Annotated in this window: 56 protein-coding genes (2 of these 56 cut by a window edge); 24 read left to right on the top strand and 32 right to left on the bottom strand. The window is 71.0% G+C overall.

The window, feature by feature from the left end:
• The 6 genes in view from DX116_RS20430 to tgt are tightly spaced (at most 52 nt apart) and all read left to right on the top strand, a layout consistent with a single transcriptional unit that may run on beyond the window.
• On the top strand, positions 1–1,299 hold the 3' portion of the coding sequence (locus DX116_RS20430; protein ID WP_119704540.1) for an AAA family ATPase. Its footprint begins 1,680 nt before the window's first position; 1,299 of the gene's 2,979 nt are visible here — the last part of the coding sequence; its start codon lies beyond the left edge, outside the window; its stop codon occupies positions 1,297–1,299.
• 40 nt (positions 1,300–1,339) lie between these two features.
• Positions 1,340–1,960, top strand: coding sequence for an NAD(P)H-dependent oxidoreductase (locus DX116_RS12180; protein WP_119704539.1), 621 nt, complete (start codon positions 1,340–1,342; stop codon positions 1,958–1,960).
• 10 nt (positions 1,961–1,970) lie between these two features.
• Complete coding sequence (locus DX116_RS12175) at positions 1,971–2,675, top strand: hypothetical protein (RefSeq protein WP_119704538.1); 705 nt, start codon at positions 1,971–1,973, stop codon at positions 2,673–2,675.
• A 52-nt stretch (positions 2,676–2,727) separates the two neighbouring features.
• The gene (locus DX116_RS12170) at positions 2,728–3,132 is read left to right on the top strand and encodes a tetratricopeptide repeat protein (protein ID WP_119704537.1); all 405 of its coding nucleotides are present in this window, start codon (positions 2,728–2,730) and stop codon (positions 3,130–3,132) included.
• A 3-nt stretch (positions 3,133–3,135) separates the two neighbouring features.
• Positions 3,136–3,810 carry a M50 family metallopeptidase gene (locus DX116_RS12165; protein ID WP_119704536.1) on the top strand — a complete coding sequence of 225 codons (675 nt, stop codon included), beginning with the start codon at positions 3,136–3,138 and terminating at the stop codon, positions 3,808–3,810.
• Positions 3,811–3,839: 29 nt separating this feature from the next.
• Complete coding sequence (gene tgt, locus DX116_RS12160; protein WP_233556721.1) at positions 3,840–5,045, top strand: tRNA guanosine(34) transglycosylase Tgt; 1,206 nt, start codon at positions 3,840–3,842, stop codon at positions 5,043–5,045.
• Between the two features lie 102 nt (positions 5,046–5,147).
• On the opposite strand, the gene DX116_RS12155 is transcribed toward tgt, so the two are convergent.
• Positions 5,148–5,873 (bottom strand): queuosine precursor transporter, encoded by a 726-nt coding sequence (locus tag DX116_RS12155; RefSeq protein ID WP_119704534.1) that lies wholly within the window; start codon positions 5,871–5,873, stop codon positions 5,148–5,150.
• A 45-nt stretch (positions 5,874–5,918) separates the two neighbouring features.
• Between DX116_RS12155 and DX116_RS12150 the strand changes: the two genes are divergently transcribed.
• Positions 5,919–7,181: a geranylgeranyl reductase family protein gene (locus DX116_RS12150; RefSeq protein ID WP_119704533.1), complete on the top strand. Its 1,263-nt coding sequence runs from the start codon at positions 5,919–5,921 to the stop codon at positions 7,179–7,181.
• A gap of 85 nt (positions 7,182–7,266) precedes the next feature.
• Here DX116_RS12150 and DX116_RS12145 read toward each other — a convergent pair whose 3' ends face one another.
• Positions 7,267–7,767, bottom strand: a complete 501-nt coding sequence (locus DX116_RS12145; RefSeq protein WP_119704532.1) for a hypothetical protein — start codon at positions 7,765–7,767, stop codon at positions 7,267–7,269.
• A 148-nt stretch (positions 7,768–7,915) separates the two neighbouring features.
• Here DX116_RS12145 and DX116_RS12140 point away from each other — a divergent pair, with 148 nt between their 5' ends.
• From DX116_RS12140 to DX116_RS12125, 4 genes are all read left to right on the top strand, one after another.
• Positions 7,916–8,311 (top strand): DUF1304 domain-containing protein, encoded by a 396-nt coding sequence (locus tag DX116_RS12140; RefSeq protein ID WP_119704531.1) that lies wholly within the window; start codon positions 7,916–7,918, stop codon positions 8,309–8,311.
• 30 nt (positions 8,312–8,341) lie between these two features.
• A complete protein-coding gene (locus tag DX116_RS12135) occupies positions 8,342–9,157 on the top strand; it encodes an exodeoxyribonuclease III (RefSeq protein WP_199716063.1) in 816 nt (271 codons plus the stop codon).
• Positions 9,158–9,397: 240 nt separating this feature from the next.
• Positions 9,398–9,823, top strand: a complete 426-nt coding sequence (locus tag DX116_RS12130; protein WP_119704529.1) for a MarR family winged helix-turn-helix transcriptional regulator — start codon at positions 9,398–9,400, stop codon at positions 9,821–9,823.
• Positions 9,813–11,144, top strand: a complete 1,332-nt coding sequence (locus DX116_RS12125) for an MFS transporter (RefSeq protein WP_119704528.1) — start codon at positions 9,813–9,815, stop codon at positions 11,142–11,144. The genes DX116_RS12130 and DX116_RS12125 overlap by 11 nt, the downstream gene beginning before the upstream one ends.
• 81 nt (positions 11,145–11,225) lie before the next feature.
• Here the strand turns inward: DX116_RS12125 and DX116_RS12120 are convergent, their stop codons facing one another.
• On the bottom strand, positions 11,226–13,640 hold the full coding sequence (locus DX116_RS12120; RefSeq protein ID WP_119704527.1) for an immune inhibitor A domain-containing protein: 2,415 nt from the start codon (positions 13,638–13,640) through the stop codon (positions 11,226–11,228).
• A gap of 235 nt (positions 13,641–13,875) precedes the next feature.
• On the opposite strand from DX116_RS12120, the gene DX116_RS12115 reads away from it, so the two are divergent.
• Both DX116_RS12115 and cspE read left to right on the top strand, forming a co-directional pair.
• Positions 13,876–14,343, top strand: coding sequence for a CAP domain-containing protein (locus DX116_RS12115; protein WP_119704526.1), 468 nt, complete (start codon positions 13,876–13,878; stop codon positions 14,341–14,343).
• A 225-nt stretch (positions 14,344–14,568) separates the two neighbouring features.
• A complete protein-coding gene (gene cspE / locus DX116_RS12110) occupies positions 14,569–14,772 on the top strand; it encodes a transcription antiterminator/RNA stability regulator CspE (RefSeq protein WP_056607991.1) in 204 nt (67 codons plus the stop codon).
• Positions 14,773–14,862: 90 nt separating this feature from the next.
• Here cspE and DX116_RS12105 read toward each other — a convergent pair whose 3' ends face one another.
• Both DX116_RS12105 and DX116_RS12100 read right to left on the bottom strand, forming a co-directional pair.
• Positions 14,863–15,996 (bottom strand): PQQ-dependent sugar dehydrogenase, encoded by a 1,134-nt coding sequence (locus DX116_RS12105; protein ID WP_119704525.1) that lies wholly within the window; start codon positions 15,994–15,996, stop codon positions 14,863–14,865.
• A gap of 44 nt (positions 15,997–16,040) precedes the next feature.
• Entirely contained in the window at positions 16,041–17,627 is a 1,587-nt protein-coding gene (locus DX116_RS12100; protein WP_119704524.1) for a DUF7669 domain-containing protein, read from the bottom strand.
• A gap of 222 nt (positions 17,628–17,849) precedes the next feature.
• Between DX116_RS12100 and trxA the strand changes: the two genes are divergently transcribed.
• On the top strand, positions 17,850–18,230 hold the full coding sequence (gene trxA / locus DX116_RS12095) for a thioredoxin (protein WP_119704523.1): 381 nt from the start codon (positions 17,850–17,852) through the stop codon (positions 18,228–18,230).
• A gap of 19 nt (positions 18,231–18,249) precedes the next feature.
• Here trxA and bluB read toward each other — a convergent pair whose 3' ends face one another.
• The 6 genes from bluB to DX116_RS12065 all read right to left on the bottom strand — a co-directional run bounded on the left by bluB (position 18,250) and on the right by DX116_RS12065 (position 22,572).
• Positions 18,250–18,891, bottom strand: a complete 642-nt coding sequence (gene bluB / locus DX116_RS12090; RefSeq protein WP_119704522.1) for a 5,6-dimethylbenzimidazole synthase — start codon at positions 18,889–18,891, stop codon at positions 18,250–18,252.
• Positions 18,892–18,901: 10 nt separating this feature from the next.
• Positions 18,902–19,597, bottom strand: coding sequence for a lytic murein transglycosylase (locus tag DX116_RS12085; RefSeq protein WP_119704521.1), 696 nt, complete (start codon positions 19,595–19,597; stop codon positions 18,902–18,904).
• A 69-nt stretch (positions 19,598–19,666) separates the two neighbouring features.
• Complete coding sequence (locus tag DX116_RS12080) at positions 19,667–20,485, bottom strand: dioxygenase family protein (protein WP_158591987.1); 819 nt, start codon at positions 20,483–20,485, stop codon at positions 19,667–19,669.
• Between the two features lie 34 nt (positions 20,486–20,519).
• Positions 20,520–20,993, bottom strand: coding sequence for a hypothetical protein (locus DX116_RS12075; protein ID WP_119704519.1), 474 nt, complete (start codon positions 20,991–20,993; stop codon positions 20,520–20,522).
• 8 nt (positions 20,994–21,001) lie between these two features.
• A complete protein-coding gene (locus DX116_RS12070; RefSeq protein ID WP_119704518.1) occupies positions 21,002–22,207 on the bottom strand; it encodes a serine hydrolase domain-containing protein in 1,206 nt (401 codons plus the stop codon).
• A complete protein-coding gene (locus DX116_RS12065; protein WP_119704517.1) occupies positions 22,204–22,572 on the bottom strand; it encodes a DUF2256 and DUF3253 domain-containing protein in 369 nt (122 codons plus the stop codon). Before DX116_RS12065 ends, DX116_RS12070 begins: the two co-directional genes overlap by 4 nt.
• 43 nt (positions 22,573–22,615) lie before the next feature.
• On the opposite strand from DX116_RS12065, the gene DX116_RS12060 reads away from it, so the two are divergent.
• The gene (locus DX116_RS12060) at positions 22,616–25,201 is read left to right on the top strand and encodes a DEAD/DEAH box helicase (protein ID WP_119704516.1); all 2,586 of its coding nucleotides are present in this window, start codon (positions 22,616–22,618) and stop codon (positions 25,199–25,201) included.
• Positions 25,202–25,245: 44 nt separating this feature from the next.
• On the opposite strand, the gene DX116_RS12055 is transcribed toward DX116_RS12060, so the two are convergent.
• Both DX116_RS12055 and DX116_RS12050 read right to left on the bottom strand, forming a co-directional pair.
• The gene (locus tag DX116_RS12055) at positions 25,246–26,502 is read right to left on the bottom strand and encodes a histidine-type phosphatase (protein WP_119704515.1); all 1,257 of its coding nucleotides are present in this window, start codon (positions 26,500–26,502) and stop codon (positions 25,246–25,248) included.
• A gap of 30 nt (positions 26,503–26,532) precedes the next feature.
• Positions 26,533–27,783 (bottom strand): histidine-type phosphatase, encoded by a 1,251-nt coding sequence (locus tag DX116_RS12050; RefSeq protein ID WP_119704514.1) that lies wholly within the window; start codon positions 27,781–27,783, stop codon positions 26,533–26,535.
• A 109-nt stretch (positions 27,784–27,892) separates the two neighbouring features.
• On the opposite strand from DX116_RS12050, the gene DX116_RS12045 reads away from it, so the two are divergent.
• On the top strand, positions 27,893–28,849 hold the full coding sequence (locus DX116_RS12045) for a glycoside hydrolase family 6 protein (RefSeq protein WP_119704513.1): 957 nt from the start codon (positions 27,893–27,895) through the stop codon (positions 28,847–28,849).
• Between the two features lie 4 nt (positions 28,850–28,853).
• Positions 28,854–29,432 (top strand): hypothetical protein, encoded by a 579-nt coding sequence (locus tag DX116_RS12040; RefSeq protein ID WP_119704512.1) that lies wholly within the window; start codon positions 28,854–28,856, stop codon positions 29,430–29,432.
• 9 nt (positions 29,433–29,441) lie between these two features.
• On the opposite strand, the gene DX116_RS12035 is transcribed toward DX116_RS12040, so the two are convergent.
• Genes DX116_RS12035 through DX116_RS12025 form a run of 3 tightly spaced genes read right to left on the bottom strand, consistent with a single transcriptional unit; the run spans position 29,442 to position 31,623 of the window.
• Positions 29,442–30,362, bottom strand: a complete 921-nt coding sequence (locus tag DX116_RS12035; protein ID WP_119704511.1) for a hypothetical protein — start codon at positions 30,360–30,362, stop codon at positions 29,442–29,444.
• A complete protein-coding gene (locus DX116_RS12030) occupies positions 30,356–30,997 on the bottom strand; it encodes a hypothetical protein (RefSeq protein ID WP_119704510.1) in 642 nt (213 codons plus the stop codon). Before DX116_RS12030 ends, DX116_RS12035 begins: the two co-directional genes overlap by 7 nt.
• 56 nt (positions 30,998–31,053) lie before the next feature.
• Positions 31,054–31,623 carry an RNA polymerase sigma factor gene (locus DX116_RS12025; protein WP_119704509.1) on the bottom strand — a complete coding sequence of 190 codons (570 nt, stop codon included), beginning with the start codon at positions 31,621–31,623 and terminating at the stop codon, positions 31,054–31,056.
• A gap of 45 nt (positions 31,624–31,668) precedes the next feature.
• Here DX116_RS12025 and DX116_RS12020 point away from each other — a divergent pair, with 45 nt between their 5' ends.
• Complete coding sequence (locus DX116_RS12020; RefSeq protein ID WP_119704508.1) at positions 31,669–32,595, top strand: serine/threonine-protein kinase; 927 nt, start codon at positions 31,669–31,671, stop codon at positions 32,593–32,595.
• A gap of 11 nt (positions 32,596–32,606) precedes the next feature.
• Here DX116_RS12020 and DX116_RS12015 read toward each other — a convergent pair whose 3' ends face one another.
• From DX116_RS12015 to DX116_RS11995, 5 genes are all read right to left on the bottom strand, one after another.
• Positions 32,607–33,506: an SMP-30/gluconolactonase/LRE family protein gene (locus tag DX116_RS12015; RefSeq protein WP_119704507.1), complete on the bottom strand. Its 900-nt coding sequence runs from the start codon at positions 33,504–33,506 to the stop codon at positions 32,607–32,609.
• 79 nt (positions 33,507–33,585) lie between these two features.
• Positions 33,586–33,951: a hypothetical protein gene (locus DX116_RS12010; protein WP_119704506.1), complete on the bottom strand. Its 366-nt coding sequence runs from the start codon at positions 33,949–33,951 to the stop codon at positions 33,586–33,588.
• A gap of 60 nt (positions 33,952–34,011) precedes the next feature.
• The gene (locus DX116_RS12005; protein WP_119704505.1) at positions 34,012–35,307 is read right to left on the bottom strand and encodes an HNH endonuclease signature motif containing protein; all 1,296 of its coding nucleotides are present in this window, start codon (positions 35,305–35,307) and stop codon (positions 34,012–34,014) included.
• 155 nt (positions 35,308–35,462) lie between these two features.
• Positions 35,463–37,028, bottom strand: a complete 1,566-nt coding sequence (locus DX116_RS12000) for a serine/threonine-protein kinase (protein WP_158591986.1) — start codon at positions 37,026–37,028, stop codon at positions 35,463–35,465.
• An 80-nt stretch (positions 37,029–37,108) separates the two neighbouring features.
• Entirely contained in the window at positions 37,109–38,107 is a 999-nt protein-coding gene (locus DX116_RS11995; RefSeq protein WP_119704503.1) for an FhaA domain-containing protein, read from the bottom strand.
• A gap of 76 nt (positions 38,108–38,183) precedes the next feature.
• On the opposite strand from DX116_RS11995, the gene DX116_RS11990 reads away from it, so the two are divergent.
• Complete coding sequence (locus tag DX116_RS11990) at positions 38,184–38,906, top strand: hypothetical protein (RefSeq protein ID WP_119704502.1); 723 nt, start codon at positions 38,184–38,186, stop codon at positions 38,904–38,906.
• Positions 38,907–38,918: 12 nt separating this feature from the next.
• On the top strand, positions 38,919–39,485 hold the full coding sequence (locus DX116_RS11985) for a hypothetical protein (protein WP_119704501.1): 567 nt from the start codon (positions 38,919–38,921) through the stop codon (positions 39,483–39,485).
• An 85-nt stretch (positions 39,486–39,570) separates the two neighbouring features.
• On the opposite strand, the gene DX116_RS11980 is transcribed toward DX116_RS11985, so the two are convergent.
• The 7 genes from DX116_RS11980 to DX116_RS11950 form a co-directional block, all read right to left on the bottom strand.
• On the bottom strand, positions 39,571–40,785 hold the full coding sequence (locus tag DX116_RS11980; protein WP_119704500.1) for a lipase family protein: 1,215 nt from the start codon (positions 40,783–40,785) through the stop codon (positions 39,571–39,573).
• 46 nt (positions 40,786–40,831) lie between these two features.
• Positions 40,832–41,563 (bottom strand): endonuclease/exonuclease/phosphatase family protein, encoded by a 732-nt coding sequence (locus DX116_RS11975; RefSeq protein WP_119704499.1) that lies wholly within the window; start codon positions 41,561–41,563, stop codon positions 40,832–40,834.
• An 8-nt stretch (positions 41,564–41,571) separates the two neighbouring features.
• Positions 41,572–42,492, bottom strand: coding sequence for an NADP-dependent oxidoreductase (locus DX116_RS11970; RefSeq protein ID WP_119704498.1), 921 nt, complete (start codon positions 42,490–42,492; stop codon positions 41,572–41,574).
• A gap of 1 nt (position 42,493) precedes the next feature.
• Positions 42,494–43,123 (bottom strand): YtxH domain-containing protein, encoded by a 630-nt coding sequence (locus DX116_RS20140; protein ID WP_199716062.1) that lies wholly within the window; start codon positions 43,121–43,123, stop codon positions 42,494–42,496.
• Between the two features lie 94 nt (positions 43,124–43,217).
• On the bottom strand, positions 43,218–44,957 hold the full coding sequence (locus DX116_RS11960) for an alkaline phosphatase (protein ID WP_119704497.1): 1,740 nt from the start codon (positions 44,955–44,957) through the stop codon (positions 43,218–43,220).
• 119 nt (positions 44,958–45,076) lie between these two features.
• Positions 45,077–48,394 carry a DEAD/DEAH box helicase gene (locus DX116_RS11955; RefSeq protein WP_158591985.1) on the bottom strand — a complete coding sequence of 1,106 codons (3,318 nt, stop codon included), beginning with the start codon at positions 48,392–48,394 and terminating at the stop codon, positions 45,077–45,079.
• 76 nt (positions 48,395–48,470) lie between these two features.
• Positions 48,471–49,169, bottom strand: coding sequence for an SDR family NAD(P)-dependent oxidoreductase (locus DX116_RS11950; protein ID WP_119704495.1), 699 nt, complete (start codon positions 49,167–49,169; stop codon positions 48,471–48,473).
• A 101-nt stretch (positions 49,170–49,270) separates the two neighbouring features.
• Here DX116_RS11950 and DX116_RS11945 point away from each other — a divergent pair, with 101 nt between their 5' ends.
• Together DX116_RS11945 and DX116_RS11940 are read left to right on the top strand one after the other, a co-directional pair.
• Positions 49,271–50,137: a helix-turn-helix domain-containing protein gene (locus tag DX116_RS11945; protein WP_119704494.1), complete on the top strand. Its 867-nt coding sequence runs from the start codon at positions 49,271–49,273 to the stop codon at positions 50,135–50,137.
• A gap of 33 nt (positions 50,138–50,170) precedes the next feature.
• A complete protein-coding gene (locus DX116_RS11940) occupies positions 50,171–50,431 on the top strand; it encodes a hypothetical protein (protein ID WP_119704493.1) in 261 nt (86 codons plus the stop codon).
• 3 nt (positions 50,432–50,434) lie between these two features.
• On the opposite strand, the gene DX116_RS11935 is transcribed toward DX116_RS11940, so the two are convergent.
• Together DX116_RS11935 and DX116_RS11930 are read right to left on the bottom strand one after the other, a co-directional pair.
• Positions 50,435–50,677 carry a hypothetical protein gene (locus DX116_RS11935; protein ID WP_119704492.1) on the bottom strand — a complete coding sequence of 81 codons (243 nt, stop codon included), beginning with the start codon at positions 50,675–50,677 and terminating at the stop codon, positions 50,435–50,437.
• 87 nt (positions 50,678–50,764) lie between these two features.
• Positions 50,765–52,078 (bottom strand): alpha-hydroxy-acid oxidizing protein, encoded by a 1,314-nt coding sequence (locus tag DX116_RS11930; protein WP_119704491.1) that lies wholly within the window; start codon positions 52,076–52,078, stop codon positions 50,765–50,767.
• Between the two features lie 103 nt (positions 52,079–52,181).
• Here DX116_RS11930 and DX116_RS11925 point away from each other — a divergent pair, with 103 nt between their 5' ends.
• The gene (locus tag DX116_RS11925; protein WP_119704490.1) at positions 52,182–52,931 is read left to right on the top strand and encodes a ZIP family metal transporter; all 750 of its coding nucleotides are present in this window, start codon (positions 52,182–52,184) and stop codon (positions 52,929–52,931) included.
• Positions 52,932–52,974: 43 nt separating this feature from the next.
• Here DX116_RS11925 and DX116_RS11920 read toward each other — a convergent pair whose 3' ends face one another.
• A complete protein-coding gene (locus tag DX116_RS11920; protein ID WP_119704489.1) occupies positions 52,975–54,468 on the bottom strand; it encodes an MFS transporter in 1,494 nt (497 codons plus the stop codon).
• Positions 54,465–55,784: a M20/M25/M40 family metallo-hydrolase gene (locus DX116_RS11915; protein WP_119704488.1), complete on the bottom strand. Its 1,320-nt coding sequence runs from the start codon at positions 55,782–55,784 to the stop codon at positions 54,465–54,467. The genes DX116_RS11920 and DX116_RS11915 overlap by 4 nt, the downstream gene beginning before the upstream one ends.
• A gap of 84 nt (positions 55,785–55,868) precedes the next feature.
• Between DX116_RS11915 and DX116_RS11910 the strand changes: the two genes are divergently transcribed.
• A protein-coding gene (locus tag DX116_RS11910) for a DUF1990 domain-containing protein (RefSeq protein ID WP_119704487.1) crosses the window boundary here: on the top strand, positions 55,869–55,993 show its 5' portion. The gene runs 361 nt beyond the window's last position; only the first 125 of its 486 coding nucleotides appear in the window; it begins with the start codon at positions 55,869–55,871; its stop codon lies beyond the right edge, outside the window.

Raw genomic sequence — 55,993 nt, 5'->3', positions numbered from 1 at the left:
AAGCGTCTCGCCGCCGAGCGCGAGGCGGCCGGCGACGAGACCTCCCCCGTGCTGCAGTCGCTGGTCGACGACGCCGAGGCCGCGGTCGCCGGCGCCGAGGCCGCGGTCGCCGAGCGTGCCGTCGCGCAGCAGACGCTCGAGCGGCTGACGGCCGACATCGACGCGCTCACCGAGCGCATCGCCTCGGCCCAGCAGCGGCGCGCCGCGCTGGTCGCCGCCGAGGCTGCTGCGACCACCACCCACGACGACACCATGCGCTCGCTCGACGCGGCGCGGGGCGACCACGAGTCCGTGGCCGACCGGCTGGCCACCGTCTCGGCCCACGTTCGGGCCGGACGCGCGCTGCTCGAGACCGCCGCGGCGCTCAGCGACTCCGCCGAGCACGCCGAGTCCGCGAGGCAGCTGCTCGCCGCCGCGCTGGTCGAGCACGAGATCGCCGACGCGGCCGCCGCCGAGGCCGCGCGGCTGCAACCGCGCGAGCAGGCCGCCCTCGAGGCCCGCGTCGCCGATCACGACACCGAGACCCGGTCGGTCGCCTCGATCCTGGCATCGAGCGACCTGCACGACCTGCCCGGCGACCTGGTCGAGCTCGACCTCCCCCGTGGCGCGTTCGCAGCTGCCGACGCCGCCGACAAGCAGGCCCTCGCCGCCGAGTCCACCGCTCGGCAGAGGCGCTCGACGGTCGACCGGCTCGCCGCCCAGATCCACGAAGCGCTGGCCGCGGCCGGGACGCTGCGCGAGGAGCACGCCGTCGTCCACCGCCTCGCCAGCACGGTGCGCGGACAGAACCCCAACACGATGAAGATGGCTCTCGAGACCTTCGCCCTGGCCGCCGAGCTCGAGGAGATCGTGCGAGCGGCCAACGCCCGCCTGGTGCACATGACCGGCGGCCGCTACGAGTTCCTGCACTCCGACGCGCTCGCGGGGCGCGGGGCCCAGTCCGGCCTCGCGCTCGACGTGCTCGATGCGTTCACCGGCGAGACCCGACCACCACAGTCGCTGTCGGGAGGCGAGAAGTTCCAGGCGTCGCTGGCCCTGGCGCTCGGGCTGGCCGAGGTGCTCACCAACCGGGCCGGCGGCATCCGCCTCGACACCTTGTTCATCGACGAGGGCTTCGGCTCCCTCGACGCCGACACCCTCGAGACCACGATGGCGACGCTCGACGACCTGCGCGAGGGCGGTCGCACGATCGGGCTCATCAGTCACGTCGAGGCCATGAAGGAGTCGATCCCCGCGCAGCTGTTCGTCGACCAGACCGACGGCGGGTGGAGCACCATCAGGACGTCCCGCCCGACCTGAACGCCCAGCGCCTGGCACCGGCTGCTGCCACGATGGATCCATGAGCCACCTCGTGCTGCTGCTCGCCCACCCCAGGGCCGACAGCTACTGCCACGCCATCGCCGAGCGCATCGGCGAGCGGCTGCTCGACCTGGGCCACGAGGTGCGGTCGCACGACCTCTACGCCGAGCTGTTCGACCCCATCATGCCGGCGTTCGAGTCGCACACCAGCGGCCCGACGATCGAGTCGACGCTGGCCCGCGAGGACGACCCCCTGGTCGCGCTGCACCGCGAGGAGCTGCGCCAGGCCGAGGGACTGGTCGTCGTCCACCCCAACTGGTGGGGCATGCCCCCGGCGATCCTCACGGGCTGGATCAACCGCGTCGTGGTCCCGGGCGTCGCCTACCGCCTGGCCGACGCGACCGGTCATCCCGAGCCGCTTGCTCCCGTGAAGCAGCTGTTCGTGGTCAACACCTCCGACACCACCGACGAGCGCGAGGCGACGCTGTACGGCGACCCGCTCGCGTCAATCTGGGGCCGTTGCGTGGCCCCGTACCTCGGCGGGCCCCAGGTCACCCGCCGCGTCCTGCGTCCCGTCTCGAGCGCCACGCCCGAGCAGCGCGCCGACTGGCTCGACGAGGTCGAAGTGCTCACCACGCAGACATTCGGAGTCACCTCCTAGTCTGGAGGCCATGTCGAGACGTCCTGGATTCCTCGCCGAGGTCTCGTGGCTGCAGGTGGCCGTCAGCGCGCTCGCCGCGGTGACCGCCGCCTGGATCGCCTCGAGCCTCGGAGTCGCGGGCACCCTGATCGGAGCCGCCCTGGGCAGCTCGGTGGTCACGATCAGCTCGGCCTTCTACGGCCGCACCCTCGACAAGGGCAAGACGCTGATCGTGCAGACCGCCGGCGGCACCGTCGTGCAGAAGGCCGTCGACGAGGGCGAGATCGCCGAGGCCTTCGAGCAGGCCGAGGAGGTCGGCGGCTCGCCGGTGACCGGGGCCCAGGTGGTCGAGGACGAGAAGCCCCGCCGCCTGCACTGGAAGACGATCACGGCCACGACGGTGCTGGTGCTCGCCATCGCCGTCGGTCTGATGGGTGCGTACGAGGCGGTGACGGGCGACGCGTACGGCAACCGTTCCGACAACCCGCGCATCGGCAAGATCTTCGGCGGCTCGAGCGGGACGAGCAACGACGAGCCCGATCCGAAGCCGACATCGACCGAGAGCGGCACCGTCACGCCGCGCCCCACGCAGCCGTCCGCGACCGTCCCGGCACCTGTTGCGACGACACCCGAGCCGGCTGCCACACCGACGCCCGCTCCGACGCAGGCGCCCACCGCCGCGACCCCCACGCCGACACCGACGCCCAGCTCCACCCCCACGGCACCGGCGGAATGATCCACTCCGCGCGGACGTTGAGGCGGGCAACCACCCCCGAGAGGAGCGCACCATGACCATCCGTTTCATGCCGACCATCTCCGAGGCCATGATCGACTCGATGGACGTGTTCGACGCGTTCCGCACCGGCGAGGAGCTCGTCGCCGACCGCCACCCGCGCGACGCCGTCCGCGTGCTGCGCAAGGTCGTCGACGCCGAGCCGGGCAACGGTGCCGCCTGGGAGCTGCTGGGACGCGCGCACTTCGCGGCTGCGCAGCTCGTGCCGGCCGAGCAGGCGTTCCGCCGCCTGGCCGAGATCGAGCCGACCAGCGCGTGGGCGCAGACCGCGCTCGGGCTGTCGCTCGACCGTCAGAGCCGGCACCAGGAGGGTGCGGTCCACCACCGCATCGCAGCGGCCATGGGCGCCTCGCCGCACGACGCCACGCGCGTCGAGCTGGTCGACCGACAGGTCGGCTGACCCCTGCCCACGACCGACTCGTTCGACCCCACCTGGGCGGCAGCGGCGGCAGCACTCGTGCTCGTCGTCCTGCCGCCCGCCTGGTCGATCACCCGCCACCTCGTCACGCTCGTCCACGAGGCCGGTCACGCCGCGGTCGCGGTGCTGACGGGACGACGGCTCAACGGCATCCGCCTGCACACCGACACGTCCGGGCTGACGGTCTCGAGCGGCAAGCCCCGCGGGCCGGGGATGATCGCGACGGCGGCGGCCGGCTACCTCGCCCCCGCGGCGCTCGGGCTCGTGTCGGTCGTCCTCGTCGAGAACGGCCGCACCGCGTGGTCGCTGTACGCCGGGCTGGCCACGATGGCCGTGATGCTGGCGTTCATCCGCAACTGGTTCGGGCTGCTGGTCGTCGTCGCGGTCGGCGCCGCCGTGTGGCTGCTGATCTGGCGTGCCTCTCCCGAGGCGCAGGACGTCGCCGCCCTGACGTTCGCCTGGTTCCTGCTGCTCGCGGCCCCGCGGGCGACCGTCGACCTGTGGTCGCACCGCCGGCGGGCTCGCACCCGCACCACCGACGCCGACGTGCTGGCCCGCATCACGATCCTGCCGGCGCCGGTCTGGAACGTCGTGTTCGTCGTGCTGACGGTCGGCGCCCTGGCGGCGGCGGTGCGCGTCGTGGGCCTGCCGACGTCCTGACCGCACGACGTCCTGATCTAATGGGCGGGATGTTCACTCTCGGTCACGAGCTTTCCGGCGCCCTCGGACGCACCGGCACGATCACGACGCCTCACGGCCAGATCAGCACCCCGGCCTTCATCCCGGTGGGCACCCGCGCGACCGTCAAGGCGGTGCTGCCCGAGCAGATGTCCGAGCTCGGCGCGCAGGCGCTGCTGGCCAACGCCTACCACCTGTACCTGCAGCCCGGCGCCGACATCGTCGACGAGGCCGGCGGTCTCGGGTCGTTCATGAACTGGCCGGGTCCGACGTTCACCGACTCCGGCGGCTTCCAGGTGCTGTCGCTCGGCGCCGGGTTCCAGAAGACGCTGTCGATGGACACCAAGGGCGTCGAGGCCGACGACGTCATCGCCGACGGCAAGAACCGCCTGGCGACGGTCGACGACGACGGCGTGACGTTCACGTCGCACCTCGACGGCTCGAAGCACCGCTTCACGCCCGAGGTGTCGATGCAGATCCAGCACCAGCTCGGCGCCGACATCATGTTCGCCTTCGACGAGCTCACGACGTTGATGAACACCTACGGCTACCAGGTCGAGTCGCTCGCGCGCACCCAGGCGTGGGCCCGGCGCTGCCTCGTCGAGCACCGCCGTCTGTCGGCCGAGCGTGCCGACAAGCCGGCGCAGGCCCTGTTCGGTGTCGTGCAGGGTGCGCAGCACGAGGACCTGCGCCGCCAGGCCGCGCGCGACCTCGCCGCCCTGTCGGTCGGCGGCGGCGGATTCGACGGCTACGGGGTGGGCGGCGCGATCGAGAAGGAGAACCTCGGCACGATCGTGCGCTGGGTCTGCGAGGAGCTCGAGGTCGACAAGCCGCGGCACCTGCTCGGCATCAGCGAGCCCGACGACCTGTTCACCGCCGTCGAGAACGGCTGCGACACGTTCGACTGCGTCTCACCGTCGCGGGTCGCACGGTCGTCCCGCGTGTACGCCATGACCGGGCGCTACAACCTGCTGGTCGCCGCCTCACGGCGCGACTTCGGGCCGATCGATCCGGCCTGCGACTGCTACACCTGCGCGCACTACTCCAAGGCGTACCTGCACCACCTGTTCAAGACCAAGGAGTACGTCGCCGCGACGCTGTGCACGATCCACAACGAGCGGTTCACGGTGCGACTCGTCGACGACATGCGGGCGCACATCGAGGCCGGCTCGTTCGCCGACTTCAAGACCGATTTCCTGGCGCGGTTCTATGGGTGAGCCGAGCGAGTGCAACGAGCGGGCGCGAATCCAGGTGGAGCGCGACGCGGCGCAGCCGCCCGTCGACGGAACCGGGCGAGAGATCAGGATCGCTCGCGCCCCTCAGGCGGCGTAGGACGGCTCGCGGCGCTTGAGGATGCCGATGACGACCATCGTCACGGGCATCACCAGCAGCTCGACGGCGCACTTGAACACGAAGCCCACGACGAAGTAGTTGAGGAACTGGCCGCCGGTCGTGATGCCGATCGCCGACGCTGCGATCGCGCAGAAGATGAACGTGTCGGCCGCCTCGCCGACGCCGGTCGAGCCGGCCAGACGGCGCCACAGACCCGGCTCGGCCGACCGCGCCTTCATGCGCACCAGCACGTACGAGTTGAGGAACTGGCCGACGACGTACGCGATCATCGAGGCCGCCACGATCTGCACGCCCGACCACACGACGCTCTCGAACGCCTCCTGGTTCTCGTAGAACGAGGCGCTGGGCAGCTGGATCACGATCAGGAAGGTCGCGAAGGCCATCAGCGCGGTGCCGAAGCCGACCAGGATGGCGCGGCGGGCGGCCTTCAGCCCGTACACCTCGGCGATCACGTCGCCGATGATGTACGCCAGCGGGAACAGCACGGCTCCCCCGTCGGAGAACACCGGCAGGATCTGCACCGGACCCAGCGAGACGTCGCCGGAGAAGAACTGCGTGCCCTTGGTCGCCGCGATGTTCGACACCACCAGCACGACGCAGAACACCGCCAGCAGCACGTCGTAGTAGGACGAGCCGCGCGTGGCGTAGTGGATCTCGGGGTCGGACGTCGCCGACGTGGCAGCTGAGCTCATGGGTCTCATCCTTCCATCCGTCCGCTCCTCTGCGAGAATCGCAGCATGCCCTTCCCCACCCGCACGGACGTCCTGGTCGTCGGTGCCGGACCAGCCGGGGCGGCCGCTGCCGCCTGGACCACCATGCTCGGGATGGACACGGTCGTCGCCGACGCCGCGACGTTCCCGCGCGACAAGACGTGCGGCGACGGACTGACGCCTCGCGCCATCGCCGAGCTCGACCGCCTGGGTCTCGGCCAGTGGGTCCGCAGGCACGGCACCAATCGCGGGCTGCGCGCGGCGGGCTTCGGGCAGGAGCTGCTGCTCCCCTGGCCCGGCGGCACGCTGCCCGACCACGGCTCGGCCGTCCCTCGCACCGAGCTGGACGATCGCATCTTCCGCGTGGCGACCGAGTCGGGGGCCGTGCCCTTCGAGGGCGCCCGGGCCGTCGACGCCGTGCGCGACGCATCGGGCCGGGTGACCGGTGTCGTCTTCCACGTGGCCGCCGACCGCACGCCTCACACCGTGATGTGCGAGCGGCTGGTGGTCGCCGACGGCGTCCGCTCACCGCTGGGTCGCGTGCTGGGTCGCGAGTGGCACCGCGACACCGCCTACGGCGTGGCCGGACGCTCGTACGTCGCCTCGACCCGCAGCGACGACCCGTGGATCTCGTCGCACCTCGAGCTGCGCGGTCCGGCGACCGACGGCGGCGACGGTGAGCTGCTGCCCGGCTACGGCTGGATCTTCCCGCTCGGCAACGGCGAGGTGAACCTCGGCGTCGGCGCGCTGGCCACCGCCAAGCGTCCCGCCGACCTGCAGATCCGCCCCCTCATGCAGTACTACGAGACCCTGCGCCGCGACGAGTGGGGCCTGTCGGGCGAGCTGCGAGCCCCCACCAGCGCGCTGCTGCCGATGGGCGGGGCGGTGTCGGGCGTGGCCGGCCCCAACTGGGTCGTCATCGGCGACGCCGCCGGGTGTGTCAACCCGCTCAACGGCGAGGGCATCGACTACGGCATGGAGACCGGCCGCGAGGCCGCCGAGCTGATGAGCTCACGCACCGACCTCGCCGAGGCGTGGCCGCACCTGCTCACGACCCGCTACGGCGAGGCCTTCTCGATCGCCCGGCGCCTCGCAGGGCTGATCACGGTGCCCCGGCTGCTGCCGACGGCCGGACCCATCGGCATGCGCTCGCACACCCTCATGACCTTCGCGCTGCGCGTCATGGGCAACCTCGTCACTGACGAGGACCGCGACCTGACGGCCCGGCTGTGGCGCTGGGCCGGACGCCAGTCCGTCCGCCTCGACGACCGACCACCCTTCACGTCCTGACCTGGGCGTCAGACCCCGGACACGGCGAAGGGCCCGGCCGAGGCCGGGCCCTTCGTGGTGCAGGTCGTGCAGGTGGTGCCGTGGCTCAGGCGGCCGGCGGCGCGGGCGGCGTGGTGCCACCGTTGTTCTTGTTGGCCTGCGGCAGCTTCTCGCCCGACTCGCGGAACGACAGCACCGTGAAGACGGTCAGCGCGATGCCGGCCACGAACAGCAGGTAGCCGGACCAGCCGGGACCGGCCGAGATTCCGGGGTAGTCGGGCGCGTTGTCGAAGATGGCGCGCAGGATGACCAGCACCGTGCCGAGCCCGGCCAGCGCGGCGGCGACGAGGTTCCACGGCACGCCGTCGGGCAGGTTCTCGCGAGCGAAGGCCTTGATCGCGACGACGGCGGTCGCGGCGATGATCAGCAGCACGCCGAAGGTCGCGTAGCTGGTCCAGGCGCTGGTGCCGCTGGAGACGCCGAACCCGCCCGGGCCGTCGTACGACGCGGTGTAGTACTTGGGGATGAAGGAAAGGATGAGGGCCAGGACGCCAGCGATCAGCGCACCCTGTTCGAACTTGCCAATTGACTTGAAGTCGACGGCCATAGCGTTTTTCTCCCAACGATGAGTGTGAACGTGACGAATCTAGTGGTCTCGAGGCCCCTTGAACAATCCGACCGGCCCGTGTTCGCAAGCCTTTTGTGCCCGTCATCTGTGGTATGAGACGCCCTGTACGACACGCTAGGCTCCGCTCATGACCACCGTCGCCCTCGTCCTGGCCGCCCTCGCCGGCGCGCTCCACGTCTTCTTCTTCGTGCTCGAGTCGCTGCGCTGGACCCAGCCCGCGACCTGGAAGACGTTCGGCGTCGCCTCGCAGGCCGACGCCGAGACGACGGCGCCGCTGGCGTACAACCAGGGGTTCTACAACCTCTTCCTCGCGGTCGGCACCCTCGTCGGCATCGTGGTCGTGATCGTGTCCGACACCCGCGACGTCGTCGGCTGGACGCTCATCGTCTTCGCGTGCGGCAGCATGCTGGCGGCCGCCCTGGTGCTGCTGTCGACCGGCCTCGACCGCGCCCGTGCCGCCTCGATCCAGGGGCTCCCGGCGCTGCTCGCGGTCGCGACGGCACTGCTGGCCGCGAACACCTGAGCGTCGCACCGCCCGGTTAGGGTGAAGCACGTGCTCAGAATCGCGACCGTCAACGTCAACGGCATCCGTGCCGCCCACAACAAGACCCGTGGCCAGTCCTCCGGCCTCAGCGAGTGGCTCGCCACGCGCGGCGCCGACGTCGTGACGCTGCAAGAGGTGCGAGCACCCGATGCGATCGTCCACGAGATCCTCGACGGCTCGGGCTACCACGTCGTCCACGCCGAGGCCGCCGCCAAGGGGCGCGCCGGGGTCGCGGTGCTCAGCCGCACCGCACCCGTCGACCACCGCGTCGGCAACGGCGACGACTTCTTCGACGACGCCGGCCGCTGGATCGAGTCCGACATCCCCCTGCCCGACGGCTCGACCCTCACCGCGGTGTCGGCCTACGTCCACTCCGGCGAGGCCGGCACGCCCCGCCAGGACGAGAAGTACGGGTTCCTCGACCAGATGGTCGTCCGGCTCGCCGAGCTGCGCGCCACGGGCCGTCATGCCGTCGTCACGGGCGACCTCAACGTCGGCCACACGCAGCTCGACATCAAGAACTGGAAGGGCAACCAGAAGAAGGCCGGCTTCCTGCCCGAGGAGCGTGCCTACTTCGACCGGTTCTTCGGCGAGCTCGGCTGGGTCGACGTGCACCGCGCCCTGGCCGGCGACGTGCCCGGCCCCTACACGTGGTGGTCGATGCGCGGGCAGGCCTTCGACACCGACACCGGCTGGCGCATCGACTACCAGATGGCCACCCCCGAGCTGGCGGCGTCCGCCACGACGGCCGTCGTCGACCGTGCCGAGAGCTGGGCCGAGCGGTGGTCCGACCACGCACCGCTGGTCGTCGACTACGACCTCTGACGATGCCCGAGGCTCTCGACCGGCGCATCGGCCCGGTGGGGGCCGTGGCGGTCGGGGTCGGCGCCATGATCGGCTCGGGCTTGTTCGTGGTGTTCGGCGGCTGGTGGCCTCGCCGGGTGCCTCGTGATCGCAGCGTCGCTGCCCGTCCGGACGATGATCGTCTCCGTCCTCGTGCTGGCGCTGGCCACCGCGGTCTACCTCATCCGAGAACGTACATAACCACCTGATATATTTGGTTGCATGTTGCAACCACATCTCGCGGAGCTCGCTCCCGTGCTGCGAGAGTTCGCCTTGTCGCTGGTCCGGGACGCTCCGCAGGACTCGCTGAGCCGCACCGCCGCGGCGACCCTGTCGCTGCTCGAGCGGACGGGGCCGCAGCGCATTACGACGCTCGCATCCCACGAGTCGGTGTCGCAACCAGCCATGACCGGCCTGGTGCAACGGCTCGAGGCCCAGGGCCTCGCGTCGCGCCGCTCCGATCCCCACGACGGCAGGGCAGCCCTGATCGCCATCACGGCGACCGGGTCCGAGCGGCTCGCCGCCCGCCGACAGGGCCACGAGGACGCGATCACCGCGCGCCTCGACCTCCTGTCGGCCTACGACCGCGCCCTCCTGGCCGCGGCCACCCCCGCCCTCACCCACCTCATGGAGTCTCATGTCGCCTGACACCAGCCACCCCGGCGCCGGTCACAGCACCGGTAGCACCGGCAACACCCACACGACCAGCCTGTTCGACCAGCCGAAGGCGGTCTATGCCGTCGCCTTCGCCTGCGTCATCTCATTCATGGGCATCGGCCTCGTCGACCCGATCCTCCCGGCGCTCAAGACGCAGCTCGACGCCACCGAGAGCCAGGTGACGCTGCTGTTCACGAGCTACCTCGTCGTCACCGCCGTCGCGATGCTCGCCACCAACTGGGTGTCGAGCCGCCTCGGCGCCAAGCGGACCCTGCTGACCGGTCTGCTGATCATCGTGGTGTTCGCCGCACTCGCCGGATCGACCGACACCATCTCGGGCATCGTGGCGTTCCGCGCGGGATGGGGCCTCGGCAACGCACTGTTCATCGCCACCTCCCTAGCCGCCATCGTGTCGAGCGCCCGTGGCGGATTCGCCGGCGCCATCATCCTGTACGAGGCAGCCTTGGGCCTCGGCATCGCGGCCGGCCCGCTGGTCGGCAGCGTGCTGGGCAACATCAGCTGGCGCGGGCCGTTCTTCGGCGTCGCCGCCCTCATGGCGATCGCCCTCGTCGCCACGTTCTTCCTGCTGCCGGCCACGCCGAAGCCCGATCATCCGACCGCGCTCAGTGCACCGCTGCGGGCGCTCGGCCACCGCGGCCTGCTCACGATGAGCATCACGGCCCTGCTCTACAACTGGGGCTTCTTCACGATGCTCGGGTACGCGCCGTTCCCGATGGGGCTGTCGATCACGGCCCTCGGCTGGGTCTTCTTCTGCTGGGGCATCCTCGTGGCCTTCTTCTCGGTCATCGGCGCACCCTGGCTGCAGCGCCGGTTCGGCACCGCGACCTCGCTGTACGGATCGCTCGCGCTCTTCGCGGTCGATCTCGCGGTCATGGCGATCAGCCCGACCAACCAGACCCTGATGATCGGGGCGGTCATCGCGGCAGGCATCTTCATCGGCATCAACAACACGCTGATGACCCAGGCCGTCATGATCGTGTCGCCCGTCGAGCGACCGGTCGCCTCGGCGGCCTACGGGTTCGTGCGCTTCATCGGCGGCGGTCTCGCGCCGTTCGCCGCGGGCAAGCTGGTCGAGCACTTCACCGTCCACGTCCCCTTCGCCCTCGGCGCCGTCGCCGTCGCCGTCGCCATCGCGGTGCTCGCCAGCGGGCACCGCATCCTGGCGCAGGCCGACGCCGGCCTCGACGAGGACGGGCACGACGTCCGTGACGCCGACGTGGTCGAGGGCGAGATCGCCGACGAGTTCGGCGGCGCGTCCGGCGCGATCGACGAGTCGATCAACGCCCGCTAGACGGTCGAGCCCGCAGGCTCCGCGCATGACAGAGGCGGCACGCACCCCCCGGTACGTGCCGCCTCCGATCGTGGAGAAGGACTAGTTGAACTTGACCTTCATGGAGGTGCCGTCCTCCTTCTGGACGCGGATCTTGACGCCCGCAGCCGGGAGCTTGACTCCGTGGTTGGGCAGCTCGGCGAACCAATACTTCTTGGTGTCGTCGAACAACGGCTTGGCGTCCTGGCCCCGGATGTAGCTGGGCTTGCCGTTGGTGTGCAACGTGAACGAGTCAGCCTTGTGCAGCGAGAAGGGCGCGTCGTACATCTGGACACGTGCCCGCCAGGGAGCACCCGTCACGATGTTCGTGATCGGCGACGGGTTGGCGTCGATGATCAGGTTGCGCCCCGTGCCCGGGTGCACGTTGGTGTTGTTGTCCTGCTGGGAGGTGTCCCAGTAGGAGACCAGCAGCCCGTGCCCGTACGAGTAGTGCTCGGCGTAGTCGGGCTTGGTGTTGGCGAAGCCGAAGTTGTACGGCCCCGTCTGCAGGTACTTGTCGTACGAGACGTACGACCGGTGCCCGGCGATGTAGTAGTTGTCGAACAGCTCGGTCGACGTCGCGCCGACGATCGAGAACCCGTCAAAGGTCCACGCCGGGCCTCCGGCTTCGGCACCGTCGGCCAGCAGCGTCTCGCTGCCGGCCTTGACCGCCAGGTCGTCGACGAACAGACCGGCCTCGGACACGCCGCCGTCGGTCTTGTACAGGAACCGCAGCTTGATCTTCTGGCCGTCGTAGGCGCTCAGCGGCACCGAGAGATCGGCCCACGTGGCCTGCTCGCCGTCGATGGCCGGGTTGCCCGAGGCGTCGTCGGCGATCGGCGTGCCGCCGATGGTGCCGTCGAGCGACGTCCACGTGGAGCCGCCGTCGGTCGAGGCCTGGACGTAGGCGTAGTCGTAGCCCGCCTCGATCGCGTAACGGACCTTGGCCGTGAGGACGCCGCCGGTCTTGCCGGTGAGGTCGACGTCGGTGGTCATGGCGTTGGTGAGGTTGTCGGCCGATCCCGAGAAGAACTGCTTCGAGCCGGAGGCCGGCGCGCCGTTGTCCTTCGAGACCTCCTTCTTGGGCAGCACGACGACCGCGGCCTGGGCCTTCTTGGAGTTGTACTCCTGAGGACCGAGGTCGAGCGTCTTCTTCTGCTTGGTGGCGATGGCCTCGTAGTCGAGCCAGCCGAGCTGCAGCTTGTTCCACGCGCCGAGGTCGCCCGGCCGGGTGCCGAGAGCCTCCCCCTTGGCATTGAGACGACTCTGCGCCATCAGCGTCCAGTACTCGCTGCTGTTGTCACCCTGGCTGCTGGTGTCGTAGTCGTCGGGCAGCCCCAGGTCGTGTCCGTACTCGTGGACGAAGACCGACAGGCCGCCGTTCTCGGGCTGCACGGTGTAGTCGCCGACCCAGACGCCGGTGCTGCCGACCTGCGTGCCGCCCAGCTTGTTCTGGCCCGGGCCGGTCAGTCCGGCGTCGGTGCCGAAGGCGTACCAGCGGTGCGACCAGATGGCGTCCTCGCCCTGCTGCGGATCGCCGTCGGCCTCGTCGCCGCCGGCGTGCACGATCTGGAAGTGGTCGATGTAGCCGTCGGGCTCGTTGAAGTCGCCGTCGCCGTCGTAGTCGTAGCGGTCGTACTTGTCGTACGAGGCGATCGTGGCCTTGATCTGCTCATCGGTCTGGCCGGCCTTCTTCTGGTCGGCGACCCAGGCGGTCAGGGAGTCCTCGATGAGGTTCCAGACCGTGCGGTACGACTCGTCGCGACCGTAGCGCGCCTCGTTGTACGGCACCTTGACCCAGTCCTGCACCTGGCCGTCGACCGTGTACCGGCCTGACGACTGGGTCTCGTAGTAGGTCTTGACCGACTCCTGGCCCTTGCCCTTGCCGAAGTAGAGGTCTTGGTAGTGCTGGCGGTTGTAGTCCTTCTGCCAGACCGTCGAGTTGTCCTTCGTGCGATCGGGCTCGGGGATCTGGTTGCGCAGCGGACCGTTGAACGTCGTGGGTCCCGCGACGGCCGGATCGGTGTCCTGGTCGGGGAAGTCGGGGTGACGCTTGTCGCCGAACTCGGCCAGGATCACGAAGATCTTGTCCGAGCGCTCCTGCGCGAGCTCGACGTACTGATCCTTCTGCTTCTTGTTCTGGATCGCCTTGAGCTGCGTGCGCGAAGCCCGCTTGTTGGCCAGGGCGGCAGCATCGGCCGGGCTGTAACCCTTGCCGACCTTGACGACCGAGGTGCCGTTCTTCGAGGTGGCCGTCGCGTCGCCGTTGATGACGGAGGTCAGTGCCGTCTCGCGCAGGGCACGCCGCTTCTGCTCCAGCGGGTTGGGCAGCTCATCCTTGCCGACCTTGCCGGCCTTGCCCGGCTGGTCGGCGGCATTGGTCGGTGGTGCGGGCGCCGCCGAGCTCGGCGAGGCATATGCCAGACCGAGCGAGGCTGCGAGTGTGAGGCCGACGAGGCCTGGGATCACACGCTTCACTGTTCCCCCTTGTCAGAACGTCGCTGGGGTCGGATTCGACCTAGCGGTGAGGCCGGCCCCGCCCTCATGAGGCGGATCCCGGCGCAGTGCGTGCCAACTTAGGCAAATTTCAGGAAGAACGGCAGTCTTGACTTTGACCCGATCGGACTATACGAATCTAGTCATTTCGAACTAGTCCGAGACCTAGGTCCCGCGTGGGGATGCCTGAACGTCCCGGGTGTCCTAGTCTCGCTGCATGACCCCCCGCCGTGCATCCGCCGCCGCTCGCGTCGTCGCCTGCGCCGTGCTCTTCACCGTGGTGTCCACCGCGCCCGCGTCGGCCGCCAGCCTGTCGAGCTACGAGAAGCAGGTCGTCTCCAGCACGAACGCCTACCGGGCCGACCACGGCAAGGTGCGCGTGAAGATGCAGAAGTGTGTCGACCGATGGGCCAACGACCAGGCCCGCTGGATGGCCGCCCGGTCGACCTTGGAGCACCGCGACGGACAGCTGCGCAAGCTCCTGCGGTCGTGCAAGCTCACCGGCGTGTCGGAGAACATCGCCTGGAACTTCTCGACGGGCCGCGAGGCGGTCCGCGCCTGGGCGAAGTCACCCGGGCACGCCAAGAACATGCAGGCCGCGAAGATGCGCTACATCGGCGTCGGGGTGGCACGGGCCAGCAACGGGGACATCTACGTCTCGCAGGTCTTCGGCACCCGCAAGTAGCCCTCGCGTTCACCCAGAATTTTCATTCGGCGGCTCCAGCACTTGCCACAAGCACCTCGGATTGCCCTAGGCTTGAATCAGTTGCACGACGTTGGGCCGTACGGATGAATGAGCGTTTTTCTCGGGTATCTTCTCGGGCTGTCTAGTTCTTCTCGAAGGTTGGATGTACGTCGCGACAGCCACTCGCGACGGTCGTGGGTGGCATCTCGCCAAGAGGAGTAGGACATGGCAACAGGAACCGTCAAGTGGTTCAACGCGGACAAGGGCTTCGGATTCATCGCCCCCGATGACGGCAGCGAGGACGTGTTCGCGCACTTCTCCGCCATCCAGACCAGTGGCTACCGTTCGCTGAACGAGAACCAGAAGGTCGAGTTCGACGTCGAGCAGGGCCAGAAGGGCCTGCAGGCCGCGAACATCCGCCCCCTCTGATTCGTCACCTCGCATCGAGTCGAAGCCCCCGGGTCGCCATCGGCGGTCCGGGGGCTTCGTCGTGCCTGACCTCGGGGCCGGGGCCCTGAGTCAGACGGTGATCCGGAGGATCCTGTCGTCCGCGCGTCGCGGGTCGCCCCGACCGTCGGTGTTGCTGGTGGTCACCCACACGCTGCCATCGGGTGCGGCCGCGACGCTGCGCACACGGCCGTAATCACCCGCGAAGTACGCCACCGGCGTGCCTGCCGACCCGCCGTCGAGCGGGACGGCGAACAGGCACTCCCCTTGCAGCGCACCGACGTAGGCGACCTGGTCGACGATCGCGATGCCGGCGGGCGACGCCTCGTCGGTCGGCCAGGTGACCTTCGGATCGACCAGCCCACGGCCTCCTCCCGTGCCCTCGACGCGCGGCCATCCGTAGTTCTGGCCGCGGCGCGACACGTTGAGCTCGTCGGCCGACTTGTCGCCGAACTCGGTGGCCCACAGACGGCCGCCGGCGTCGAAGGCCAGCCCCTCGACGTTGCGGTGACCGTACGACCAGGTGCGGTTGCCGAACGGGTTGTCGGGATGCGGGGCGCCGTCCTGGTCGATGCGCAGGATCTTGCCGGCCAGGGAGTCGCGGTCCTGTGCGAGCCGGCCGTTCCCCGCATCGCCCGTCGAGACGAACAGGGTGCCGTCCGGCGCGAACAGCAGCCGTCCGCCGTGATGACGTGCACCCACCGGGATGCCGGTGAGCACGGCGTCGGGCGAGCCGAGGGTGTCGCCCGTCAGCGTCATGCGGACGACGCGGTTGTCGGTCGACGTGGAGACGTACGCGAACAGAACGCCGTCGTCGTCCGGCGACAGGGCAAGCCCCAGCAGACCACCCTCTCCCCCGGCGCGTCCGCGGGCACCCGGCACCTCGCCGAGCGGTGCGACCGTGCCGTCGGCCCCGATGCGCACGATCGTGCCGTCGTCGCGCTGCGACACCAGGGCGTCGCCGCTGGGCAGGAAGGCGATGCCCCACGGCACGGCCAGGCCCGAGGCGACGGTGGAGGCGATCGTCGGGGTGACCGGAGCGGCGGACGTCGGCGTGCCGGTCGGCGGAGCGTCGGTCGGTGCGGTGGCGCTCGACGCGGTGCCGGTGGTCCTGGGGGCGGGCTCGCCCTCGCTGCTGCGACTGCAGCCCACCAGCGCTGCCGCGCCGAGGACGGCCATGCCCGACAGGAGCTCTCGACGTTGCATGCCTCGATCATGCCCTCGGCGGCCAACGTCCGCCGCCCGGAGGCTCAGGCCAGCTCGCCACGCATCTGCTGGAGGCGGGCGCGGTACTCGGTCGAGGCGAGGTGGTCGACGTTGAGCGGCGGATCGAGCTCGTCGATGACGCTGCGGGCCAGCTCGCGCAGACCGTTGCCGTCGTCGACGCCCCAGGTCGCGATCGACAGGTGCTCGAGCATCCACTCGGTGAGCCGCGGGTCCTCGAGGGAGGTCATGCCGAGGTGGTCGCCCAGCACCGTCGCCAGCGTCATGCGGAAGGTCGAGGCGCGGGTGCGGCCGTGCAGCTGCACGCGGTCGAGGTGGTCGTGCAGGTTGAGCACGGGATCGACCAGGGAGTGCCACGTGGAGCCGCCGACCTCGCCGACGAACACGACGCCGGCGCGCACGGGCAGACGCAGGCAGCGGTTGAGCACGCGAGCGCCGATGGGATCGACGTGCCACGCGTAGAGGCCCGGCACCATCGGCAGGGAGTCGTAGTCGGCTGCCGGCACCGTGTGCCGATCGTCGCGCAGGTGCTGGGCGATGCCGCTGCGGGCACCGATGTCGGAGACCGTCGCGAGCGGGACCGCGACGGGTGGAACCTCCGCGGCCTCGACCTCGTCGGGCTCGGCGACCTCCGGCTCGATCTCGTCGGGCTCGATCTCGTCGGGCTCTGCGACGAGGGACTCGAAGGTCGAGAGCTCGACCTCCGGCTGGACGTCGACCTCCGACTCGGCGATCTCGCGCTCGTCCGGCACGACCTCGTCGTCGGCGTGCTCGACGAAGGCAGCAGGGGTGTTGCCCACGCCGCCCGACGTCACGGCAGCGCCGGTGTCCTGCAGCACGCTGAACAGCGGCCCGACGAAGGCGCTCGGCGCGTCGACCCGCACGATCAACCCGTCGAGCGAGCCGACCATCGACTGCAGACGAGCCACGACCCACGCGGCCCACACGACCCGGTAGGCCGGCTCCATGTCGGCGAGCGTGCGCGAGTCGGGCGACATCCACTCGTTCGGCGCGAGCAGGCCGTGCTCGGCCGACAGCACGAACCACTCGGACCCGCCCAGCTCGGCGTCGAGGCGACCGAGCTGGAAGGCGACCTCGCGGTAGACCTCCTTGGCCGGAGCCGGCACGTTGACCCGGTCGCCGATGCTGCCGAGCAGGATGACGTCGGGCATCGGCGGCTCGTCGTCGAACGTGCTGGCGGCCGGACCCGTGGCCCGGCGTGGGTCGGGCACGGGCTGCTCGGACGTGGCGTCGTCGGACGACGGCTCGGCCGCCTCGGTGTCGACGAGCTCGGTGCGCGACGTGCCGGCGCCCATCTTGATGCCGCTCGCGGACGGCGGCGGTGCGTCGGGGTCCTCACCGCGCTCGTCGCGAGGGATCGTGGAGTACTCGCCGCGTGCCACGCGGCGGAACACCGGCGACCGCGGGGCGAACTGCACGTGCTTGGCGCGACCGCCCTCGGTCAGGCCGATGAGGTGGGCGCGGATCGTGGCCTCGTTGACGTCGGGGTAGTGCGTGACGAACCACCCGCGGACGTCGTCGTAGCGGAAGACGTCGGGCATCGCGTCAGCACACTCGTGCATGATCTGCCACACCGGCCTGTCGTACTTCACGACTCGCTCCGTCCCTGAGTCGAGCGGACTCGACCGATGATTCTTCTGCCTCGACTGTGCAGAGCAGGTGCGCTCGACGTCATGACGGCGATCGGCACGACTTTCTTGCGGAGCTGTCTCCACCACCCGTCCGATGCACGTCGCCGCGCCCGCGGCCGGGGAATGCCCGCGGTCGCGCGGTCGTTGACACCCGAATACGGAGTCTTCACACGAGAGGCAATCATGAGCACCGTCACCCTGACCCAAGAGTCCATCGACGACGTCATCGGAGCCGAGGGCATCACGCTCGTCGACTGGTGGGCGTCGTGGTGCGGCCCGTGCCGCCAGTTCGCGCCGGTCTTCGAGGCCGCCAGCGAGAAGCACGACGACGTCGTCTTCGGCAAGATCGACACCGAGGACCAGCAGCAGCTGGCTGCCGCCGCCCAGATCACCTCGATCCCCACGCTGATGGCCTTCCGCGACGGCGTGCTGGTGTTCTCACAGCCGGGCGCGCTGCCCGCCGCTGGCCTCGAGCAGGTCATCCAGGCGGTCCGCGACCTCGACATGGACGACGTCAAGCGCCAGCTCGCCGAGCAGGAAGCCGCCGAGCCGGCCGCTGAGTGAGCCGGCGACGGCCTGAGCGTCAGCCCCACCCGTCGACCGACACCAGGTCGGTCAGCGGGCGGGGCGTCGCCCACCCGACGTCCTCGAGCATCGGTCGGTCGTAGAACTCGCTCACCGGCCCGAGGCACAGCACCGCGATCGGCTCGCTCCCGACCGGCATGCCGAGCAGCGTCCGCAGGGCATCGGGGTCGAACAGCGAGACCCATCCCATGCCGAGCCCTTCGGCGCGGGCCGCGAGCCACAGGTTCTGGATCGCGCACGCCGCCGACGCGAGGTCCATCTGCGGCATGGTGCGACGGCCGAACACGTGCCGCTCGCGATCGTCGCCCAGCGCGACGACCAGCAGCTCGGCGCAGTCGAGGACGCCCTCGACCTTGAGCCGCATGAACTCGTCCGACCGCTCCCCCAGCGCCTCGGCGGTGCGGACCCGCTCGACCTCCACCAGGTCGTGGATGTCGCGGCGCAGCCCTCGGTCGGCGATGCGGACGAAGCGCCACGGCTGCATGAGCCCGACGCTGGGCGCGTGGTGGGCCGCGGTCAGCAGTCGAGCCAGCACGTCGTCGTCGACCGTCCCGCCGCTGAAGTGGCGCATGTCGCGGCGCTCGGCGATGACCCGGTGGACGGCGGCGCGGTCGGAGGGCGAGTAGGCGTGGTCGTGCACGGACCCACCCTCACACGTCGTCGAGGGCCCGCGCGTACGCGGTCGCCGTGCGCGCGACCTTGCGGGCGTACTCGCCGCTGTTGTTGTACGTCAGCACGGCGCGTGACCAGCCCTCCGAGCCGCCCAGGTCGGTGCCGGCGCGGCACAGGTAGCGCGCAGCCGCCAGCGCCGCGTCGTCGAGGTCGTGCGGATCGGACCGCCCGTCCCCGTCGCCGTCGGCGCCCCAGACGTCCCAGGTGGTGGGGATGAACTGCATCGGCCCGACGGCGCGGTCCCAGCGTGGGTCGCCGTCGAGCCGGCCGCCGTCGGTGTCGCGGATCGCGCGGTTGCCTCCGCTGCCGTCGAGGGGCACCCCGATGATCAGCGGACGCGCGACGCCCTGGTCGTCCAGGGCAGCACCGCCGAAGGCACCGTGGCTGCTCTCGGACGCGCCGATGCCCGCCAGCGTGTTCCAGGCGATGCGGCACGTCGCGTTCTCGCGCTCGATGGTCTGTGCCGCGCCCACGTAGGCGGCCAGGGCCCGGCGCGGGATGCCGGTGGACCCTGCCACCTGACGGGTCTCGCGCGGCGACGGGATCGCGGCGGCGGGCGGCACCTCGGCCGCCGGACCCGGGACCCGGTCGCGCTCGATGCCCGACAGCAGCAGACCGGCCACCAGGACGAGAGCCACGGTCGCGACGGCGATCAGGACAGCAGGACGGCTCACCCCGCCATTGTCCCGATCGGGCCAAGCCTCCCGACCGGGCCCAGCCCGCCGGTCAGCGGCACACGGTGGTCAGGCCGTCACGAACGAGCGCATGCTGATCGAGCCCATGTCGATCGAGTCGTTGAAGAACGAGATGTCCTCGCCGTCCTCGAGCAGGCTCAGGGCCGCGATCATGGGCCGGTAGTGGTCGTCGGTCGGCACGGCGATGCGCGCCTCGGCCCACGTGCCGTAGGGGTCGACGAGCTTGCCGATCTCGCGGTCGCGCAGCGCCACGGCGGTGTCGGCGTCGAACTGCTGCGCCCAGTCCCACGCACCGCCGCCGTGCCACTTGGCGCGACCGAGCGCGTGGACGATGTTGCCGCTTCCGATGAACAGCACGCCCCGGCGCCGCATCGCGCGCAGGCGGCCGTAGAGCTCGTACAGCTTCGGCAGCGGCATCGAGTAGTCGATGCTGATCTGCAGCACCGGCACCTGCGGGGCCGGGGCGATGAACTTCAGGATGCTCCACGTGCCGTGGTCGAGGCCCCACTGCTTGTCGAGCTCGGCCTCGTACTCGACGAGCTGGCGCGCCAGCAACCGCGCGACGTCGGTGTCGCCGACCGAGTCGTAGGTGACCTTCGAGAGCTCGTCGGGGAAGCCGCCGAAGTCGTAGATGATCGGGTTCTTGGGCGCGTCGGTGATGTGCGTGGCCCCCGGCGTGAGCCAGTGGGCGCTGATCACGACGATCGCCTGGGGCTGCGGCAGCTCGGTGCCCACGGCCGTCCAGGTGCGCGTGTAGGCGTTGTCGGCCAGGGCGTGCATGGGGTTGCCGTGGCCCACGAACAGCACCGGCATCCGCTCGCTGGGCACGAGACGGTGGTCGAGGTCGGAGATCGAGTACATGGCCATGGGACGTCCTGACTTAGTTGATGCTTCAATCATATCACCATGACGGTCCCGGTCGACGCAGGAACCGATCAGGCATGCGCGGCGGCTCGGTGGCCGAGGGGCGCACGTCCAACAGCTCGCGGGACAGGTCGACCGCCGCGTGGACGTCGTGCCGCCCCGGCGAGTCGCCCAGCCGCGCCGCCAGTCGCGACACCACGCTGAGGTGGACGCGCGCCTCGGCCAGGCCGTCCGGGAGCCACGGATCGCCGGCGAAGGCCGGCAGGCAGCGGGCGAGCTCGCCGACGCCGAGCACCGCCCAGAACGCGCCGGAATCGTGCCGCTGTCGCTCGGCCTGGAGGACGGTCGCGGCGTCGGCGCCCAGCGCACCGCTGAGGTCAGCGGTCTCGAGGAAGGCGTAGAGCCGCGCCCGCACCCGCAGGTAGCGCCGTGCGGTGGCGGCGGACCGCCCGACGGCCAGGTCGCGGAAGAAGTCGTCGATCATCGGCCAGCCCGGCTCGTCCGCGTCCATGACCGGACTCAACCAGGCGGGTCCGACAGTGCCTCGAGCACACCGGCCGTGAAGCTGTCGAAGGTCACCCGGTCGGGCGTCGCGGGACGCGATCCGAGCCGGACGGCCACGACACCCTCGCTGGGCACCACGGCGATGTACTGGTTGCCGTAGCCGAGGGCCCAGAAGGCGTCGGCCGGCACGCTAGGCGCGAGCCGTCCCTCGTACGGGGCACGGTCGGTCGCGAACCCGGCCTGCCGCCACACCTCGACGATGCGACCGCTCGTATTGGTCCACCACAGCAGGCCGTAGGCGGCGTTGCGGTCGGACGAGGACGTCGTCAGCTGGGCGACCATGTCGGCCGAGAGCAGCTGACGTCCGTCCCACCGACCCTCGTTGAGCATCAGGTGCCCGACGCGCGCCAGGTCGAGGCACGTCGACTCGGCGCCCGAGTAGGTCAGCGCGTTGCCGGCCCCGTCACGTGCCCAGGTGGTGTCGCGCATGCCCAGCGGCTCGAGCAGGCGCTGGCGGGCCAGCTGCGCGACGTCTCCGCCGTCGGCCGCGTCGTCGAGCACCGCCTCGAGCGTCTGCGCGGCGACGTTGTCGTAGACCCACTCGCCACCCGGCGGCGACAGCTGCGCGGCCCGGACGGCGAAGGCCGTCTGGTCGGCCGTGCTCCGGATCATCCGGCGGTCGTCCGCCTCGCTCCAGCGCCGGCCCGACGTCATGGACAGCAGGCTGCGCACCGTGACCTGACCGGCGTCGGTGCCGCGCCACGACTCGACCTGCTCGGCCGCCGGGGCGTCCAGGGCCAGAGCGCCCTCGTCCACCTGCATCCCGACGAGCAGAGACGTCAACGACTTGGTGATCGAGTAGACCCGGCCGGCCCTGCGCTCCGCTCCCCCGTTCCAGTACGCGTCGTGCACCAGCCGGCCGTCCTTGACCACCGCGATGCAGGTCGACCCGTCCCTGCGCAGATCGGCGTCGAGCCGGCCCCAGTCGCCCGCCTCGGCGCGCTGCCACTGACGCCCCGGGAAGGTCGCGGCCGGCGGTGGCGTCGTCGCAGCGGTCGTGGGGGTGGCCGTCGGTGAGGCGGACGTCGACGCCTGGGCCGATGCGGACGGCCGGGGTGCCCCCGTGTCGTCGCTGGAGGCAGAGCACGCAGCGACCAGCATCACCGCCGCCGCGACCAGTCCCCCTCGCGTCCACGACGCCAGCCTGACGGAGCGGGTCACCGGGGCAGCCGGATGCGGATCGGTCCCTTGGCGGTCGACGGGTCGACGACCGAGCCCTTCTGCGTGATCTCGACCTCGCCGCGCTGCACGAGCCGTCGCGCCGCCTGGCGCACCGGCTCCATCAACGGCCGCCAGTCGTCGGGCGCGACGGCCCGCGCCACGTCCGACGGGCAGATCGACGACGTGCGTGCACGACCCGCCAGCATCGCGAGCACACGACGCTCCAGATCGGCGTCCTGGTCGGTGACCTTGCGCCGGCGGCACGCGGCACTGCACCACCGGACGTCGTCCCAGTCACGGGCCCACTTCTTGCGCCACTCGATGGTGCGTCCGCACGCAGCACAGGTCTTCGGTTCGGGAGGCACCCCTCCAGCGTGCCTCCTTGGAGGCGTGCGCGACAATGGAGGGATGCCTGCTGCGATGGATCTGCGCCCGCTGCTGCGCCATCCGGTGGAGTTCGTGGCCGGTGCCACGCCGGCCGAATCGCGTTTCGTCTTCCACGCTCCCGACGGCGACCAGACGGCCACCGCCAACGAGGCCATCGGAGCGCTCAGCCAGGGCATCCGGGTCATGTCGGCGCACAAGTCGGTGCGCGCCTGGGCCACCCCCGCGATCCTCGCGCTGCGCATCATGGCCCGCGGCGCCTTGGGCTCGCCCGATGCCGCCGAGCTCAACCAGCTGCAGAACGCCGGAGCCGCGATCGGCCCCAACGCCGGAGCCGGACAGGCCGCCATCAACGCCTTCCTGAAGGCCCTCGAGGTCGACGCACCACCGGCCGCGTCCACGCCCCAGCGTCAGGCGTACGTCTCGCCCAAGGCGGCGCCGCGCACCCGTGAGACCACCTTCTCGTGGTCGCTGATCATCAGCTTCCTCGAGAACCCCAGCCCCGACCAGGCCGCCGTCGTCCGGCTGCGCGTGCACCCCCGTGCAGGGTCGTGGGGCGCCTTCGACGCCGGCGACCTGTTCAACGGCTCGTCGCACCCCATGGCGCAGGACGCCAAGGAGCCCACCGCGGCGATGCTGCGCCGCATCGAGGTGTGGTGGTCGCCCGCCGAGCGGCTGCGCGACCCGCACGCCCGCGGCGCCGTCACGGTCGGCCCCGACGAGCTCGCGCGTCTCGGCGACCGCAGCCTCGCGCCGACCCTGATGGCCAACCGCATCGAGGTGCGCTGGCCGCCCGAGCTGGTGCGCGAGCTGTCGACCACGGCCGTGCTGAGTCGCCGCGAGACACCGGGCTCCGACCGACCGTCGGCGTTCACCCACGGGCAGCTGTTCACGTTCGACTGGCAGGTCGCCCTCGGCGACGACGTGCTGTCGGCCGCCGAGCTCGACCAGCTCGCCCAGTCGCAGACCGGTCTGCTGCGCCTGCGCGACACGTGGGTGTTCGTCGACAAGAGCAGCCTGCACCGCGTGCTCGACAACCGCACCCACGACATCTCGGCGATCGAGGCCCTGCGCGCGGCCGTCACCGGTGAGCTCGAGATCGACGGTCGACGCACCGAGGTCGACACCGTTGGGTGGCTCGAGGACGTCCGCCGACGCCTCGCGGTGCAGGACCGCGACATCGCACCGGCCGTTCAGCCGGGCGACCTCGACGGACACCTGCGCGAGTACCAGCTGCAGGGCCTGCGCTGGATGACCCAGCTGGTCGACCTCGGGCTCGGTGGCATCCTGGCCGACGACATGGGTCTGGGCAAGACCGTCATGCTGATCGCGCTCCACCTCCAGCGCGCCGTCGAGACGACGGCACCGACGCTCGTGGTGTGCCCGGCCTCGGTGCTCGGCAACTGGGAGCGCGAGATCAGGCGTTTCGCGCCCGACACCCCCGTGCACCGCTACCACGGCCCGGGGCGGTCGCTCTCGGACGTCAAGGAGGGCTTCCTCGTCACGACGTACGCCACCATGCGGGCCGACGTCATCGAGCTGTCCGAGCACGAGCCCGGCTGGGGCCTGGTCGTCGCCGACGAGGCGCAGAACATCAAGAACCCGCACGCCCGCACCGCCAAGGCCCTGCGCGACGTTCCCGCCGTGGCCCGTCTGGCCCTCACCGGCACTCCCGTCGAGAACAACCTCTCCGAGCTGTGGGCGATCCTCGACTGGACGACCCCGGGCCTGCTGGGCACCTACGAGCAGTTCCGGCGCACGTGGTCGCGCGACATCGAGTCGCGTCGCGACCCCGAGAAGGCGGCCGGGCTGTCGCACCTCATCCGGCCGTTCGTCCTGCGACGACGCAAGTCCGACCCGGGCATCGCCCCCGAGCTGCCGCCCAAGATCGAGACCGACCACCGCATCAACCTGACGCGCGAGCAGGTTGGCCTCTACGAGGCGGTGGTGCGCAGCACCATGGCGCAGATCGAGCAGGCACAGGGCATCCAACGTCGCGGCCTCGTGGTCAAGCTGCTCACCCAGCTCAAGCAGATCTGCAACCACCCCGCGCAGTTCCTGCGTGAGCCCGACTCCAAGCTGGCCGGGCGCTCGGGCAAGCTCAGCGTGTTCGACGACCTCGTCGACGAGATCGTGGCCGAGGAGGGCGCGACGCTCGTGTTCACGCAGTACGCGCAGATGGGCCGGCTGCTCACCCGGCGGCTCGACGAGAAGAAGATCGCCAACCAGTTCCTGCACGGCGGCACCACGGTGCGCGGTCGCGAGAAGATGGTGCACCAGTTCCAAGGCGGCCAGGTGCCGGTGTTCGTCCTGTCGCTCAAGGCGGCGGGCGTCGGCCTCAACCTCACCCGCGCCGATCACGTCATCCACTACGACCGCTGGTGGAACCCCGCGGTCGAGGACCAGGCGACCGACCGTGCGCACCGCATCGGCCAGACCAAGAACGTCCACGTGCACCGACTGATCAGCGAGGGGACGATCGAGGAGTCGATCGCCGAGCTCATCCGCTCGAAGCGTTCACTCGCCGACGCCGTGGTCAACGGCGGCGAGGGCGCGCTCACCGAGCTGTCCGACGCGGCGCTGGCCGACCTCGTCCGCCTCAAGCACTGACTCCGCCTCAAGCACTGACCCGTCGAGCCTGACCCAGCGTGGGGTCAGCCCAGGCACTTCTTGAGCTGGTCGAGACGGTAGAAGTAGGGGTTGGCCGACGACGGGGTGCACGACGTCTTGAACTGCACGGGCTGCTCGTTGTGCCGCATCGTCACGAGCACCTCGCCCGACGCATTGCGGTAGGCCGCCCACTCGATGTTGCCGCCGAGCCGTCCGGCCACCGAGCCTCGCCACGGGTTGCTGGCGTACGAGAAGGTGCGGCCGGCCTGCTGCTGGCTGCCGGGCAGCTTGAGGAGTGCCGCGAACGGCATCGTCACCTCGCCGTGGGCCAGCCGGAACACCGCAGCGGTGCTGCCACCGGCGATGCGGCGGTCGAGCGCGGCGAAGAAGTCGTCGAGCACGGGCTGGGCGCGGCGGTACGAGCTGGTCTGCCCGGCCACGCCGGGGCCGAAGCGGTAGAAGGTCCGGGCATCGGTGGCCTCGGCGAGACGCCGGGCAGCCGATGCCGGCATGACGTCGGCGAAGGTCACCCGCGTGTCCTGGGCCAGGCCCGGCGCGGTCGAGTAGAGCAGGTGCAGGTCGAGCGCGGCGCCCACCGGGTCCTTGATGCGCTTGACGTACGACGCCTTGTAGGCGCGGCGCAGGACCGTGCGGGCCGCCGCCTTGACGCTCGAACGACGCTGGGCCTTGGCGATCGCCGAGCGGCCGGCCTTGGTCGAGCCCTCGCCGATCAGCAGGTCGCGGTCGACAGTGCGCGGGGACGTCACGGCGGTCGGCACGACCGAGCGCAGGCCGAGCCGGAAGGAGGAGGCGCTCTGCTTGGTGCGGTAGACCGGGCTGGTCGTCAGCGCGATCTTCTCGCCCTTGGCCGCCGCGGCCGTGAAGAACGACGAGTAGCTCGTTGCCGTGCGGCGTCCGATGCCGCGCCACTCCTGCTTGCCGACGGTGCTGAGGTTGCCGTACCCGAGCTTGTTCTCGGCGCGCTGGAAGGCGCGGATCTGGTCGTCGAGCCGCTTGCCGCGCGTGGTCAGCGCACCGCGACGCGACGCGCCCTTCCAGACCGACAGCGCACGCTTCTCGGCGGCGCTGCTGGTGAGCGAGCGGGCGCCGTGACGTCCGACGTTCTCGACGAAGAACAGGTCGTAGCCGGCCGGTGGAGCCACGATCGGCGTGCTCGCCGGGTCTCCGTACGGCGTCTGGTTGGCGTACCAGCGGTCGACGTCGGCCTGTGCCGACGACAGCGGCAGGGCCAGCGCCACGAGGGCCGTGGTCAGCAGGGTGGCGGCGCGGCGGGTTCGCATGCGTCCCACCCTAAGCCCGCGCGGCGCCGATCAGGCCAGGCAGCGCTTGAGCTCGGCGGGACGGTAGAAGTACGGCACGGCGGGCCTGCACCGGTCGGACAGCTCGACCGGCTGCTCGTTGTGCCGCACCGTCACGAGGGCCCGACCGGACGCATCGCGGTACACGGCCCACTCGATGCTGCCGCCCAGCCGGCCCGCGACGTATCCCCGCCACGGGTTGTCGGCGTGGCCGAAGGTCGACGTGGCCTGCACGTCGCTGCCGGGCAGACCGAGCAGCGCCGCGAACGGCATCGTGGTCTCGCCGTGCGCGAGGCGGAAGACCGCAGCCGTCCGGCCACCGGCCAGACGGTCGTCGAGCGTCGAGAAGAAGTCGTCCAGCAGCGGACGCGCGGCGCGGTACGAGCTGTCCTCGCCCGCCACGCCCGGGCCGAACTGGTAGAAGTTCTCGGCATCGACGGCCTGAGCCAGCACCGCGGCGTCCTCGTCCGGCACGTACCGCGCGAAGGTCACCGACGTCTCGGCCGCCAGGCCGGGCGCCGTCGAGTAGAGCAGGTAGATGTCCAGCGCCACGGCCACGGGATCGTCCAGGGCCTCGACGAACGCCGGCGAGTACATCCGCTCGAGCATCCGGGTGGCCGCCGCGACGACATCGGGTCGTGATTGCGCGGCCAGCGACGCCCGGTTGCCGGCGAACGAGGCACCGTTGCCGATGAGGAGCCGGGGGGCGTCCGTGACGTACGCGGCGACCTTCAGGCCCGGCACGACGCCCTCCAGGCCCTCGCGCATGGCGTCGGCGCTCTCGACGGTCCGCTGCACGGGCGAGGTCTTGAAGACCACGGCGTCGCCCTGGCTGGTCGACTCGGTGAGGAAATCCCGATAGAGGGTCGCGGTGCGGCGACCGATGCCCTGCCACTCGACGCGGCCGATCTCGCTGAGGTTGCCGTAGCCGATGCGCTGCTCGGGCACCTGGAAGGCCGCGACGTCGGCCGCGAACCGGCGGCCGGTCGACGTCAGGGCTCCGGCGGCCTTCGCCCGCTTCCACACCGCCAGCGACCGGCGCTCGCGGGCCGAGCTGGTGAGCGTCCGGGCCCCGTGGCGTCCGACGGTCTCGACCAGGACGAGCCGATATCCGTCCGGTGCCTTCCGGATCGCCGAGCTGGCGGCGTTGCCGTACGGCGTCTGGTTGGCGTAGTGGTGCGAGTCGATCGTCGCCTCGGCCTGCGCGGTCGAGGTGATCGTCGCGACGATAGCGATCAGGTGGGTGAGGAACGAGCCGATCATCGTGGTCAGCGTACGACGGGGCCGCGCCGTTCTCGGCCGTCGACGACCGGCTCGCGGCAGAGTTCACGAACGGTTCACCCTGAGCCGGGCCGCGCCCTAGGATCATCGGATGCCCTCCGCCGCATCCAGCCTCCGTGCCCAGACCCTGGCCGTCATGGCCGTCGTCGCCTGCCTCGTCGCGGCCGTCGTGACGGTGCCGGCCTCGGCCTCGGCCGTGACCGATCCGCGCCTCACCCGCTCGTTCTACGCCGACTCCGCCTCGAGTGCCGCGGTGGCCGCCAGGACCGATCGACGGTTCGCGAGCCTCGCCCGCACGCCGCAGGCCTACTGGGCGACCGATCACCTGCCGGTCTCGCGGGTCAAGAAGGCCGTGCGCGCGTACGCCACGAGGGCCGCGAAGAAGAAGCGCACGCCCGTCGTGGCGGTCTACGCCATCCCCGCCCGCGACTGCGGCCAGCACTCCGCCGGCTCGTTCGACGCCCCCACGTACAAGCGGTGGGTCGCACAGCTCGCGTCGGGGCTGAAGGGCACCAAGGCGATCGCGGTGCTCGAGCCCGACGCCCTCGCGATGCTGGGCCAGTGCGACGCCCAGGGCGACCGCACAGGGCTGCTGCGCTACGCGACGAAGAAGCTCAAGCGTGCCGGCGTCTGGGTCTACGTCGACGCGGGGCACTCCAGCTGGATCGCCCCCGACGTGATGGCTGCCCGCCTCAAGGCGGCGGGCGTCACGTCGGCCCGCGGCTTCTCGACCAACGTCGCCAACTTCCGCGGCACGGCCGACGAGATCGCGTACGGCGACCAGGTCGTCCAGCAGCTCGCGGGTCTCGGCATCCGCGGCAAGAAATTCGTCGTCGAGACCGCGCGCAACGGCGTACCCACCGCCGCCGGGGACTTCTGCAACCCCGTCGGTGCGCGCACCGGCGCGAAGCCGCGCATGATCCGTCGCGGCAACCTCGACGCCTACATGTGGGTCAAGCACCCGGGCGAGTCAGACGGCCCCTGCAACGGTGGACCGAACGCGGGCGCGTGGTGGCCCAGCGGTGCGCTGACGCTGCTGGGACGCTGAACCCATGACGCCCCGCGGGCGCCTCTGGGTCGCGATGGCCGTGCTCACGCTCACCCTCGCCCAGCTGGCCGTGGGTGCCTTCGGCGGTCTCGAGCAGTACGACGGCAAGGGCTTCGGCTACCGTCTCGCCGCCTATCCCCTGCTGATGCTGCTGCTCCCGGCCGTCTGGTGGTCGCGCACGCGCGATGCCGCGACCCTGCCCTGGGGTGCGTTCGCGCTCGTCATGGCGCCGTTCCTCATCGACGTCACCGGCAACACGTTCGACCTGTACGACTCGGTCGACGCCTGGGACAACATCAATCACTTCGTCAACTGGATGCTGCTGCTGTGGGGCTGCGGCCTGCTGCTCGCTCGCGCCGACGTGAGGCCGCGCTGGCTGCTTGCCGTGGCCATCACGGGGCTCGGCGCGGTGCTGGCCATCGGGTGGGAGCTCGGTGAGTGGTACACGTTCATCCGCCGCGGCACCGAGCTCGACGGCGCGTACGAGGACACCCTGAGCGACGAGCTGCTCGGCACGCTCGGTGCCTTCGTCGCCGCCCTGATCGTCGACCGGACGACCCGCCGATCGCCCAGTCGTCGATAGGTCGCGTCGCTAGATCGTGCCGTCGGGCTTGCCCTGGACGACCTTGAACCTGGCCACGACATCGCCGGACGGGAAGCGGAAGGTGATCTGCACGGTGCGGCCGACCTCGACCTCGTCGGCCCTCACGTAGTCGCGGTCGCCCGGCTGCCCGTCGTCCTTGTAGGGGGCGTAGCCCAGGCGGACGGGCACGCCGGCACGGGCCGACACGCCCGACGGCCCACCGGTCGCTGTCTGGTGCAGGATCTCGAGGTCACCCCGCTTGCCCACGTCACCGGTCGGCCGGATGTCGGTCATGTCGTCCACGCTCGAGTCGATCCACCCGTCGAGGTAGGCCTTGTCCTGGCCCGGCACCTTGACGATGATCCCGTCTCGCACCGAGATCGACCGGTTCGGCGCGTTGTTCGCCACGTCGGCATGGCGGGCCCCGCGAGCGACCACGGTGGCGGTGAAGGTGACGTCGTCGGCTTCACGCCTGTAGCGCGCCTTCGCCAGATCGAGCGTGATCGGCAGGGTCGAGCCGACCTGCACGCGGTCGCGGAAGCGAATCCGGAACGGCTCGCCCGCGCGGCCTATCGTCGTCGACGAGCCAGGCGGCAGCGTTGCCCTCGGGGTGCCCGCGAACATCAGCAGGACAGGAGCCTCGTCATCGTCCGGCATGCCGCCCATCGCACTGTTGATGGTCAACGCCCGATCCGTGTGGTTGACCAACGTGGCCGACAAGGTCGCGCCGCCATCGTCGTTGGCCACCAGCACGGGGCTCTTGACCTCCACGCCGGTCTTCGTCGCGGGCGACGCGGACGCACGCGGCGTCGCCTCCCGGGTCGGCGGGTCCGACGTCATCGCGTCGGCAGCGAACCCTGCGGCCACCCCACCGACGAGGCTGACGCCCAGCAGCACCGCGGCCGTCCTCCTGCGCATCATCGTCAGCACCCGTCGCGCATGAGGCTCGGCTCGGCGCCCTTGGTGACCTCGACGAAGGTGACGGGGTCGGAGCCCTCGATCGCACCGGGCTCGGCGTCGAACAGGAAGCCGATCCAGCCGCCGTCCTGGCGGTCGAACACGCGGACGCCCGACTGGCCGTACCCGGCCGCGAGCAACGACTCGTCGGGGTACGCGGCCTTGACCTCGTCGTACGTGCTGCCGATGCCGATGCCCTGGGCAGTGGTCACCCCTCGACCGCGGACGCCGATCGACGAGATCTCCCCGTTGCCGAGGGTGTAGACGTCGTAGGTGTTGACGTACTCGTCCTTCCAGGCCAACGGGACGACCGGGCATCCCTCCACCGGTGCCGGCCGGTCGGCGACGAAGTAGCCGGTCGCGAGTGCCTGGGCCTTGCTCATGCCCGCCCTCACGGGCCCCACGCGCCCGGGCGCCAGCTCGAGCACGTCCGGGGACGCCATCCCGCTCTCGCCGCCCTCGCTCGACGGAGTCGTGCTGCTTCGAGCCGGGCTGCTCGGAGCGGGCGCTGCGGGCCCGCGGGAGGTCGCTGCGTTCGCGAGCACGCCCGCACCGATGCCGCCGGCGACGCTGCCGGCCAGCACCAACGCGGCGATCTGCTTCTTCATCATGGTCATTCTCGCGTTCTCTCGGCGTCTGTCACCCACCTAGATGCGCGCGGGGCTCACAAAGTTGTCGCAGGACCCGACCATCTTTCACGGACGTACGCACGCGCGGTGTGGATGCGCGCCTTGACGGTGCCGAGGGGGGCTCCTGTCAGCTGCGCGATCTCGTCGTACGGCAGCGCCCCCAGGTCGCGGAGAACGAAGGCCTCGACCACCGCGGGATGGTCGAGCTGCAGCTGCTCGAGAGCGTCGAGCAGGTCGAGCCGGGTGCCGGCGATGACGCTCGTGGTGCGGGGGTCGGGACGGTCACCGGCCGCCTCGGACTCGACGTCGCCGAAGCGCTTCTTCATCGACCGATACGTCTGCAGCGCCTGGTTCGACGCGATGACGGTGACCCACCCGGCGAACGAGCCACGACCACCGAAGTCGTCGAGCCGCGTGGCGATCGTGAGCAGGGCCTCCTGCGCGGCCTCCTCGGCGTCGTCGCGGTAGGGCAGGAACTTCGCGCAGCGCCTCAGCACGAGCGGTCGCGCAGCGGCCAGCAGGTCGTCCATCGCGTGGGGCTCGCCGGCGCGGGCGTGGGCGATCAGCCGGTCCCAGTCGTGCCCGTCGTCGGCGTGCTTGGTCATGCCCCTCCCCGATCCGCGTCGTCCGAGCGTCCATACTGTCTCGTCATGAGGCAGATCGGACGCTACCGGCTCGACGAGGTGCACGGCTCGGGCGCCTTCGCGACGGTGTGGCGCGGATTCGACACCGAGCTCGAGATCCCTGTCGCGGTCAAGGTGCTCGCCGAGAACTGGTCGCACCACGCGGACGTCCGCGAGCGTTTCCTCGCCGAGGCCCGCCTGCTGCGCCGCATCGCCAGCGACCGCGTCGTGCGGGTCTACGACGTCGGCACGCACGAGGGACAGCCCTACTTCGTGATGGACTTCGTCGCCGGCGGCACGCTGGCCGATCTCGCCGACGGCTCGCTCGACCCGTCGTCCGCCCTCGAGCTGGCCGAGCGCTCCGCACGCGCCGTCGCCGAGCTGCACGCGGCCGGCGTGGTGCACCGCGACATCAAGCCCAGCAACTTGCTGCTCGACCCTGTCGACGACGGCCTCGGTCGGGTGCTCGTGGCCGATCTCGGCAGCGCGAAGCGACTGGCCGAGGCGTCCGGCATCACCGTCACCACGGGCACCCCGTCGTACATGGCACCCGAGCAGGCGCTGGGCCGTCCGATCGACGAGCGGTGCGACGTGTACTCGCTCGGCGTCGTCACCTACGTGCTGCTGACGGGCCGGCTGCCCTTCGACGTCAGCGACCCGATGACGTTGGTGACGCGCACCGCCGACGACCGGCCGGCCCGCCTCGCCGAGCCGCGGCACCTTCCGCCACCGCTCAACCGGACGTCCCTCGACGCCCTGCTGGTGCAGGCGATGTCGCTCGACCCGGCCGGACGCCCGCGCACCGCTGCCGACCTGGCCGACGCGCTCGCCCACGTCCGCGCGGGCGGCTCCTCGTCGCCCGTGGTCGGCGGATGGCGCACACGCGTGGTCGTGCCCGTGGCGGGCGCGGCGTTCACGGTGTCGGCGGTGGCGACCTGGCTGCTCCTGCGCTGACGGCCTGCCGGCTACGGACGTCCGGCGTGCGGGACGTCGACCTGCATGGTCAGCAGGACGGCCTCGTCGGCCACCGAGCGGCTGTGCTCGAAGAAGTCGGGCGCGGCACAGATCAGCAGCGTGCGACCGTCCTCGCCGCCGAGCTGGCACGCGAAGGCACCCAGCCCGTCTGGCATCGGGACGGACTCGACGATCTCGCCGCCCGGCGCGACCCGTGCCACCCGCGCACCGACGGCATCGGCGAACCAGATGTGCCCCTCGGCGTCGAGGGTGCAGCCGTCGGGGGCCGGCAGCCCGGAGCCCAAGGCCTCCATGACGTCGGTCGTGTCGGGCACGTCGCCCATGGACGCCCAGACGCGCCGGTCGACCAGCGATCCGTCGTCGGTGATCGTGAACGCCACGAAGCCTGCGCCTGTGGTCTCGGCGACGATGAGCGTCGAGCCGTCGGGGGTGATGACTGACCCGTTCGGGAAGTGGAGTCCTTCGGCGACGACCGTGATGGTGCCGTCGGGGTCGACGCGCGCCAGGTCGGCCGGGCCCATGGGCGCGCCGCCCATCAGGTCGAAGCCGAAGTTGCCGACGTACACGCGCCCACGGTCGTCGACCACCATGTCGTTGACGTGCCCCCCGGCGACCGACGACAGGTCGGCGTAGTGGCCGACCGTCCCGTCGGGTGCGCGACGCACCAGGTGCCGGTCCTTCATCGACACCACGACCAACGACCCGTCCGGCAGCCAGCCCATGCCGGACGGCTGCTCGTCGACGTCGAACTGGTGGGTCTCGACGCCGTCGGTGGTCACGGTGAACACGGAACGCCGGTAGAAGTCGGAGACCCACCACTGGCCATCGTGCCATCGCGGCCCCTCGTAGAACTTGCCTCCGGTGACCAGCGTCGTCAGCTCGCGTGCCATGCATGACTCCCGTTCTGTCGCCGGTGGCCCGCGCGACGATCGATGGTGATGGGGGTCACACTGTTGCACGAGCGCCGGGTCAGCGCTCCTTGCGGTCCGCGACGATGGCGGCGATGTTGAGGCTCGCCCAGGTGAGGGTGGCCCCGAGCACCTTGGCCTTGGCCGTCTTGGTGCGAGCCTCGGGCGTGAGCAGGGCGGCGTCCGACAGGTCGAGCACGACCCGGGCGATCATCGCGTGGTCGCGCGCCAGCGGCGACGGTGCCAGCAGCGCCAGCGCGCTCAGCGCGAGGTCGCGGGGCCCGAACATGCGGGCCACGAGGTCGTACTCGGGCTGCTTGAGCGGGCTCTTGGTCAGCGCGGCACCGAGGTGGCGCGGCTTGGCAAGGGCGAAGGCGGCGTACCCGGCAGTCGCTGCGGACATGATCTGGCTGTAGCTCGGCGTCATGGCTCGACGCTAGGGCCGGTCGGTGCGGTCCGCACGTCCGGGAGCCGAGGCCGGGCGGCTCTACGCCGCCTGGGGTGATCGCTGCCTGAACCGCGCATGTCGCCGGGGAACCTGTCGAGGGTCGACCCGGCGCGGCGGCACCACCTCGACGACCCCGTCGGAGGCCATGTGCGCGGACCACTCCCCCTGGTGCAGCAGGTGGTGGTGGAAGTGGCAGAGCAGGGCGGCGTTGTCGAGGTCGGTGGGACCGTCCTGCGACCACGGCGTCAGGTGGTGCGCCTCGCACCAGGCCGGTGGACGGTCGCAGCCCTGCCACACGCATCCTCGGTCGCGCTGGGCGAGCGCATGACGCTGGTGCCGGTCGTAGAGCCGCTTGGACAGGCCGACGTCGGTGACGCGCGAGTCGGTGTCGAGGTAGAGGGCGACCAGATGGGCGTTGCAGGCCATCCGCAGGGCCGCGTCGGCCGAGACCGTCGCCCCGGACGACGAGGTGGCGGTGCCCTCTCCGGAGCTCAGCACGTCGAGGTCGACGTTGACCGTGACGGTTGCGGCGAGACCACCGGCCTGCGGCAGGGCGTCGTGCGGCAGGTGGTCGATCAGCTCGAGGAACGCCAGCCCCATGCGCTGCGCCCGGGGCATGGCCAGCAGGTCGTCGACGGCCAGGCCGTGACGCTCGGCGTTGTCGCGGTTGCGGCGCGGGGCGATGATGCCCTCGATCGCCGCTCGCAGGGTGTCGGCGGAGTGGCGCGGGACGACGAACGTCCCCTTGGCGGTGCCGTCGCCGCGGTCCTGCATCGCGAATCGCGTGGCCTCCCAGGCGCGCTTCTCCTCGGCGGCGACCTGGCGGCCCAGCTCGTGCTCGAAGCCCTCGGGATCGATGACCTCGCGGATGCGGTTGGCCAGGCGCTGCAGGTCGTCGACGTCGAAGCGGGCAGCATCGGCGATGAGCCGGGCCTCTGCGGCCGCCACCTCGGCCTCGGCGCAGTCGCTCGGCAGCGCCTGGATCGCGCGCATGATCACGCGGGCCTTCTCGGTCGAGAGGTCACCGGCGGCCCACGCGGCTCGCGTCAGCTCGGTGCGCTCCGAGGTCACGCGCGACATGCCCACGAGTCGCGACGCATCGCCTCGGGCCACCCCCGTGAGATGGGCGAACCACGCCGTCGTCGACGCCGCACCATCGTCCTTGGCGAGCCCCGTCGACTCGACGGCGCCGAGGACGCGCGAGGCCAGGGCGTCGAGGCTCGTCCGAGCGCGCTGCACCGCGGCGGCGAGCTCGCGCAGCTCGGAGTCGGTGAGGCGCCACGGCTCGAGCGCGGCGACGTCGTCGGCCAGCGACGACAGCTGATCGATGATCACGACGACCCCCTCATACGACTAGAACGTGTGTTCGATTCTAGCTGAGTCCGGCCAGCCAACACAAGCGACCAGAGCATCTTTTTCGCTGCGATACCAGACCAATCGAGTGGGTGAACTTCTCCCGATCCCACCCTAGGGGGCGGCTCGGACAGCCGTCAGAGCACGAGTGGGTAGGCCACGAACAGGGCCGCCGCGCCCGCCGCGCCGATGGCGTACATCGTCGACTTCAGCACGGCACCGAAGCGCGGTCGCAGCTTGGTGACGCTCTGCACGGCCAGGAAGACGCAGGCCAGCGGCATCAGCAACCAATAGATGCCCCAAGCGGAGAACACGTCGTCGGGCCATCCGATGCCCCCCGCGCTCGCGAGCCCGGCCACCACGGCGACATAGCTCGGGAACAGCATAGGCAGCGAGCCGCGGACGGCGGCGCCGGCGGAACGGCGCAGCCCTCGCCACATGTCGGCGTCGACGAGACGGTCCGAGTGCGGCTGGCCGACGGCAGGCCCGTTGAGCAGGCCGAAGAAGCTGCCCCGGCGCGCGAGCAGCAGCACGGTCGCGATGATCACGGCCAGCATCCACCACGCGGGGGCGTCGGCCTCCTGCATCGCCGGGGGCCGGTACTCGTACGACACGAACGAGTTGGTCAGCCAGATCAGCCCTGGCAGCAGCGCGACGACGAAGGCGCTGAGCGCCAGGCCCACCGCGAAGGTCCTCAGCTTGTCGACGCGGCTGACCAGGCCTGCTGCCTCTCCCCCCGACGCCGGCACGCCGCCGTCACCGTCGACGGACAACGGCCGAGGGAACGAGGGCTCGCGTCGCACCTCGGTCGCGGGCACGGCGGGCATGGCCGCACGCGGGGCGACGTCGGTCAGCGGGCCGACGTCGGCAAGAGCGGCATACATCTCGTGCACCGTCTGGTAGCGCTCGGCGGGCTCGATCGCCATGGCCTTCTGCACCACGGCTGCCAGCCGCTCCGGAACGTCCGGCGTGATGTCGCGCGGGTCGGGACGCGGGTGGTTGCGGTGCGCCAGCAGCTGCGCGGCCATCGTCCCCTCGAACGGCGGCTTGCCGGTGAGGCACTCGTACAGCAGGCAGCCGACCGAGTAGATGTCGCTGCGCTCGTCGGCGCGTCCGTCGAACTGCTCGGGCGCCATGTAGTGCGGCGTGCCGGCGACCGTGGCGGTCGCGTCGGACGCGGCGCGGGCGATGCCGAAGTCGACGATCTTGACCGCGCCGTCGCCGGTGACGAGCACGTTGGCCGGCTTGATGTCGAGGTGCAGGATGCCCGCCTGGTGACATGCCGCCAGGCCCTCGAGCACGCCGCGGACGACGATGACCGACCGCAGGCTCGGACCCCGCAACGACAGCAGGTCCTTGAGCGAGGTGCCCTCGACGAGCTCCATCACCAGGTGCGGCGTGACCTCGCCGTCACCGTCGGGCATGTGCACCAGGTCGTGCACCGTGACGACGTGCGGGTGCGACACACGGGCCAGGGTGGCGACCTCGCGGGTGATGCGACGCATGGCGCGCGGGTCGTCGGCGACGAAGTGCGAGAACCGCTTGATGGCGACCTCGCGGTGCAGCTGCCCGTCGCGCGCACGGAACACGACGCCGTGGTTGCCCGCACCGATGCGTCCGAGCAGCTCGAAGCGCTGCTCGACGGGGACCGTCGTCACCGGAGGGGAGACGATCGGACGGGTCGCCAGAGGGTCGGTCGCCACGCGCATCCTCCTGCTCCGGGTCGATGGACTGGACACCTCGACGGTACGGCGTCCGGGTCCATTCTCCCTGGCGACCGGTTTCACTGACGACTGACGACCGACGAGCCCCGCAGATGCACCGTGCCGGCGGTGTCGAAGGCGGCGACGACGCTGACGCCGGCCAGCTTGATGACCGCGCCGCCGTTGAGTGTCGTCCAGTCGTCGCCGTCGATGCGGTGGCCGTCGACGGTCGTTCCGTTGGTGCTGCCGAGGTCCTTGACCTGCCACTGCATCCCGCTGCGGCGGATCGCGGCGTGGCGGTACGACACCTCGGGCTCGGCGAACGTGACGGGGCTCTCGGGCAGGCGTCCGAGCACGGCGCCGTCGGGACCGACCGCCACCGATCGGCCGTCCCGCTCGAGGCGCAGCAGGCCGGCGACGTTCATGGTGGGCGAGCTGTCGACGAGGTCGGGCACCAGGGCCGGGAAGCCCATCGTGGCGTCGGGATCGATCGTCGACGGGTGCCTGACGGGCTGCGGCGCGCTGGCCAGCGGTGCCCGTGACGACGTCGCGTCCGTCACGACGTCCCAGCCGACCGCGAGCGACGACGGCTCGGGCGCGGCGACGCGGCGGGCGGGCTCGGCACGACCGCTCCCCCTGGCCGGCGGCACCCAGCCCGACCGCAGGCCCGGGTCGACCTCGACGAGCACGCGGACGTCCGCGGGCACGGCCCACCCGGCGCGCTCGGCGTGGTCGGCATACAGCCGGGCGCCGTCCTCGCCCAGGCGCTCGAGGTCGCCGTCGGGGTCGAGCCGGTGCAGGTCCTCGGGGGCGACGCGCACGACGAGCTCGCCGAAGGCCAGGCGCTCACCGCTCGGCATGACGACGTGCTGGCCCGTCAACGACCGCACGAACCGCCGCCGGAGCACCGCCGACGACCCTGTCGGGTACGACACGAGCTTGGCGGCGACCTCGGTCGCGGCGCCCTTCTTGGTGTCGGTGCCGAAGATGCTCTGGGCCACGCGCAGCGCGACCCACACGACTGCGACGAAGACGACGAGGATCAGCAGGTTCATCGTGAGAGTCGAGAGGGTGCCCATGACATCATCGTCAGGGTCCGGCACGACGTGAGTCGAGCCGCGACGGAACATGTTCCATGACGTCCGAGGAGTCCGGGTGCTGCACATCGCGTGGTCGACGGGTGATCGCGACGGCGAGGCCACGCTGGCGCAGGGCGCGGCGTTCATCCTGGCGCGCCGCATGAACCTGCCGGCGCAACAGCCCGTCGTGGCCGAGACGATCGACGGCTCCGCCTACGTCTTCGTACGACTGCCCTACGTCAGCGATCCCGCGCTCGTCGTGACCGCGACGGCCTCGCAACCGGTCGTCCACCGCGGCCAGCGCGACAACGGCGCGATCGTCGAGGTCACCACCCCCCAGGGCGGCTCGACCACGCCGGCCCCTGGCCAGAAGGTCTCGCTGACCGACAGTGGCAGCCGCATCGAGCTGCGCTTCCCCGACCTGACGTTCTCGGCCGTCGTCACCTTCGACCTGCCCGATCTGCCCGACGGATCGGGCACCGTGCAGCTCGGCGTCGACTCGCTGCAGCACGACGACGTGTGGCTCATCGGCGCCATCGCGGTGGCGCTGTCGCCCGACCACGGCGTCGTCGCGCACGCCGACCTCAAGCGAGCGTTCGCCCTGTGGCGCGGCGCCGACGAGCACAGCGACGGTGCCTTCGACCGCAACGTGCTGCGTCCGGCCCTGGCGTCTCGCGGCATCGAGGCCGGCCCGCGGATGAACAAGATCGTCCTGCTCGTCGAGCGGTGCCGGCGCACGGCCGAGTTCCCGGCGCGGGTGCTCGACGACGTCAGACACCGGTTGTCGACGCTCGGCTGAGAGGATCGACCCATGGACTGGGACGAGCTGGGCGAAGCCATCGACGAGATCGCAGCGATGCCGAGCCGCTCGGCACGCCTGGCCGCGTACGAGCAGCTGCTGCGCACGGTAGAGCCTGGCCGGGAGGGACACGCCGAGGTGCTGTCGTGCATGGCCGACGACCTCGTCGACGAGGGCCGCCTGGACGATGCCGAGTCGGCGTACCGTCGCGCGCTCGACGACGGTGGACGCACCGTGCTGCAGCCGCGCGCAGGCCTGCTGGCCGTCGCACTGGCCCGCGGCGACGACGCCCGCGTCGACGAGCTGCTGGCCGAGCTGATCGCGCTCAGCCGCACCGAGCAGCTGGTGATCGGCGACTACGAGTGGATCGCAGAGTCGCTCGAGGACGCCGGACGCCTCAAGGCGGCGCTGCGATGGTTCACGATCCCGCTGCGCGACATCCAGCCCGGCGACCTCGACCTGATGCCGCCCCTGTGCCTCGACGGACGCTGGCGGGTCAGACGTGCCCTCGACCTGCCCGTCGACGCCTACGACGAGGCGCACGACGTCTGGCACGAGGTCAACGCCGCCCACGGCTGAGCCGGTCCCCCGCGATGTGTGACGTCGTGCACCGCTCCCGTCCGAAGAGCGGTGCACGACGTCACGCATCGCCACGGGGGGCGCGCTAGAAGAGACCGCAGCTCGACGTCGCGGGGAGGCCCGCCACGCGGGCCTCGAAGAAGGCGAACGCCTTCGGGAACGACGAGACCGCTCCTCCGACGTGCGTCGGTGCAAGGCTCGGCTGGAAGCTGACCTTGGCCCCGTTGCGGCACCACGAGCGGGCGAAGTCGCGTCCCTGGGCGAACGGCACGACGTCATCGAGCGTCGTGTGGGCCACGAGCACGGGCACGTCGGGTGTGCCCTTGCCGAGCCGCAGCGACTCGAGAACGGCGGCGATGTCGGGGCGCGACAGGAACGCCGTCACCGGCGAGCCGTCCGCGGTGAGCGGCGCCGAGGTCTTGAACGCGAACGCCGGCAGCCCGTCCAACAGGCACGTGCCGTCTGCCTTCGCGAGTGCCGCGTTGCCGGCCGGGTTGAGCAGCGAGGGGATGCCGAGCTCGGGGTACGACGCGTCGAGCGCCTTGACCGAGTAGAGCAGGAAGGCGGCGTACAACGAGCCGTCGAGGTTGGGAGCAACCTTCGTCAGGTCGGCCGGCACGGCTCCGGCGTACCCGGCCTTGACGTTGACGTCCGGCGCGTACGAGCGGTGCTGCTCGAGCGCGCCGGCCGAGGCGTTGCCGCCCTCGGAGTAGCCCGCGATGAACACCGGGGCCGTCTTCGACACGCGATCGGTCTCGAGCCGGGTCGCCGCCCGGGCCGCATCGAGCACGTTCCGACCCAGCGCGATCCTGTTGACGTAGGCGTGGGTGCCGGGCGTGCCGAGACCTTCGTAGTCGGTGACGACGACGGCGTAGCCGCGCAGCAGCAGTCCCTTGATGAACAGTCCCTCGTACTCCGAGCCGGCCGCCAGCTGCCGGCTGGGCGCGCACCGGTCGGCCATCCCCTGCGTGCCGACGGCGTACGAGACCAGCGGGCGCTCGCCCTTGCCGACCCACGGTGAGCGAGGCGTGATCATGGTGCCGGTGACGGCGCTCTTGCTGCCCCGAGCGCTGGTGCTGACGTACATGAGGCGCTGCACGCGGGCGTCGGCCTTCAGTGCTTTCAGCGGGTCGAGGTAGAAGCTCGACGACTCGGCCTTGATGACGTCACCCGGCTGCCCGGCGATGGTGCTCGGTGGCGTGTAGAAGTCGGTCTCGGCCGCTGAGGCGGGCACCGCCGACAACGTGATGCTCGCGAGCGCGACGGCGATGGCGCCGGTGACGACGTGACGGATGCGCATGAGTCCCCCTTGATGTAACCCGCAGTTACCATCTCAGTGGCACAGGTCACACGTCAATGGGTTCGACCGGGACGATCTTGCCCAGGGTGGCCTCGACGATGGGGTGGTCGGACGCCGTGCGGCGGTGCGAGGCCGACAGGATCCTGCGGCCGCGACCCACCGCGATGACATCGATGTCGGCACCGGCACCGACGTCCTTGAAGCCCGCCGGCTCGAGGGCACGCTGCACGACCCACCGCGTCGAGTTGAGATCGCCCAGGATGACCGACCGCGTCGTCCACCGCGGCAGCCTCCACCGGCGCGCGAACGACTCCATCGCCCTGATGCCCTCGTTCATCTGGTGCACGCGCCCCTCGGCGAAACCCTCGCGGTAGTCGAGGTGCGTCACCCCGACGTGCACCCACGACCCGTCGATCTTGAGCCGCTGGCGGAGGATGCCTTCGGCGGCGCCCTCGTTCTGCGTCGGATAGCGGTAGAAGCCGGTGGACGCCTTGACGGCCGTCGGCACCGCGTAGATGCCCAGACGATGGGAGTGCGCCATCCTGACGTACCCCTCCGCCGCGAAGAGGTCGGTGGCGTACGGCTCGTTCGACGCGCGCAGCTCGCAGACGCCGATGACCTCGGGCCGGTTCTTCGTCAGGTCGGCGACCATCTGCGGGAGGCGGTCGGCGAAGGTCCTCGTGCCACGTCCGCCGTCATCGCCCCAGAGGTTGAGAAAGGCCACCGCGTGCCACCGCACGACCTGTCTCGCGGTGGCACCCGGTGCGGGCTGGGTCATGTCGGACGTCAGACGGTGATGACGATCTTGCCGCGGGTGTGGCCCTCCTGGCTGAGGTCCCACGCCTTCTGGGTCTCGGCCAGCGGGAACGTCTCGGCGATCTCGACCTTCAGGGCACCGTCGTCGAACAGGCTGGCCAGCTCGTCGAGGTCGTCGGCGTCGGGCCGGACGAACACGTAGTGTCCGCCGAGCTCCTTGACGGCCGGGTCGATGATGGACGCGACCCGCCCCTCGGAGCCGCCGGCGAGCACGTGGGGCGTGGTGTCGAGGTCGGCGCCGCTCAGGTCGAGCACGGCCGTCACCCCGTCAGGCGCCAGCTCTCGCACGCGCTCGGCGAGGCCGTCGCCGTAGGTGACGGGCTCGGCGCCCAGCCCGCGCAGGTAGTCGTGATTGCCGTCCGACGCCGTGCCGATCACGCGGGCGCCGAGAGAGATGGCGATCTGCACCGCGAACGAGCCGACGCCGCCCGAGGCAGCGTGCACCAGCACGATGTCGTCGGCGCCGACGTCGAGGTGGTGCACGAGCGCCTGGAAGGCCGTGAGCCCGGCGAGCGGGATGGCCGCCGCCTGCTCGAAGCTGGCGTCGGCGGGCTTCTTGGCGACGGTGCGAATGGGTGCACCGACCTTCTCGGCGTACGTGCCGCCCTGCACGGCGTCCTTGCGGACGTAGCCGAACACCTCGTCACCGACCTCGAGCTCGGTCACGGACGGCCCGACCTCCTCGACGACGCCAGCGACGTCCCAGCCCGGGACGACCGGGAAGTACGTGTCGAGGACGGCGTCGAGGCCGCCGGTCGCGATCTTCCAGTCGACCGGGTTGACCGAGCTGGCGCGCACCGCGATCTTCACCCAGTCGGGCCCGATCTTCGGCTCGTCGACGTCAGTGACCTCGAGCGGGCCGCCGTACTCGTTGTAGACGACGGCGCGCACCTCAGATCCGGTCCTTGTCGTCGCTCGGGGCGAGCTCGTCGATGGACTCCTCGATGTCGGGCCCGGCGGAGTAGACCACCTCGTCGGTCGACTCGATGTGCTCGTCGGCCAGCAGCGGGTTGACCTGCTGCTCGGCCGTGTCGGTGGCGTCCTTGACTTCGTCGGCGACGTGCTTGGCCTTGCTCGATGCGGTGTCGGCCACGTCAGAGGCCTTGTCCTTGACGTCGGAGGCGACGTCCTTGGCGTGCTCGCGCAGGGTTCCGTCGTCGGCGGCGTCCTTGACGTCGGAGGCCACGTCGGCGGCCTTGTCCTTGACGTCGGACGCGACGTCCTTGGCACGGTCGACCAGGTCGTCGTCGTGCACGGCGTCCTTCACGTCGCCGACCAGGCCCTCCGCACGGTGGACGGCGTCCTGCACGCGCGGGTCGTCCTTGATCGTCGTGGCGGCGTCGCGGACGAGGTCCTCGGCCTTGGCCGCGGCGTCCTGCACGCGCGGGTCGTCCTTGACCTGCTGCGCGGCGTTCTTGATCTGCTCGTACCGCTCGCGGCCGGCCTTGGCGCCGAGCGTGTAGCCGATGCCGAAGGCGGCGGCGAGGGTCAGCTTCTTGAAGGGGTGGCTGAAGAGGCTCATGCACCGAGTCTGACGTATCGGGCCGGGCTTCGCAGATCCACGCACGCACGGGTGCGCCCGGCGAACCGGACACACCCGTGCGGAGGGACGGAGCTCAGCGCGTGACGGCGCTGGACCTCGTCTTGCTGGTCGACCCACCAGGGCCGGTCGCGGTCACGACGACCTTCACGGCACCCTTGACGCTGCCGCGAGCACGGAGGTACGCCGTGCCGCCGGCCGAGCCGAGGTTCCTGGTCGCCAGCACCTTGCTGCCCTTGAGCAGCGTGATCTTGACCGACGTCGCGGCCGAGGCGCTCGTCGAGACGCGCAGGCCCTTCGTCTTCAGCGCCTTGGCCGAGATCTTCTTGTCGGCGACGACCGCGAGGGCGGGCCGCGCCGACGGAGCAGCCGGAGTCGGCGGCGTGGCGGGCGTCGCGACCTTGCTGGGCGTGCGGCCCAGCATCGTGGCGAACAGGTCGGTCTGGTCGATCGTGCCGGTGACGTTGGCCGCCTGCGGGCCGGAGGCCGCGACGCGGATCTGGCTGCCGGTGTGCGACTGCGACGTGCTCGCGCCTGGAGCGTTCGGCGGGGCGGTCGAGTACGCGACCGTCATCGGGTCGCCGTCGAACGTCTTGAGCGTCGTCGTCGCCTTGCCGCCGGTGGCGCCGGTGGCGCCCTCGGTCGTTCCCGCGCCGTTGCCGACGATCTGCGTCGAGTGCGCGTGGTCACCCGTGACGATGATCAGCGTGTCGGGGTGCTTGGCCTGGTAGGCCTGGGCGACCTTGAGCGCGCTGTCGAGCTCGACGACGTCGCCGATGGCGCCGCAGATGTCAGAGGCGTGCTCCTGCTTGTCGATCATCGCGCTCTCGACCTGCAGGAAGAAGCCCTTGTCGTTGTCGAGCAGCTTGATCGCCTTGTCCGTCATGTCGGCCAGCGAGGGCTGCGTGCCGCGGTTGGCGGTCTGGCAGGTCGTGTCGGGCCCGCCCGCGCCGGCGGCCGTCGCGACCAGCGGCTGGTAGCGCGGCGTCATGTTGCCGGACGTGAAGAGCCCCAGGATCGGGCCGTTGTCGAGGGTCTTGACGCTGTCGAGGGCGTCCTTGTTCTCGACGACGTTGTACTTCAGCTTGTCGCTCTTCGCGTAGTCCAGCACGGTCGGACCGGCATCGGTGGCCTGGGTGTAGCGCTGCTTGCCGCCGCCCAGCAGGACGTCGATCTTGTTGTCGACGAGCTGCTCGGCGATCGATCCCTTGCCGTTGTTGCTCTTCTTGGCCGCGGTGCAGTTGGCCATGTCGGCCGGGCCCTGGCAGGCGCGCAGGTTGATGTGAGCACCGGCCGCCGCGGGCGTGGCGTCGGTGATCTCGGCGGTCGAGACGTTGCCGGTGCGCTTGCCCTGCAGCTTGTACTTCTCCAGGACGGTGTCGTAGTCGGTGCCGGGCGTCGTGTCGGACGCGCTGGGACCCTGCGAGATGCGGCTGTCGACGGTCTTCTTGCCGGTCGACCAGCCGCTGGCCGTGGGTGCGGAGTCCGACACGTAGTTGATCGGGTAGTCGTCGGGGTTGGGTCCGGTCTTGAGGCCGAAGGTCGTCATGGCTCCCGTGAACGGCAGCTCGTCGAGGGCGAAGCGGCCCTTGGCGCCGAGCTCGTAGTTGCGGGCCGCCGTGATGATCGAGTCGTCGGTGCCGTCGCCGATCAGCAGGATGACGTTGCGGGGCTTCTCGGAGTTGATCGCCGAGGACAGGTTGGCCGACCGGTCGTCGGTGAAGCCGGGCGAGACGGCCTGCACAGCGCTACCGATCGCGAGTCCGCCGAGCGCCAGGGCGCCGGCTGCGGCCACCATCGTTGTTCTACGCACCATCAGTTCTTGTCCTTTTCTCAGGTCGGTGATGGTGCGAACCTGCCGGGCCGGACCGACCGCCCGGACAACGCCGTGCAGCTCCCAGGTGAACAGCTCGCGCATGCACCGCGTCGCGGACGTCAGACCCCGAGCAGGCCGCGGATGTCGGCAGACGTGAGCGCGCCCGCGAGGGCGGCGCCGTCGTCCATCACTGCGTCGAACAGCGCCGACTTGCGGGCCTTGAGCTCCATGACCTTCTGCTCGATCGTGTCGGCCGACACCAGGCGGTAGACCATGACGGGACGCGTCTGGCCGATGCGGTGGGCCCGGTCGACGGCCTGCGCCTCGGCAGCGGGGTTCCACCACGGGTCGAGGACGTAGACGTAGTCGGCCTCGACGAGGTTGAGGCCGACCCCGCCGGCCTTGAGGCTGATGAGGAACACCGACGTCTGGCCGGACGTGAACGAGTCGACCGCGGACGTCCGGTGGCGCGTGCGTCCGTCGAGGTAGGAGTACGCGATGCCGTCGTCGTCGAGCCGCGACCGGACGCGGGCCAGGTAGCTGGTGAACTGGCTGAAGACCAGCACCCGGTGCCCCTCGGCCGTCACCTCGTGCAGGTGCTCGAGCAGCACGTCGATCTTGGCCGAGCCGATGCCGTCGTGCTCTTCGTCGACGAGACCGGCGTCGAGGCTCAGCAGCCGCAGCTTGGTGAGCGAGGCGAGCACCTCGAAGCGGTGGTCGGACGACTCGTCGGCCAGCAGGCCCATGACCTTCTGGCGCTCGCGCTGCAGGTGGGTCTGGTAGACGCGGGCGTGCTTGGGGCTGAGCGCGACCTCGAGCACCTGCTCGGTCTTGGGTGGCAGGTCGGCGGCGACCTCTTCCTTGGTGCGGCGCCGCATGAGCGGACGGACCCGGCGCTGCAGCAGGGCGAGCTTGTCCTTTCCGTGGCCGGTCTCGATGGGCTTCTGGTAGCTCGCTGCGAAGCGCTGCGGGTCGGGGTAGAGACCCGGCGCGACGATCGACAGCATCGACCAGAGGTCCATCAGCGAGTTCTCGAGCGGCGTGCCCGTGATGGCCAGCTTGAAGGGTGCCGACAGACGTCGCGCGCACTGGTACGTCTTGCCCTGGTGGTTCTTGACGAACTGCGCCTCGTCGAGCAGCAGGCCGGCCCACTGCTGCTCGCGGTAGGCGTCGTTCTCGATGCGGAACAACGCGTACGAGGTGATGACGAGGTCGGCACCCTCGACCTCGTCGGCCAGCTCGGTGCGCCGGCGTGCCTTGGTGCCGTGGATCGTGGCGACCGCGAGGCCCGGCACGAAGCGCGCGGCCTCGCGGGCCCAGTTGCCGACGACGCTCGTGGGCGCGACCACCAGGAACGGGCCGGTGCCGCCCTCGACCTGCCGCGCGATCATCGCGAGGGCCTGCAGGGTCTTGCCGAGCCCCATGTCGTCGGCGAGGATGCCGCCGAGCGACTGGTCGGCCAGGAAGCTGAGCCAGGCGTAGCCGTCTCGCTGGTACGGACGCAGCTCGGCGTCGAGACCGGCGGGCAGCTCGGGCACCGGCACCTCGTCGAGCGAGCGGATGGCGCTGATCGACTGCTTCCAGCTGCTGGCCTGCTGGTCGATGGTGCCGAGGGCGACCAGCTCGTCCCACAGCCCGGCCTGGAACCGGCTGACCCTCAGGCTCTCGCCATCGCGCTTGTCGGTGAGCTCGCGCGCCTCGAGGATCAGCTCGCGCAGCTGCACCAGCTCGGGACGGTCGATCGACAGGTAGGTGCCGCTGGGCAGCACCAGGTGCGACTCCCCCGCCGCCAGCGCCGCGAACAGCGGCCCGAAGTGCACGCGCTCACCCTCGATCGTCACGGTGACCGCCAGGTCGTACCAGTCGCTGCGGCGGTCCTTGCCGTCCTCGAGCGAGATGTGCACGACGGGTGCCGTGCCCGCCAGGCGGTAGTCGGGCCGCTCGCCGATGGTCTGCACGTCGACCCCCGCGGAGGCGAGCGCCGGCACGACGTCCTCGCTCAGCACGACGGCCGGGTAACCGTCGACCGTCGCCTTGGGCAGCACCGTGGCGCGGCCGAGCTTGTCGGTGGTGACCGGCAGTCCGGGCGGCGGTTCGAAGCTGCGGACGAGGTCTTGCTCGGCGGCTCGGTCCCGGAACGGCTCGAGACCCGAGCCCCACGCCGCGCGCAGCGTGCGGCCGTCGACCTCGTAGACGAAGCCCCACTCGACCTCGGCCGACAGGCCGTCGTGGGTGACCTTCATCGACAGGCGGGGCGGGACGATCTCGGGGACGTCGATGCGCGGGTCGACCCGCACCGAGCCCAGCGTGCGCTCCATGCGGGGGTAGAAGTCGCGCAGGAACTCGCCGGCGTCGCGGGCCGGGATCTGGACGCCCTGCCGGTTCTGCACCAGCATGCGCAGCGGCTGGTCGAGCGGCTCGGCGAACGGCGCGAGCCACAGCCGGCGCGGGCTGTCGTGGTCCCACGCGGCGATGCCGTGGGCGGGCTGGCCGATGAGCATGACGCGGTCGTCGGACTGTGCGTCGTCGATGTCGTCGTGCGACAGGCTCGCCGACACCGACAGGTCGCCGTCGTCGCCGTCGGGCGCGATGTCGACGCTGACCACGACGGGGTCGCGCATCACCGTCACCTCGGCGTTGCCCGGCCCGAGGAGGGTGACACCGGCGTCGGCCATGGCCTCGAAGACCCGCCAGGCATCGCGGGTGAGACCACCGAGGTCGATCGTGCCGTCGGAGCGCCGGATGTGCGAGTAGTGACCGCGCACAGCGACCTGCAGCTCGGCCAGCGCGTCGACCTGGGGGTGGCCGCCGCCGAAGCCGCGGGTGGTGGCCTCGACGTCGGGCCAGGTGGCGCCGGTCTTGATCCAGGTGCCCTTGACGCCGCGCTTGAGCGGACGGGCCGAGAGCAGGGCCTCTCCGCGGTAGTACGACGGCGCGAGGTCGATGCGCAGCGCCCAGTCGGTGCGACCGCGGGGCGGGGCACCGCCGGCGAGGGGCGCCAGCGCCGAGCGCCACTGCGGCTCGGACGGACGTGCCGTGCGGCGTTGCCACGACGCGTGGGGCAGCGCCGCGGGCTCGGGCTCGGGCAGCGCCTCGGCCTCGACCTCGACCTCGAGATCGTCGTCGGGCGCGGCGTCGATCGAGCTGCGCACCGCGATGATCAGCGCGACGGCGTGCTTGCAGCCGTAGCCGACCGGGCAGCTGCACGTGGCCACGACGTGCGTGCCGCCGGCCTTGGTCTCGCGCAGCTGCACCGTCGTGGAGTACACCTGCGGATCGGTGCCCCGCACCTCTCCGCTGGCCGCGTCGCCGTCGGGGTCGACGCTGCGGACGCTCACCCGTCCGGCGTGCGCGTAGACCTTGCCCCGCGAGAGCGAGCCGGAGTCGAAGGCGCGACGCAGCTCGGCATCCGTGAGGGAGGCGATCGTCGGCGTCACGTCTGCGAGGTTAGTCGGCGCCCCCGACACCACCGACCGCTCGGTCCACAGCCGTCCGCGGCCCCCCAGGCGGGCCCTAACCCCAGGTGGTCTCGCCGTGACGGTCGACGAACCGTCCGGAGCCGTGCCCCGGTCCCTCCGTCGCCAGCTGCACGATGGCGTCCGTCCCCTCCGTGACGGTCTGGAAGCCGCTGTTGGCGTTGAGGTCGGTGGCCGTGTAACCGGGGTCGGCTGCGTTGATGCGGATGCCCGGGAACGCCTTGGCATGCTGGGTCGTGAGCATCGTCAGCGCCGCCTTCGACGAGGTGTAGGCCGGTGCGACGACGTGCGACTCGGGCCGCGAGGGGTCGTGCGTCAGGTCGAGCGAACCCATGCCGCTGCTGACGTTGACGACGACGGGGTCGGCTGATGCCTCGAGCAGCGGCAGGAACGCGCGCGTGGTGCGGACGGCACCGACCACGTTGACGTCGAGCACGCGCAGCACGGCGGCACCGGTCAGGTCGTCCGCCTCGCCCATCGTGCCGGCGATGCCGGCGTTGTTGATCAGCACGTCGAGCGAGCCTTCGTGCTGCTGGACGTCGGCGGCCGCGCGAGCCACCGAGTCGTCGTCGGTGACATCGATCTGCACGAACCGCCCGCCGACCGACTCGGCCGCGGCACGTCCTGCCTCCTCGTTGCGGGCTCCGACGAGGACGGTGTGTCCGTGCTCGGCGAGGCGGCGGGCGGTCTCGAGGCCGAGACCCTTGTTGGCTCCGGTGATGAAGGTGATGGTCATGGGTCCAGCGTGCGCCGCGCCCCGAAGACGCACCAGGGACGCCTCGACGGTAGGACCAGCGATACCAGGCACCGCGTCGGCACAGGGACGACAATGGATGCATGAGCGTCGACCAGACCACCTTCGCGGCGACGTTGCGTGCCTGGCGCGACCGCCTGTCGCCCGCCTCGGCGGGTCTCCCGATGCGGCACGGACGCCGCACGCAGGGGCTGCGCCGCGAAGAGCTGGCCGAGCTCGCCGGCGTCTCGGTCGACTACGTCGTGCGCCTCGAGCAGGGACGCGCGACCACCCCGTCGCCGCAGATCGTGGCGGCCCTCGCCCGTGCGCTGCGGCTGACGCTCGACGAGCGCGACCACCTCTACCGGCTGGCCGGGCTCGCGCCTCCCGGCGACGGCGAGATCTCCGACCACGTGCCGCCCGGCATCCAGCGCATCCTGAGCCGCAACGACGACTCCGCCACCGCGGTGTTCGCCGCCGACTGGCAGCTCATCCAGTGGAACCGCGGCTGGGCGGCGCTCGTGGGCGATCCGTCGGCCACTCCCCCGGCGCAGCGCAACTTCGCGCTCGACACCTTTCCTGTCGACGGGGAGGCACCCCGTCTGGCGCAGTGGCCGGTCGAGGCGGTCGAGCACGACTCCGTGCCGGCTGCCGTCGTGTCGGACCTGCGACGGGCCACCGGACGGTTCCCCGGCAACCGGCGCCTCGGCGACCTGATCGACCGCCTGACCGCCGGCAACGAGCGGTTCGCCCAGCTGTGGGCGGCCGGCGAGGTCGGGGCGCACCGCGAGGGTCACAAGACCGTCCACCATCCAGCCGTCGGGCCGATCCTGGTCGACTGCGACGTGCTGACCGACGGCGACGCCGAGCTCAAGATCGTCATCTTGTCGGCCACCCCCGACACCGAGGACGAGACCAAGTTCAGGCTCGCGGTGATGTCGGGCATCCAAGAACCGGCGACGTCGTCATGATCGAACACATGTTCTAGTCTGGTCCGGGTGGGCATGAACCGGACGAGGCGCGACGCATGGCCCCCGTACGAGCCCACCCGTCACGTGCTCGTCAAGCGCGTCGACCACCGGTACGCCAGGCCGTGGCAGGGGTTCGTGGTCGAGTGGCGGCGAGAAGGGCAGCGATGGACGGCGCTCGTCGTGTTCGTCGACGACACGCAGGACGGGTCGCCGGTCGTCCAGCGCTGGCTGCCGGCCGATCGACTCCGGCCGTGCCACCCCGATCCCAACCCGTCGCGCGACGCGTGGTTCTGAGGCCTACTTCATCCAGTGCAGCGTGCCCTTGCTGTTCTTGCAGACGTAGCGGCGACCGCTGCCGTCGATGCCGACCTTGTTCTTCTTGGCCTTGGGGCAGAACTGGCCGCCCTTGATGCACTTGCCCGTCGACGTCTTGGTGCACGTGGCGGCGGAGGCCGACTCGGCCGTGATCGCGATGCCGGCGCCGGAGAGGGCCGAGGTGGTCAGGACGAAGGCGACGATCGAGCTGCGGAACTTGTTCATGGCCCGACCGTAGGTCCGAACCTGGGCATGCGTGACAGATTCTCGGAAAGACTGTCTTAACTGACTAGTCGGACGGATCCGAAGTGACTAGGCACCCGTCCACGACGGGTTGGGCACGACGAGATCTCGCGAGACGTCCTTGACGTCCGTCGCCCCCGTCAGCGCCATCGTCAGGTCGAGCTCGGCGACGACGTTGGCGATGACCTCCTCGACGCCCTGCTGCCCCGCGATGGCCATGCCGTACATGTAGGGGCGCCCGAGCAGGCAGGCGTCCGCGCCGAGCGCCAGGGCCGTGAACACGTCCGCGCCCGTGCGGATGCCGCTGTCGAGCAGCACCGTCGGCTCCGGCCCGATCGCCTCACGGACGTCGACCAGGGCGTCGAGCGACGCGATCGAGCTGTCGACCTGGCGGCCGCCGTGGTTGGACACGACGATGCCCGCCACACCGAGGTCGACGGCACGGCGGGCGTCGTCCGGGTGCAGGATCCCCTTGAGCACGACGGGCAGGCGGGTGCGGTCGCGCAGCGTCGCGATGTGGTCCCAGCTCAGCCCCGGGTTGGAGTAGATGTCGAGGAAGGTCTCGACGGACGCGCGGGGCAGCGGCGAGCGGATGTTCGTCCAGAAGCTGCCCGGGTGGTTGCGCGTGATCGAGATCAGCGAGCGGATCGCCTGCAGGGTCACCTTGACGTCCGAGGCCGCGCCGGACGCCTTGGCGGCGGCCACCCGCTGGGCCACGATGTCGCGGAAGCGCGGGTCGGACGTGTACTGACCGATACCGAGGCCCTGCGCGAAGGGCAGCGAGCCGAGCGTGAGGTCTTGAGGACGCCAGCCGAGCGTCGTCGTGTCGAGCGTGACCACCAGGGCCGTGGCGCCGCTGGCCTCGGCGCGTCCGATGAGGCTGTCGACGAGGCGCTCGTCGGTGCTCCAGTACAGCTGCACCCAGTGCGGGGTCGATCCCATCTCGGCGGCGGCCTCCTCCATCGGGGTACCGCCCTGGTTGGTGAAGATGTACGGCACGCCGGTGCTGGCCGCGGCCCTGGCCGTGTGGAGGTCGGCGTCGGGGTCGATGAGCTGGCCGGCCCCGACGGGCGCGAGCAGCAGCGGCGAGCTGAGGCGGGTGCCGAGCAGGTCGACGGACAGGTCGCGCGTCGCTCCCCCGTGCGCCATGCGGGGCACGATGGCCCACCGGTCGAACGCGGCCCGGTTGTTGCGCATCGTCCGGCCCTCGCCGGCTCCGCCCGCGACGTAGGCCCAACCCTTGGGCGAGGCGACCCGCTGCGCCGCGCGCTCGAGGTCGGCGAACGAGGTCGGCACGAGAGGCCTGGCACCGGTGACGCCGGCACTGTAGATCGCGCCCTGCCGCTCGCGCCCGGGACCGACGGACTGTGCGGGCTCGACCATGGTGTCTCCTCGTGTGCGGTGTGGACCGTGTCCGAGGGTATGTGTGCATGGGGTGGCACGCACCGGGTACCTGGCACTGTCCGCACCGACCGAAGGAGCACCCATGCCGATCTGGCTCGAAGCAGGAGCCTGGGGTCTGCTCGCGGGTGGCGCACTGGTCGTGGGCGCGCTGATCGCGTGGTTCGTCCGAGTGCCGCGCCCTGTCGTCGCGTCGGTGATGGCTTTCGGCTCGGGCGTGCTGATCTCGGCGCTGTCGTTCGACCTGGTCGACGAGGCGGAGAAGACCGGCGGGCTCGTGCCGACCGTGGCCGGCGCCCTGGGTGGCGCGGTCGTCTACGTCGCGGCCAACGTCGCCCTGGCGCGGCGGGGCGCGCAGCACCGCAAGCGGTCGCAGGACCAGCAGCCGTCCGAGGACGAGCAGGCCGGCAGCGGCTCGGCGATCGCGATCGGCGCCCTGCTCGACGGCGTCCCGGAGTCGGTCGTGCTGGGCGTTTCACTGCTCGGCGGAGGCGGGGTCGGCGTGCCCGTGCTGGCGGCGATCTTCATCTCGAACCTGCCGGAGGGGCTCTCGAGCGCCGCGGGCATGAAGCGCAGCGGCCGCAGCGCGCGGTACGTCTTCGGCGTGTGGATCGGCATCGCCGTCGCCTCCGGCGTGGCGGCGCTCGTCGGCAACCTGGTGCTCGAGGGCGCTCCCGACGAGACCATCGCCGCGATCACCGCCATCGCGGCCGGCGCCATCCTCGCGATGGTCGCCGACACGATGATCCCCGAGGCGTTCGAGAAGACGCACCTCTACGCGGGGCTGATCGCGACGGTCGGGTTCCTGACCGCGTTCGCGATCGGGCGGATGTGAGGGTTCGCCCGCGGGACGTCATCACATCAGTACCTAGGTCACCTCAATCGGGATGACGTCCCGGAGCGGTCGACGCCTGCTCCTCCTCGCGGGCGAACGCCACTTTCGGCGCCAGCATGAGGACGATCGCGGCAATCAGCGCTGCCCCCGAGCAGACGCCCCACACCACGAGGTAGCCCGAAAGCGGGGCGTTGGTCGCCTCCTCGCCGAGCTTGTCGATCGAGCCGGTGGACGCGAGCGCGATCGCGAAGATCGACGAGGCGATCGCGCCGCCGATGACCTTGGTTCCGTTGGTCATTCCGGTGGCGATGCCGGTCCGCTCGGGAGGCGCCGCAGCCGCGGCTGCGGCCGGCAGGGACGCGACGAGCGCTCCTGAGCCGAGACCGGCGACGGCCATGTTGGTGATGGCCTGCAGCGTCGTGTCGTGGAACGGCAGCCACAACGCGTACCCGGCAGCGACGAGCAGGCAGGCCAGGATCAGCGTGCGCCGGACGCCGAGCAGCCGGGTCGTCACCGGCAGCGTGAACGCACCGATCGCGAGCGTGATGACGTAGACGCCGATGAGCGTCGAGACGAAGCCCGAGTCGGCGCCGAGGCCGTACCCGCGGACGTCCGGATCGGCCTGGGCGAAGGTCGACAGCGGGATCTGGCCTCCGAGCACGGGGATGCCGAACAGGAACGCCGTCACCTGCATCGGCCATTGGCTGGGGCTCGCGAGCAGGTCGACGTCCACGATGGGGTCGGCGACGGATCGCTCGTGACGCACGAACGGCACCAGCACGAGCACGCCGAGCACCATGACGACCCACGCGCGGACGCTGCCAGCGCCGTCGAGTCGCACCAGCACCAGGCCGGCCATCACCAGGCCGAGCGCCAGCGTGACGAGCGCGAGGCCCGTCCAGTCGATGCCGCCGGAGGACTCCCCCGGCGCGTCCTCGATGCCGAACCACACGGCCACCAGCACCAGGGTGACGACGACGGCCGGGACGGCGAGCACGACGTTCATGTCGAGGCCGTCGACGATGGCACCACTGGTGAGGGCGCCGATGATGACCGCCAGCTCGAGCGCGCCCACCAGCACCGCGGCGCCGCGACGGGTGAGCAGCGACTGACGTCCGGAATCGCGGGTGCGGCGGTGGATGATGGCGATCTCGAGCGGCAGCCAGATGATCGCGGCACCTTGCAGGGCCCAGCCGATCAGGAAGGTCGTGAAGCTCGGCGCGACGACCGTGATCCACGAGCCGAGCGCCGTGACGGCCGTCGCGAGCACCAGCACCCTCTTGTGCCCGATGAGGTCACCGAGCCGCGCCAGCAACGGGATCGCGAGCGCCGAGACGATCAGCTGCGCCGCCTCGAACCAGTTGATGTCGCCCTCGGTGATGTCGAGGTGCTGAGCGATCTGCGGATAGATCGGCGTGTAGTAGCCCTGCAGGACGCCACTGGCGATCTCGACCGCCACGAGGAAGCCGACGACCGCTCCGAGCCCCTGCGCTGCGGCCTTGCCGCTCCCGCCGGTTGAGCCTGTCGAAGCCCTCACGCCGGCAACCTCTCGATCAGCCGGCGGTACCACCGGACGCCGTCCAGGAAGGCGTCCACGCCCAGGTGCTCGTCGTAGGAGTGGATCGACTCGCGCTGCGCCTTGGTCATCCGGAACGGCGCGAAGCGGTAGACGCGCGGGCAGATCGCGGCGAAGAAGCGCGAGTCGGTGGCGGCCATCATGACGTACGGCGACGGGACGGCGTCCGGGAAGATCTCGGTGATCGTGCGCTCGATGAGCTCGAACGCGTCGTCCATCGGCGAGATGGGGCTGGGCTCGTTCTGCTCGACGACGTCGATCTGCACCTGGTCGTCGTTGACGGTCTTGCGGACGTGCTCGAGCACGCCGGCCACGGTGTCGCCGACCATGATGCGGATGTTGACGCCGGCCGTCGCGGTGGCGGCGATGACGTTGAGCGCGGGCGCGCCCGACAAGGTCGTGATGGCGAACGTCGTGCGCGTCATCGCAGCCGGCTCGGGGCCCGCGGCGATCAGCGCGCGGGTCATGAGCCGCTTGGCCCTGCCGGCGTTCTGCATGATCGGGCGCAGCGCGAGCGGTGCGTGCGCGCCCATGCGACGGAACAGCTCGATGGTCGGCTCCGGCACGCTGGCGGACATCGGCGAGCGGTCGATGCGCGTGATGGCACGGGCGATGCGGGCCGTGGGGCCCATCTTGGCGGGGGTGGACGCGTGCCCGCCGCGTCCCTCGGCCCGGAGCACGACCGACGTCACGCCCTTCTCGGTGACACCGATGACGCCGACAGGTGCGGCGACGCCCGGAAACGCCTCGCTGGCGATCGCTCCGCCCTCGTCGATGACGAACCAGGGCTGCACTCCCCTGGCCCGCAGCGCCTCGACGGCCAGCACGGCGGACGTGCCCGAGACCTCCTCGTTGCAGCCGAACGACAGCCAGACGTCCTGCGCGGGCACGAACCCGTCGGTGAGCAGCCGTTCGACCGCGGCGCAGATGCCGACGAGGCTTCCCTTGTCGTCCAGCGTGCCGCGACCCCAGATGGTGCCGTCGACGACCTTGCCGCTGAACGCCGGGTACTGCCACGCTCCCTCGACCGGGACGACGTCCAGGTGCGCCATCATCACGACGGGCTTCGCGTCGCTGGTGCCGGCCCATCGGAACAGCAGGCCGTGGGTGTCGACGCGCGTCAGCTCGAGGTGCTCGTGCAACAGCGGGAAGCGCCGCTCGAGCTCGGCCAGCGCCTCGTCGAACGCGTCCTCGTCGACCTTGGCGGGGTCGCGATCGCTGACGGTGGGGATCCGCACCAGGGCCTGCAGTGCTGCGACTGCCGCGTCGTCGTCCATGATCGGCAGACTAGCTGTCACGGCGGGTCAGCCGGGCGCGCTTCGGGACGTGCGACGATCGGTGAGCCGTCGAAGGAGGCCCCGATGTCAGAGCTGACCTACCCCGAGGTGGGAGCGACGGCGGGCGCGCTGCCGGCCGGCTACCACCACGTCCGCGCCTCGCGCCTGGTCGGACGCGGACGGGACGCTTTCGAGGCCGCAGCATCCGA

Origin of the sequence: Aeromicrobium endophyticum, assembly GCF_003586285.1 — a bacterium.
Taxonomy (GTDB): domain Bacteria; phylum Actinomycetota; class Actinomycetes; order Propionibacteriales; family Nocardioidaceae; genus Aeromicrobium; species Aeromicrobium endophyticum.
The sequence above is the reverse complement of the archived record's forward strand: the minus strand, read 5'-3'. Positions and strand labels throughout refer to the sequence as shown.

Coding starts and splice junctions, on each gene's coding strand:
- DX116_RS12180 (WP_119704539.1), top strand. CDS start 1,340: ATGAGCCACCTCGTGCTGCTGCTCGCCCACCCCAGGGCCGACAGCTAC.
- DX116_RS12175 (WP_119704538.1), top strand. CDS start 1,971: ATGTCGAGACGTCCTGGATTCCTCGCCGAGGTCTCGTGGCTGCAGGTG.
- tgt (WP_233556721.1), top strand. CDS start 3,840: ATGTTCACTCTCGGTCACGAGCTTTCCGGCGCCCTCGGACGCACCGGC.
- cspE (WP_056607991.1), top strand. CDS start 14,569: ATGGCAACAGGAACCGTCAAGTGGTTCAACGCGGACAAGGGCTTCGGA.
- DX116_RS11935 (WP_119704492.1), bottom strand. CDS start 50,677: ATGAACAAGTTCCGCAGCTCGATCGTCGCCTTCGTCCTGACCACCTCG.
- DX116_RS11925 (WP_119704490.1), top strand. CDS start 52,182: ATGCCGATCTGGCTCGAAGCAGGAGCCTGGGGTCTGCTCGCGGGTGGC.
- DX116_RS11945 (WP_119704494.1), top strand. CDS start 49,271: ATGAGCGTCGACCAGACCACCTTCGCGGCGACGTTGCGTGCCTGGCGC.
- DX116_RS12145 (WP_119704532.1), bottom strand. CDS start 7,767: ATGGCCGTCGACTTCAAGTCAATTGGCAAGTTCGAACAGGGTGCGCTG.
- DX116_RS12155 (WP_119704534.1), bottom strand. CDS start 5,873: ATGAGCTCAGCTGCCACGTCGGCGACGTCCGACCCCGAGATCCACTAC.
- DX116_RS12060 (WP_119704516.1), top strand. CDS start 22,616: ATGCCTGCTGCGATGGATCTGCGCCCGCTGCTGCGCCATCCGGTGGAG.
- DX116_RS12115 (WP_119704526.1), top strand. CDS start 13,876: ATGACCCCCCGCCGTGCATCCGCCGCCGCTCGCGTCGTCGCCTGCGCC.
- DX116_RS11975 (WP_119704499.1), bottom strand. CDS start 41,563: ATGACCCAGCCCGCACCGGGTGCCACCGCGAGACAGGTCGTGCGGTGG.
- DX116_RS12150 (WP_119704533.1), top strand. CDS start 5,919: ATGCCCTTCCCCACCCGCACGGACGTCCTGGTCGTCGGTGCCGGACCA.
- DX116_RS12020 (WP_119704508.1), top strand. CDS start 31,669: ATGAGGCAGATCGGACGCTACCGGCTCGACGAGGTGCACGGCTCGGGC.
- DX116_RS11960 (WP_119704497.1), bottom strand. CDS start 44,957: ATGGTGCGTAGAACAACGATGGTGGCCGCAGCCGGCGCCCTGGCGCTC.
- DX116_RS11930 (WP_119704491.1), bottom strand. CDS start 52,078: ATGGTCGAGCCCGCACAGTCCGTCGGTCCCGGGCGCGAGCGGCAGGGC.
- DX116_RS12130 (WP_119704529.1), top strand. CDS start 9,398: ATGTTGCAACCACATCTCGCGGAGCTCGCTCCCGTGCTGCGAGAGTTC.
- DX116_RS12015 (WP_119704507.1), bottom strand. CDS start 33,506: ATGGCACGCGAGCTGACGACGCTGGTCACCGGAGGCAAGTTCTACGAG.
- DX116_RS12040 (WP_119704512.1), top strand. CDS start 28,854: ATGACGCCCCGCGGGCGCCTCTGGGTCGCGATGGCCGTGCTCACGCTC.
- trxA (WP_119704523.1), top strand. CDS start 17,850: ATGAGCACCGTCACCCTGACCCAAGAGTCCATCGACGACGTCATCGGA.
- DX116_RS11940 (WP_119704493.1), top strand. CDS start 50,171: ATGAACCGGACGAGGCGCGACGCATGGCCCCCGTACGAGCCCACCCGT.
- DX116_RS12140 (WP_119704531.1), top strand. CDS start 7,916: ATGACCACCGTCGCCCTCGTCCTGGCCGCCCTCGCCGGCGCGCTCCAC.
- DX116_RS12075 (WP_119704519.1), bottom strand. CDS start 20,993: ATGGACGCGGACGAGCCGGGCTGGCCGATGATCGACGACTTCTTCCGC.
- DX116_RS12105 (WP_119704525.1), bottom strand. CDS start 15,996: ATGCAACGTCGAGAGCTCCTGTCGGGCATGGCCGTCCTCGGCGCGGCA.
- DX116_RS11915 (WP_119704488.1), bottom strand. CDS start 55,784: ATGGACGACGACGCGGCAGTCGCAGCACTGCAGGCCCTGGTGCGGATC.
- DX116_RS11985 (WP_119704501.1), top strand. CDS start 38,919: ATGGACTGGGACGAGCTGGGCGAAGCCATCGACGAGATCGCAGCGATG.
- DX116_RS12030 (WP_119704510.1), bottom strand. CDS start 30,997: ATGAAGAAGCAGATCGCCGCGTTGGTGCTGGCCGGCAGCGTCGCCGGC.
- DX116_RS12050 (WP_119704514.1), bottom strand. CDS start 27,783: ATGATCGGCTCGTTCCTCACCCACCTGATCGCTATCGTCGCGACGATC.
- DX116_RS12055 (WP_119704515.1), bottom strand. CDS start 26,502: ATGCGAACCCGCCGCGCCGCCACCCTGCTGACCACGGCCCTCGTGGCG.
- DX116_RS12025 (WP_119704509.1), bottom strand. CDS start 31,623: ATGACCAAGCACGCCGACGACGGGCACGACTGGGACCGGCTGATCGCC.
- DX116_RS12080 (WP_158591987.1), bottom strand. CDS start 20,485: ATGGCCATGTACTCGATCTCCGACCTCGACCACCGTCTCGTGCCCAGC.
- DX116_RS12045 (WP_119704513.1), top strand. CDS start 27,893: ATGCCCTCCGCCGCATCCAGCCTCCGTGCCCAGACCCTGGCCGTCATG.
- DX116_RS11995 (WP_119704503.1), bottom strand. CDS start 38,107: ATGGGCACCCTCTCGACTCTCACGATGAACCTGCTGATCCTCGTCGTC.
- DX116_RS12170 (WP_119704537.1), top strand. CDS start 2,728: ATGACCATCCGTTTCATGCCGACCATCTCCGAGGCCATGATCGACTCG.
- DX116_RS11980 (WP_119704500.1), bottom strand. CDS start 40,785: ATGCGCATCCGTCACGTCGTCACCGGCGCCATCGCCGTCGCGCTCGCG.
- DX116_RS11950 (WP_119704495.1), bottom strand. CDS start 49,169: ATGACCATCACCTTCATCACCGGAGCCAACAAGGGTCTCGGCCTCGAG.
- DX116_RS12010 (WP_119704506.1), bottom strand. CDS start 33,951: ATGACGCCGAGCTACAGCCAGATCATGTCCGCAGCGACTGCCGGGTAC.
- DX116_RS20140 (WP_199716062.1), bottom strand. CDS start 43,123: ATGAGCCTCTTCAGCCACCCCTTCAAGAAGCTGACCCTCGCCGCCGCC.
- DX116_RS12125 (WP_119704528.1), top strand. CDS start 9,813: ATGTCGCCTGACACCAGCCACCCCGGCGCCGGTCACAGCACCGGTAGC.